54 protein-coding genes and 2 pseudogenes (1 of these 56 only partly in view) are annotated in these 55,848 nt (G+C 61.1%); 26 read left to right on the forward strand and 30 right to left on the reverse strand.

Annotation, left to right across the window (positions count from 1 at the left end; all coding sequences use genetic code 11):
* The first annotated feature begins 64 nt into the window (after positions 1-64).
* Positions 65-217, forward strand: coding sequence for a helix-turn-helix domain-containing protein (locus tag ACGYK2_RS00005; RefSeq protein ID WP_394374173.1), 153 nt, complete (start codon positions 65-67; stop codon positions 215-217).
* A gap of 378 nt (positions 218-595) precedes the next feature.
* Here the strand turns inward: ACGYK2_RS00005 and ACGYK2_RS00010 are convergent, their stop codons facing one another.
* Positions 596-1,876: an MFS transporter gene (locus ACGYK2_RS00010; RefSeq protein WP_276154316.1), complete on the reverse strand. Its 1,281-nt coding sequence runs from the start codon at positions 1,874-1,876 to the stop codon at positions 596-598.
* Between the two features lie 61 nt (positions 1,877-1,937).
* Between ACGYK2_RS00010 and soxR the strand changes: the two genes are divergently transcribed.
* Both soxR and ACGYK2_RS00020 read left to right on the forward strand, forming a co-directional pair.
* Positions 1,938-2,399 (forward strand): redox-sensitive transcriptional activator SoxR, encoded by a 462-nt coding sequence (soxR, locus tag ACGYK2_RS00015; RefSeq protein WP_271687514.1) that lies wholly within the window; start codon positions 1,938-1,940, stop codon positions 2,397-2,399.
* Between the two features lie 245 nt (positions 2,400-2,644).
* Positions 2,645-3,886, forward strand: a complete 1,242-nt coding sequence (locus ACGYK2_RS00020) for an MFS transporter (protein WP_394374174.1) — start codon at positions 2,645-2,647, stop codon at positions 3,884-3,886.
* A gap of 84 nt (positions 3,887-3,970) precedes the next feature.
* On the opposite strand, the gene ACGYK2_RS00025 is transcribed toward ACGYK2_RS00020, so the two are convergent.
* Positions 3,971-4,390, reverse strand: a complete 420-nt coding sequence (locus tag ACGYK2_RS00025) for a hypothetical protein (protein ID WP_271687512.1) — start codon at positions 4,388-4,390, stop codon at positions 3,971-3,973.
* 211 nt (positions 4,391-4,601) lie between these two features.
* Here ACGYK2_RS00025 and ACGYK2_RS00030 point away from each other — a divergent pair, with 211 nt between their 5' ends.
* Entirely contained in the window at positions 4,602-5,234 is a 633-nt protein-coding gene (locus tag ACGYK2_RS00030; RefSeq protein ID WP_271687511.1) for a tyrosine-type recombinase/integrase, read from the forward strand.
* Positions 5,235-5,325: 91 nt separating this feature from the next.
* Here ACGYK2_RS00030 and ACGYK2_RS00035 read toward each other — a convergent pair whose 3' ends face one another.
* Both ACGYK2_RS00035 and ACGYK2_RS00040 read right to left on the reverse strand, forming a co-directional pair.
* Positions 5,326-5,679, reverse strand: a complete 354-nt coding sequence (locus tag ACGYK2_RS00035) for a helix-turn-helix domain-containing protein (protein WP_394374207.1) — start codon at positions 5,677-5,679, stop codon at positions 5,326-5,328.
* Positions 5,568-5,951, reverse strand: a pseudogene (locus ACGYK2_RS00040) (AraC family transcriptional regulator N-terminal domain-containing protein); the annotation flags it as partial. The pseudogene ACGYK2_RS00040 and the gene ACGYK2_RS00035, both read right to left, overlap by 112 nt.
* 208 nt (positions 5,952-6,159) lie before the next feature.
* Here ACGYK2_RS00040 and ACGYK2_RS00045 point away from each other — a divergent pair.
* Positions 6,160-6,745, forward strand: a pseudogene (locus ACGYK2_RS00045) (enolase C-terminal domain-like protein).
* Between the two features lie 70 nt (positions 6,746-6,815).
* Here ACGYK2_RS00045 and ACGYK2_RS00050 read toward each other — a convergent pair.
* The 3 genes from ACGYK2_RS00050 to ACGYK2_RS00060 form a co-directional block, all read right to left on the reverse strand.
* A complete protein-coding gene (locus ACGYK2_RS00050; protein WP_366512168.1) occupies positions 6,816-7,259 on the reverse strand; it encodes an AAA family ATPase in 444 nt (147 codons plus the stop codon).
* Between the two features lie 343 nt (positions 7,260-7,602).
* A complete protein-coding gene (locus ACGYK2_RS00055) occupies positions 7,603-8,892 on the reverse strand; it encodes a hypothetical protein (protein ID WP_271687508.1) in 1,290 nt (429 codons plus the stop codon).
* Positions 8,893-9,289: 397 nt separating this feature from the next.
* On the reverse strand, positions 9,290-10,246 hold the full coding sequence (locus ACGYK2_RS00060; RefSeq protein ID WP_276154317.1) for a glycoside hydrolase family 113: 957 nt from the start codon (positions 10,244-10,246) through the stop codon (positions 9,290-9,292).
* 258 nt (positions 10,247-10,504) lie between these two features.
* Between ACGYK2_RS00060 and ACGYK2_RS00065 the strand changes: the two genes are divergently transcribed.
* On the forward strand, positions 10,505-11,050 hold the full coding sequence (locus ACGYK2_RS00065) for a YaeQ family protein (protein WP_271687506.1): 546 nt from the start codon (positions 10,505-10,507) through the stop codon (positions 11,048-11,050).
* A 59-nt stretch (positions 11,051-11,109) separates the two neighbouring features.
* Here the strand turns inward: ACGYK2_RS00065 and ACGYK2_RS00070 are convergent, their stop codons facing one another.
* Positions 11,110-11,676: a carboxymuconolactone decarboxylase family protein gene (locus tag ACGYK2_RS00070; RefSeq protein ID WP_271687505.1), complete on the reverse strand. Its 567-nt coding sequence runs from the start codon at positions 11,674-11,676 to the stop codon at positions 11,110-11,112.
* A gap of 99 nt (positions 11,677-11,775) precedes the next feature.
* Between ACGYK2_RS00070 and ACGYK2_RS00075 the strand changes: the two genes are divergently transcribed.
* Entirely contained in the window at positions 11,776-12,348 is a 573-nt protein-coding gene (locus ACGYK2_RS00075; protein ID WP_271687503.1) for a TetR/AcrR family transcriptional regulator, read from the forward strand.
* Between the two features lie 13 nt (positions 12,349-12,361).
* Here the strand turns inward: ACGYK2_RS00075 and ACGYK2_RS00080 are convergent, their stop codons facing one another.
* Positions 12,362-12,976: a hypothetical protein gene (locus tag ACGYK2_RS00080; protein WP_271687502.1), complete on the reverse strand. Its 615-nt coding sequence runs from the start codon at positions 12,974-12,976 to the stop codon at positions 12,362-12,364.
* Positions 12,977-13,098: 122 nt separating this feature from the next.
* Here ACGYK2_RS00080 and ACGYK2_RS00085 point away from each other — a divergent pair, with 122 nt between their 5' ends.
* The 3 genes from ACGYK2_RS00085 to arsH are packed head-to-tail and all read left to right on the forward strand — an operon-like array spanning position 13,099 to position 15,266.
* Positions 13,099-13,428, forward strand: coding sequence for a helix-turn-helix transcriptional regulator (locus tag ACGYK2_RS00085; RefSeq protein ID WP_271687500.1), 330 nt, complete (start codon positions 13,099-13,101; stop codon positions 13,426-13,428).
* A 29-nt stretch (positions 13,429-13,457) separates the two neighbouring features.
* Positions 13,458-14,516: an ACR3 family arsenite efflux transporter gene (gene arsB, locus ACGYK2_RS00090; protein WP_209218922.1), complete on the forward strand. Its 1,059-nt coding sequence runs from the start codon at positions 13,458-13,460 to the stop codon at positions 14,514-14,516.
* 39 nt (positions 14,517-14,555) lie between these two features.
* Positions 14,556-15,266 (forward strand): arsenical resistance protein ArsH, encoded by a 711-nt coding sequence (arsH, locus tag ACGYK2_RS00095; RefSeq protein WP_271687499.1) that lies wholly within the window; start codon positions 14,556-14,558, stop codon positions 15,264-15,266.
* 64 nt (positions 15,267-15,330) lie between these two features.
* Here arsH and ACGYK2_RS00100 read toward each other — a convergent pair whose 3' ends face one another.
* From ACGYK2_RS00100 to ACGYK2_RS00145, 10 genes are all read right to left on the reverse strand, one after another.
* The gene (locus ACGYK2_RS00100; protein WP_271687498.1) at positions 15,331-16,770 is read right to left on the reverse strand and encodes an aldehyde dehydrogenase family protein; all 1,440 of its coding nucleotides are present in this window, start codon (positions 16,768-16,770) and stop codon (positions 15,331-15,333) included.
* Positions 16,771-16,946: 176 nt separating this feature from the next.
* Positions 16,947-18,083, reverse strand: a complete 1,137-nt coding sequence (locus tag ACGYK2_RS00105; RefSeq protein ID WP_271687496.1) for a sensor histidine kinase — start codon at positions 18,081-18,083, stop codon at positions 16,947-16,949.
* Positions 18,083-19,093 (reverse strand): SpoIIE family protein phosphatase, encoded by a 1,011-nt coding sequence (locus ACGYK2_RS00110; protein WP_271687495.1) that lies wholly within the window; start codon positions 19,091-19,093, stop codon positions 18,083-18,085. Before ACGYK2_RS00110 ends, ACGYK2_RS00105 begins: the two co-directional genes overlap by 1 nt.
* A complete protein-coding gene (locus ACGYK2_RS00115) occupies positions 19,090-19,530 on the reverse strand; it encodes an ATP-binding protein (RefSeq protein WP_271687494.1) in 441 nt (146 codons plus the stop codon). Before ACGYK2_RS00115 ends, ACGYK2_RS00110 begins: the two co-directional genes overlap by 4 nt.
* Positions 19,502-19,855 (reverse strand): STAS domain-containing protein, encoded by a 354-nt coding sequence (locus tag ACGYK2_RS00120; protein ID WP_271687493.1) that lies wholly within the window; start codon positions 19,853-19,855, stop codon positions 19,502-19,504. Before ACGYK2_RS00120 ends, ACGYK2_RS00115 begins: the two co-directional genes overlap by 29 nt.
* 1 nt (position 19,856) lies before the next feature.
* Positions 19,857-20,732 carry an STAS domain-containing protein gene (locus ACGYK2_RS00125; protein ID WP_271687490.1) on the reverse strand — a complete coding sequence of 292 codons (876 nt, stop codon included), beginning with the start codon at positions 20,730-20,732 and terminating at the stop codon, positions 19,857-19,859.
* Positions 20,733-20,981: 249 nt separating this feature from the next.
* The gene (locus ACGYK2_RS00130; protein WP_271687487.1) at positions 20,982-22,025 is read right to left on the reverse strand and encodes a glycine betaine/L-proline ABC transporter ATP-binding protein; all 1,044 of its coding nucleotides are present in this window, start codon (positions 22,023-22,025) and stop codon (positions 20,982-20,984) included.
* Positions 22,026-22,033: 8 nt separating this feature from the next.
* Positions 22,034-23,059 (reverse strand): proline/glycine betaine ABC transporter permease, encoded by a 1,026-nt coding sequence (locus ACGYK2_RS00135; protein ID WP_271687485.1) that lies wholly within the window; start codon positions 23,057-23,059, stop codon positions 22,034-22,036.
* 245 nt (positions 23,060-23,304) lie between these two features.
* The gene (locus tag ACGYK2_RS00140; protein ID WP_067268365.1) at positions 23,305-24,273 is read right to left on the reverse strand and encodes an ABC transporter substrate-binding protein; all 969 of its coding nucleotides are present in this window, start codon (positions 24,271-24,273) and stop codon (positions 23,305-23,307) included.
* Positions 24,274-24,571: 298 nt separating this feature from the next.
* Positions 24,572-24,844, reverse strand: coding sequence for a DUF1127 domain-containing protein (locus ACGYK2_RS00145; protein WP_169306066.1), 273 nt, complete (start codon positions 24,842-24,844; stop codon positions 24,572-24,574).
* A gap of 1,357 nt (positions 24,845-26,201) precedes the next feature.
* Here ACGYK2_RS00145 and ACGYK2_RS00150 point away from each other — a divergent pair.
* Positions 26,202-29,114, forward strand: coding sequence for a Hint domain-containing protein (locus ACGYK2_RS00150; RefSeq protein ID WP_394374175.1), 2,913 nt, complete (start codon positions 26,202-26,204; stop codon positions 29,112-29,114).
* A gap of 70 nt (positions 29,115-29,184) precedes the next feature.
* On the opposite strand, the gene ACGYK2_RS00155 is transcribed toward ACGYK2_RS00150, so the two are convergent.
* Positions 29,185-29,787 carry an NTP transferase domain-containing protein gene (locus ACGYK2_RS00155; protein WP_271687481.1) on the reverse strand — a complete coding sequence of 201 codons (603 nt, stop codon included), beginning with the start codon at positions 29,785-29,787 and terminating at the stop codon, positions 29,185-29,187.
* Positions 29,788-29,904: 117 nt separating this feature from the next.
* Here ACGYK2_RS00155 and ACGYK2_RS00160 point away from each other — a divergent pair, with 117 nt between their 5' ends.
* On the forward strand, positions 29,905-31,215 hold the full coding sequence (locus tag ACGYK2_RS00160) for a DUF2254 domain-containing protein (protein ID WP_271687479.1): 1,311 nt from the start codon (positions 29,905-29,907) through the stop codon (positions 31,213-31,215).
* Positions 31,216-31,221: 6 nt separating this feature from the next.
* Here ACGYK2_RS00160 and ACGYK2_RS00165 read toward each other — a convergent pair whose 3' ends face one another.
* Positions 31,222-32,529 (reverse strand): HlyC/CorC family transporter, encoded by a 1,308-nt coding sequence (locus ACGYK2_RS00165; RefSeq protein ID WP_271687478.1) that lies wholly within the window; start codon positions 32,527-32,529, stop codon positions 31,222-31,224.
* A gap of 88 nt (positions 32,530-32,617) precedes the next feature.
* Between ACGYK2_RS00165 and ACGYK2_RS00170 the strand changes: the two genes are divergently transcribed.
* The gene (locus tag ACGYK2_RS00170) at positions 32,618-33,448 is read left to right on the forward strand and encodes a metallophosphoesterase (protein WP_271687476.1); all 831 of its coding nucleotides are present in this window, start codon (positions 32,618-32,620) and stop codon (positions 33,446-33,448) included.
* On the opposite strand, the gene ACGYK2_RS00175 is transcribed toward ACGYK2_RS00170, so the two are convergent.
* Genes ACGYK2_RS00175 through ACGYK2_RS00185 form a run of 3 tightly spaced genes read right to left on the reverse strand, consistent with a single transcriptional unit; the run spans position 33,385 to position 36,166 of the window.
* On the reverse strand, positions 33,385-34,368 hold the full coding sequence (locus ACGYK2_RS00175; RefSeq protein ID WP_271687475.1) for a site-specific tyrosine recombinase XerD: 984 nt from the start codon (positions 34,366-34,368) through the stop codon (positions 33,385-33,387). The genes ACGYK2_RS00170 and ACGYK2_RS00175 overlap by 64 nt on opposite strands.
* Complete coding sequence (locus ACGYK2_RS00180) at positions 34,365-36,011, reverse strand: hypothetical protein (protein WP_331618938.1); 1,647 nt, start codon at positions 36,009-36,011, stop codon at positions 34,365-34,367. Before ACGYK2_RS00180 ends, ACGYK2_RS00175 begins: the two co-directional genes overlap by 4 nt.
* Positions 36,012-36,016: 5 nt before the next feature.
* Positions 36,017-36,166 carry a hypothetical protein gene (locus tag ACGYK2_RS00185; protein ID WP_007120408.1) on the reverse strand — a complete coding sequence of 50 codons (150 nt, stop codon included), beginning with the start codon at positions 36,164-36,166 and terminating at the stop codon, positions 36,017-36,019.
* An 80-nt stretch (positions 36,167-36,246) separates the two neighbouring features.
* On the opposite strand from ACGYK2_RS00185, the gene ACGYK2_RS00190 reads away from it, so the two are divergent.
* Together ACGYK2_RS00190 and aroB are read left to right on the forward strand one after the other, a co-directional pair.
* A complete protein-coding gene (locus ACGYK2_RS00190) occupies positions 36,247-36,843 on the forward strand; it encodes a shikimate kinase (RefSeq protein WP_271687472.1) in 597 nt (198 codons plus the stop codon).
* Entirely contained in the window at positions 36,836-37,942 is a 1,107-nt protein-coding gene (aroB, locus tag ACGYK2_RS00195) for a 3-dehydroquinate synthase (protein WP_271687471.1), read from the forward strand. Before ACGYK2_RS00190 ends, aroB begins: the two co-directional genes overlap by 8 nt.
* A 250-nt stretch (positions 37,943-38,192) precedes the next feature.
* On the opposite strand, the gene ACGYK2_RS00200 is transcribed toward aroB, so the two are convergent.
* Positions 38,193-38,693, reverse strand: coding sequence for a single-stranded DNA-binding protein (locus ACGYK2_RS00200; protein WP_271687469.1), 501 nt, complete (start codon positions 38,691-38,693; stop codon positions 38,193-38,195).
* Positions 38,694-38,973: 280 nt separating this feature from the next.
* Here ACGYK2_RS00200 and ACGYK2_RS00205 point away from each other — a divergent pair, with 280 nt between their 5' ends.
* Both ACGYK2_RS00205 and ACGYK2_RS00210 read left to right on the forward strand, forming a co-directional pair.
* Positions 38,974-39,519, forward strand: coding sequence for a lytic transglycosylase domain-containing protein (locus ACGYK2_RS00205; protein WP_271689979.1), 546 nt, complete (start codon positions 38,974-38,976; stop codon positions 39,517-39,519).
* Between the two features lie 180 nt (positions 39,520-39,699).
* Positions 39,700-40,227 carry a hypothetical protein gene (locus tag ACGYK2_RS00210; RefSeq protein WP_209218906.1) on the forward strand — a complete coding sequence of 176 codons (528 nt, stop codon included), beginning with the start codon at positions 39,700-39,702 and terminating at the stop codon, positions 40,225-40,227.
* 105 nt (positions 40,228-40,332) lie between these two features.
* Here the strand turns inward: ACGYK2_RS00210 and ACGYK2_RS00215 are convergent, their stop codons facing one another.
* The 5 genes from ACGYK2_RS00215 to miaA all read right to left on the reverse strand — a co-directional run bounded on the left by ACGYK2_RS00215 (position 40,333) and on the right by miaA (position 47,130).
* Positions 40,333-42,423, reverse strand: coding sequence for a dipeptide ABC transporter ATP-binding protein (locus ACGYK2_RS00215; RefSeq protein ID WP_394374176.1), 2,091 nt, complete (start codon positions 42,421-42,423; stop codon positions 40,333-40,335).
* Positions 42,424-42,485: 62 nt separating this feature from the next.
* The gene (locus tag ACGYK2_RS00220; protein WP_271687466.1) at positions 42,486-43,952 is read right to left on the reverse strand and encodes an ABC transporter permease; all 1,467 of its coding nucleotides are present in this window, start codon (positions 43,950-43,952) and stop codon (positions 42,486-42,488) included.
* 12 nt (positions 43,953-43,964) lie between these two features.
* Complete coding sequence (locus ACGYK2_RS00225; protein WP_271687465.1) at positions 43,965-45,053, reverse strand: ABC transporter permease; 1,089 nt, start codon at positions 45,051-45,053, stop codon at positions 43,965-43,967.
* A gap of 309 nt (positions 45,054-45,362) precedes the next feature.
* Positions 45,363-46,133 carry an AraC family transcriptional regulator gene (locus tag ACGYK2_RS00230; RefSeq protein WP_271687464.1) on the reverse strand — a complete coding sequence of 257 codons (771 nt, stop codon included), beginning with the start codon at positions 46,131-46,133 and terminating at the stop codon, positions 45,363-45,365.
* Positions 46,134-46,239: 106 nt separating this feature from the next.
* Complete coding sequence (gene miaA, locus ACGYK2_RS00235; protein WP_271687462.1) at positions 46,240-47,130, reverse strand: tRNA (adenosine(37)-N6)-dimethylallyltransferase MiaA; 891 nt, start codon at positions 47,128-47,130, stop codon at positions 46,240-46,242.
* A 130-nt stretch (positions 47,131-47,260) separates the two neighbouring features.
* Between miaA and pyrH the strand changes: the two genes are divergently transcribed.
* From pyrH to ACGYK2_RS00280, 9 genes are all read left to right on the forward strand, one after another.
* The gene (gene pyrH, locus ACGYK2_RS00240; RefSeq protein ID WP_067261559.1) at positions 47,261-47,986 is read left to right on the forward strand and encodes a UMP kinase; all 726 of its coding nucleotides are present in this window, start codon (positions 47,261-47,263) and stop codon (positions 47,984-47,986) included.
* Positions 47,987-48,159: 173 nt separating this feature from the next.
* Positions 48,160-48,726 carry a ribosome recycling factor gene (gene frr, locus ACGYK2_RS00245; protein WP_067261561.1) on the forward strand — a complete coding sequence of 189 codons (567 nt, stop codon included), beginning with the start codon at positions 48,160-48,162 and terminating at the stop codon, positions 48,724-48,726.
* A gap of 48 nt (positions 48,727-48,774) precedes the next feature.
* Positions 48,775-49,512, forward strand: coding sequence for a polyprenyl diphosphate synthase (gene uppS, locus ACGYK2_RS00250; RefSeq protein ID WP_067261562.1), 738 nt, complete (start codon positions 48,775-48,777; stop codon positions 49,510-49,512).
* An 11-nt stretch (positions 49,513-49,523) separates the two neighbouring features.
* Positions 49,524-50,315 carry a phosphatidate cytidylyltransferase gene (locus ACGYK2_RS00255; RefSeq protein WP_067261564.1) on the forward strand — a complete coding sequence of 264 codons (792 nt, stop codon included), beginning with the start codon at positions 49,524-49,526 and terminating at the stop codon, positions 50,313-50,315.
* A 6-nt stretch (positions 50,316-50,321) separates the two neighbouring features.
* Positions 50,322-51,497, forward strand: coding sequence for a 1-deoxy-D-xylulose-5-phosphate reductoisomerase (gene dxr, locus ACGYK2_RS00260; RefSeq protein WP_271687461.1), 1,176 nt, complete (start codon positions 50,322-50,324; stop codon positions 51,495-51,497).
* Positions 51,498-51,510: 13 nt separating this feature from the next.
* Entirely contained in the window at positions 51,511-52,854 is a 1,344-nt protein-coding gene (gene rseP, locus ACGYK2_RS00265) for an RIP metalloprotease RseP (RefSeq protein ID WP_394374208.1), read from the forward strand.
* Between the two features lie 134 nt (positions 52,855-52,988).
* On the forward strand, positions 52,989-53,114 hold the full coding sequence (locus ACGYK2_RS00270) for a hypothetical protein (RefSeq protein WP_271687458.1): 126 nt from the start codon (positions 52,989-52,991) through the stop codon (positions 53,112-53,114).
* A 194-nt stretch (positions 53,115-53,308) separates the two neighbouring features.
* Positions 53,309-55,642 (forward strand): outer membrane protein assembly factor BamA, encoded by a 2,334-nt coding sequence (gene bamA / locus ACGYK2_RS00275; RefSeq protein WP_271687457.1) that lies wholly within the window; start codon positions 53,309-53,311, stop codon positions 55,640-55,642.
* A 4-nt stretch (positions 55,643-55,646) separates the two neighbouring features.
* Positions 55,647-55,848, forward strand: partial view of an OmpH family outer membrane protein gene (locus tag ACGYK2_RS00280; RefSeq protein ID WP_271687456.1) — the 5' end (the start) only. 383 nt of this gene lie beyond the right edge of the window; 202 of the gene's 585 nt are visible here — the first part of the coding sequence; its start codon is at positions 55,647-55,649; its stop codon lies beyond the right edge, outside the window.

Here is a 55,848-nt window from a genome sequence, read left to right on the forward strand (position 1 = left end):
CATAAACCACGACGCATAACTGAGGGTGGGTCAAATCTCGGTGAAAATACCGGGTCAGTTCTCAGTGACAATCAACAGATTGACGCATACCACGGACAGGATCGCCGAAGTTGCAGCTGACGCAGGGTTTGCAGATTCTGCGCATTTTCACCGTGAGTTTCGCAAGTCCTATGGCACGTCTCCAAGCCTATATCGTCAATCATCGAATACTTTCTAATCGGTGAAGGAACCCAAATATTGTGTCAGCTTTCCCGGGGGTGCGAGTGCTCTTTCATCTTGGTGGTATGAGACCGCCTTAAGAAATTAAAATCTCTCTTCGGTTGCTTGCGATGCACCTTCTGAGTGGCGGTCGACATTTTCACCAATTTATCTGGACGTTTGCGACTGAACGGGCTTCGCAAGGGCTCCCAAAAGCTGACCTTAGCTGCGTACTACATGTATGTCCGGTTTGGGCCGATCTTGCCGGCCCAGCTTATGCCCAACTGCGGAGAACTCTGACACTCACGCGGTCAGTTCGACGGTCTGCTGCGCTGTGCAATAACGTCCGCTTCAGTCGATCATATTCGGTAGGACGTTTAGGAGGAGCGCTGGCTCATCATGGGGATCGCTCGTTGCCAAACCCCTCGATCAGCGCTTTCCAAATCCCCGCCGTAAGGACGGCGGTCAGCAGCCCTGCGAGGGCAAAGGGTGCCAGCAGGGCGAGATCGCGATCGGCGACGATCTCTGCGAGGCGCACGGTCACGCCCGACAGGAGCAGTCCGATCGGCATCATGCCCCATGACAGAAGCCGGTAGATGCCGTTAACCCGGCCGAGGAGCGCATTGGGTATGACGCGTTGACGGTAAGAGATGGAGACAACGTTCCAGAACACGCTTTGGAACTCGAAGAGAACAAGAACAATGGCGAGCGCCCAACCGTTCGGCGCAAGACCGATGGATGCGAAGCAGATGGCGGAGGCTAGAGTGGACCACTGCGCCGCGGTGCCGGCTCCGATCCGAGCAATGGCGCGCTCGGCGACGAAGCCGCCCGCTACACCGCCGACAGCCCCTGCGCCAAGGATCAGGCCGTAAATGGTGGCATCAAGACCAAGGTTCTCTTGGACGTGCAGGATGAGGCCGATCACCACCATCTGATGGCATAGGTTCCATGTCGCGGTGACGACCGCAAGCACTTGGAGGAACGGGGCATCACGCAGGAAAGTCAGTCCTTCGCACAGCTCGGCGCGCCAGTTTCGTCGGGTCCGGACGGGGGGTGCGAAATCCCCGCGCAGGCCCGATAAGACGATGAGCGCAGCGAGGAAGAGCACGGCGTTTGCTCCGAACGGCAACCAGACAAATGCGCCAATTAGTATCGCCCCAAAGGCGGGACCAAGCAGAGCGTTGCCGGTCAACTCTGCGGCGTAGAGCCGCGCGTTGGCGCGTTCCAGCCCTCGGGATGACACCAGGGTGGGCAGGATGGTTTGCGCGGCGGTGTCTCGAAAAACTTCAGCCGTCCCGACTAACAAAGCACAGATGACCAACGTGGTAAAAAGAACAGGCTCGGCCGTCCCCGTTTCAGTGGCGGGCGCAAGCGGCAGAACGAGCCACGTGGATAAGCCGGCACCGGCGAAGGCTGCCATACGCACCATGTCCATCAACCGCATCAAGCGCAGTCGGTCCATGCGATCAGTGACCAACCCGGCGGGGAGCGAAAACAGGAACCACGGCAGTCGGATCGCGACGGGAAGCACCGCCACGAGGACTGGATCCCGAGTGAGTAAGCTTGCCATCCATGCCCAGACGAGCAGCGCGATGCCATCCGCGAGGTTGGTCATGCCCGCAGCAGCAATCAGACGTCGAAGGCCGGTAGAGGCGGTTAGGGAATTAGATGTGGCCATTGGACGTCCATTCGAATCAAGGAATGGACAACTTATAAGACCTCAAGTAATATTGAGATCAATGACTAAGACGTCTACATCCCTTCCTATTGGTGAGATTGCAGCTCGCACGGGCCTCTCGGTCTCAGCTATCCGTTTCTATGAGGACCAGAGGCTCGTCCAGCCGCAGCGCACGGCAGCTGGACATCGTGTCTTCACGCGAGCGGACATCAGGCGCCTTTCCTTTGTGATGGTGGCTCAGCGGCTCGGCTTTTCCATCTCGGATATCCGGGAGGCGCTTTCTTCCCTGCCAGAGGGTCGGACACCGACCAAGGCGGATTGGACACGCCTCGGCCAAAGCTTTCGGGCCGCGCTCGACGAACGCATTGCAGGGCTAACCGACCTTCGCGACAAGCTCGATAGTTGCATCGGCTGCGGCTGCCTGTCTCTTAAGGCATGTATGTTGCACAACACGGAAGATGTGGCCGCCAATCGAGGCACCGGGCCACGTTACCTCCTCGGCGATAGCCCTACTGACATTTAGAGGTCAGCAGCAGATCGCGGAGGAGCGTTTGGCAACATTCGAAACACCGGGAGTTGCCGTTCATGTTCTACGGAGCATCGGTTCGAATGGACTCAAAGCCGTCTGCCATCCGCCATGCCGATGCCGCACTGCAGCTGCACCAGATGGTGGTTTTTGAATGATCTGTATCGACACAGAGAGCGACAGTTACAAACCTTCCTTTCCTCCACTATGGTTTACGAAAAACTGCACGCGGAGCCTCTCTTTTGTCAAAAGCGCTGATCATATCCAACCGCAACTATCGCCTGCTGCTTTCTGCCAGTTCGGTGTCCAATTTGGGCGACGGAATCGCGATGGTTGCACTGCCATGGCTGGCGACAATGTTGACGAGTGATCCGCTTTTCATTGCAGGGGTCGCCACAGCGCAACGGCTGCCGTGGCTTTTGTTCTCGCTGCCTGTCGGGGTCTGGACTGACCGTGCTGACCGACGCTTGTTGATGTTTCGCGCCGATCTGGTGCGTGTTGCCCTAATGGTTTTCACCGTTCTGATGATCGTTTCGCAAACATCCATGCCACCAACGGGGTCGGGATTTGCCGCAATCCTGTCGCTCACGGTTATCGCCTTCCTGTTTGGCTCTGCGGAGGTTGTCCGTGATAATGCCGCGCAGACCGTTCTGCCCTCCATCGTTACTCATGCCGATCTGGAGCGGGCGAATGGTCAGATGTGGAGCGCCGAGCAAGTTTGCGGCCAGTTTATCGGGCCGCCCGTGGCGGGTCTGATGATTGCTTCAGCCGTCGCCTTTCCCTTCGGTGTCAATGCGTCGATCTATGCACTGTCCGCTATTCTAATTTGGCTGATCGCTCTACCTCCAAGAAGCGCTGCTGTCAGTTCCCGTTTCTTGCCTGCCTTGTTGGAAGGGTTTGGATGGATGCGGCGCAACCCTATAATTCTGCGGCTTGCCATCATGCTGGGAGCAATAAATGCAGTCTTCATCGGAGGAATGACGGTTCTCGTGCTTTATGCGCAGGAAGTGCTGCATCTTTCCGCGACGGGATACGGGTTGTTGCTGACAGTCGGTGCTATGGGCGGTGTCGCGGGCGGTTTTCTCGCGCCTGTTCTGGCTGCGCGATTGGGTATGAAGCGCAGCCTCCTTGCAGCGCTTTGCACATTTACTATCATCAACCTCATCCTCGGTTTTTTTGCATCCCCTGCTTTGGCAGGGATCGCGCTATTTCTCGAAGCCGCAGCAGGTATGCTTTGGAATGTGGTCACGGTCAGCTACCGCCAACGTCTGATCCCAGATGAATTGCTGGGCAGGGTTAATTCGGTTTACAGATTTTTCGGATGGGGCGCGATGCCATTCGGTGCCATGGGATCTGGGGCGCTGGTCGCAGCGCTTACGCCTGCAATCGGGCGACTTGAGGCGCTTCACACGCCCTATCTCTTCGCAGCATTCATCTGCGCTCTGCTGGCAGTATTTGCAATTTTTCGGCTCCGCTTCGATTGAACAAAAAGCTGTTCAATAGACCGTTTAATTTGGGGGGGCCGCATATCGTGTTGGTCCGCTAAGCGGACAAAGCTGCCGTCCGGGTCAGCGGTTCTCCTGATGCATGACAGCAATTCGCAGCCAAACGAGTGAGCCTGCGAGCACCGATCCGGCCGCCGCCGCCTTCCCAAAATCCAGCCAGTTCAGAAACCCGAAACCGATTACAAATTTTGCGGCGCAAAGCCCCACGACCGTCGCTGTAAGCAAATTTAGCTTTTGTTCTGAAGAGAGATTTGGCGGCACAATCAAGGCGCAAACGAAGCCGGCGAACAGGACGGTGAAAACAGCCAAATACTCAAATATCCTGAAGACTTTGGCGTGTTCACTATTCCCGAGAGCTATGAAGGCAGCGTCTTTGTCCTGCTCGTTTGAGGACAGCGCTAAGCTCAAAATTTTGTGGGAGATCTGATGGGCCTCTGCTCTGAGAGGGAGGCCGCCATAAAATAAGAGCAATGAAGCCAGCACCGGGATTGCAAAGACAAGAAGTTATCGAGCCACCAGTTTCATTCCAATCCACCACCTACTTGGCTTTGCTCGGTGACAATGCCCTGCCAGCAAACCATCGTCAATTTGGGCTCAAAGCCGACCTCGGATGCGGCGAAGCATCATATGGTATGATGTCTTGTCAACGTCGGGTTGTCGATGTGGGAGGGCGTGGTGGATCGGAGGATCCGTCATGGAAACATCAAACTTACCGGCCATCCGCGCCTTACGCCCAGCCTGGAACAAAGGCCGGATCGTCGGCCAGAAAAGGCCGCTCAAGCCCAAACACGTCTGGGCGATCAGGGGGCGGCTGGAATTGGCCGAGAACCACCGTGATCTGGCCCTCTTCAATCTTGCCATCGACAGCAAGCTGCGCGGCTGCGATCTGGTCAAAATGAAGGTGGTTGATGTTATGGCATCCGGCCAAATCAAGGAACGCGCGTCGGTTCTTCAGAGCAAGACCCAGAAACCTGTGCGCTTCGAAATCTCCGAAGGCACCCGTGCATCGCTGGCAAGATGGATGCGGGAACCGCTGATGGTCGGAGCCGAATACCTATGGCCTGGGCGTTTTCACGAACGGCTTCACATCTCGACCCGCCAGTACGCGCGCATTGTGCGTGACTGGGTGACATCCATTGGTCTGGAGGCAAGCGCCTATGGCACGCACTCGATGCGGCGAACGAAAGTCACGCAGATTTGCAAGAAAACAGGCAACCTGAGGGCGGTCCAACAGCTGTTGGGTCACACCAAGATGGACAGCACTGTCAGGTACCTCGGCGTCGAGCTTGAAGATGCGCTGGTGATCGCCGAAGCTATCGAAATCTAAACCGCTGGGCCGTCGCCACAGACGGCCCAGACCGGCCGTTGGATATTTCTCAACCGAATGGCTGCTCCACGGCATGGCGCTAAACATATGCTTAAATATCGATGGGCATGTAGCCTGCGCTGCGGGCATCTCTTGGGCTTACGCTGAAGTGCTTCTTGAACTCACGGCTGAAATGAGAGGGGTTGTCATAGCCTACACGGCGGGCGGCTTCGTTTGCGGGCAGACCCTCGGCGAGAATGAGACCTTTGGCACGACCTAATCGAGTGGCTTTCAAATATTGGAGCGGGGACGTTCCAGTGATGGCCTTGAATGCGCGGTGAAATACCGGCACGCTCATCCCCGCATTGCGGGCCAAGACCTCGACTCTGAGCGGGTCAGCATAATTCTCGCGGATCGTAACAATACTTTGAGAAACGCGACTATGATGTGTGTCCTCTTGTGCCAGCGCACGAAGGGAGGGCCCATGTGGGCCCTCGATTGCATGAAAAGGATCTCACGCAGGATGCCAGGCCCAAGCGCTTGGCTGGCCGCATCTGAACACAGCGCGCGCATCAAACGATGGACCGCATCGCGCATGTCGCCATGCAGCTCAGCAGGCGCTACGCCCAGCGACGTCGCCCTGCGGGAAACGGGGCCATCCAGCTCCATCAACTTCAAGAACGCAATCAAATCTGCACGCTCGATATCAACAAACAGACCCAACATAGGGTCGTCAGGTGTCGATGCTGTTGATCGGGTACCTGCTTATGCCTCAGGTGGATATTAAATCGATGGGAAAGGCCCGAAAGAACTCGCCGATGAGGTGCGGGGCTATGTCGAGGCGGGCTTCAAGGCTGTGAAAATCAAAGTTGGCAAATATGGAGTTGCCTAAGAGGCAGTCCGTGTGAAAGCAGCGCGAGAAGCAATTGGGGAGCATATCCCGCTGATGTTGGACGCGAACAACGCGTGGTCCGACCTTCGTACGGCTGAGCTGCACTGTAAGGCATATGAATCCTATAATCCTGAATGGATTGAAGAGCCGTTCATCCCTGATGATATCGACAACCATCGCCGTCTTGGCAACCTGACGTCAATCCCGATTGCCACCGGCGAAATCGAGACAGGGCGCTGGCGTTTGAAGGAGCTCATGGATCAAGACAATATCACGGTCTTGCAACATGATGCTTGTGTGTGGCGGAATTACCGAGTGGCGGCGCATGACGGACACGGCCGCGTTATATGGTATGACGGTCAACCCACATTGGTTCCATGACATCCACGTTCACCTCGTTGCCTCAAGCACCTCTGCCAAATATGTGGAGTTCTTCACCGACGAAATGGTGCTGAATTTCCGCGAATTGATCGACACGCAGCTACAGTTTGAAGATGGTGATGTTTTGCTGCCCAAAACGCCGGGCCTTGGGTTCAATTTTGATGAGGACCAAGTCGCAAAATATGCCGCATTTGAGGCTGGCGTGACGGATGTCTGGGACAAGGTCTCGGCCACACCGAGCCATATCGGAGCGCAATAATCTCCAAACTGATGGAAGAATACTAATGAATACTTCAGCATCCCTCATTTCACGCCTTGCCGATCCTAGCCTATTGTCCACCGAGTGCTTTGTGGATGGCGCATGGATCGGGGCCGGCTCGGGCGCATTTGATGTTACTTCGCCGTCTACAGGAGAGGTTATCGCAAGTGTCCCGTCTTTGGGGGGGCTGAAACAACTCAAGCCATTGAGGCGGCATACACCGCTTTCGATAGTTGGAAGACGCGCACCGCAAAAGAGCGCGCGGATATCTTACTGCGAGATCATCGTCGAGAAAAGGTATACCCTTGAGGTCATGGCGGAGAATGCAGGATATTAAGTGCAGGATCGAACTTTTCCCCGAACTGTTGTCGCCTACAAGAAATATTGTTCCGTCTAGGGGAATTTCGACACGCTTGAACCCACGGAAGTTCCATGCGTGAAGGGTGATTTGAGTTTCGGCCGCTACTGGGTCTGATGCAGCTTCTGTTCTTTGACTAGCTGTCTTTTCAGACATGATGAAGCACTTTCCTATTATATCTGCGTGTAGTGCTACGAACTAGGGAAGGCGCCGTCAACCATTACGGGAAAATTCGAGTTGCGATCTATCGCGGTTCTCTAAGCGACATTCTGGCGTGCAAACGCTTTATCGGTGTATTTGTGCTGCTCCTACAGGTTTAAGCTGGCCTAAGAGTGTCTAGCTCACGCACGTTTACCCTTGCCCCCCATTCGCTACTTGTTCTGCTTTTGTGTCGGGGGCTGAAGCTGTATAAGGGTTTGTTAAATAACTTAATCGGGCGAACTCAAAAATCCCCGCTGTGTGGGTTGCCCTATCATCAAAGGATTAGACATGGGTGCCCTTAGTTAGTTGTACGGAATAGGTTTATTACCCTGCCGTAGGCCTTCATCGCCAAGTTGGGTCTCACTTCAGAAGGAAGACCGTGACTAGTCCTATGGTTAGGGTTTTGAGAGATTTGATCTGCGTATTCCTTTAACTTTTGTTTTATCAACGGGCCGTCTGGACGAAGTGTAGCTGCTAGTTGCATCAATGCATATGCCTTGGCAGCATCTTTTGTTTCTTCCCGCAATGCTTGATCACGGACCAAATCAGCTAGAGAAGGTTGAAGGAAAGTCGGAACGCCATAATCTAAGGCATCAAGAAAGCCTGACATGTCTATTTCTAAGTTTATGCCTCGTGACGGGGTCCCGGCAAATACAATGTCGTGCCGTCGAGTTGTTAAATCGACCAGGTAAGGCGGTTCGAATTTTCCCTTCAGGATACCGCGTCCCATTGCAGATTCTAGTTTTATGTCCTCTCCGAGGACGGGCCGAAGTTTGACCGAGCCTTTTGTCGTTGTTTCGATATTTTCGTGAAAATAGTTCGATGGCAAGCTATCTAGGCCAATATTGTCTGCCCCGATAGAAATCCCCTGATTGGCCTCATGGTCTTTGGGAGTGAAGTAGCCTACTCCGTAAAGGCTTTCTTCGGGGTGAAAGGGGAGGTGTAGGTCGCTGGTAAGCGGCAGGTAATCGAATGACATAAGTCGGTTTCGGTGATTTAAGCAAGGTGTGTTGGGGATCAATTCGGAGATGGAATATCGTTTAAATGGGTTTTCGTGAATTGCTCCGCCACTGGGTTTAGGCACGTTCTCCAGCCGAGCAATTTCCCGAGCTAAGATCATTCCCATGAGATAGGATGCGCCGATCGTTAAATGTACCTCATCCCGAAAATGCTGTCTCTTTAAGCCAATTTCGTGCAGATCAACGAAGCTCAGATTGCGATTGCGCATACCCTCTACGGCGACTTCATGGAATCGTAAGTCCATATGCTCTTTGGCTATGAAAGGGAATAAAAGGTTTATAACATGCGTATTCATGCAGCGCAGACAGTCGAAAAGCACATTCAAATCAGAAATATACTGGTCACCGAGGTGGGCTCCGAAGCGGCTCACGTCATTAATATAATGGTCAATTATCAGTAGGTCAGCGGATTCGATCATTTCGTAATGTTCAATAATCCGGTTTAAGTGAAACGCTACACCTACGCGGCCAGTAGATAGGTTGATGACTTCATGTCGTTGCCGAAGCGCTCTAACAAAACCTTTCTGGCCCAAGACTGAATTTGATGTGCCTAAAATAACGATCTTCATAAAAATCCAGTTGATAAATCTAGGTTTGCTGGCAGCAAATGTGATTGCTGTAAGCTGCCACCAGCTCTTCCGCTGTACAAGCTAGTTCTTGGGCGGATCGTTGCATGAAAATCCTCAACATTGTTTCCATTCCTACGCTCATACCCGGCACGGCACAATACGCAGCGAAGCGGAGCTATTGGTCGAAGTTGAGTGCCCCCCAATCCTGTTTCGTTCTTGTTTTGGTAGGGGGGGCAGACTTCGGCTAACCTGCTGTAAGGTATTCAGTTCTACGCAATTCAAAATCCCCCGCCGCGAGGCGTGCCGGTTCGAGTCCGGCCTTGGGTACCACCTTTTCCAGAAGGTTTTCCGCATATTCGTATGAATGATCCCGGTGCTTTGCGCCGCCTAAGCCCGTTCATTTTTCGCGCCAAAACCCTGCGATCACCTCCTGCGCCACCTTATTCTGCACCGTAAAATCAGTGTCTCCCGCGCCGCCGCCGTCGGGGTCGGTGAACCAACGCCAGATCCAGACGTCTTGAATCCCACGGGCCTCAAGGGCCCGCAGCCAGCGTTCCAGCACCTCGGCCTGAAGCGCCATATCGGCGGGGGCGGCGCGTTCTTCGGCGCTTTCCCATGGGCGCGCGGTCGCGCCTTCGGCGGAGCGGAGGCCGATTTCCGCGATCCAGATGGGTTTTGCATATTTTCGCGCCACGGCGGCGACCCGGTCCAATTCTAAGGCGATGGCGCGGTCCCAATCGGCAGGCGCGTCCGGGGCGCCTAGAACGGGGTAGAGGGATACCGCCACGGCATCCAGTTCGGGCCAGAAGGCGATCTTCTCGGCCTCGTCGGCGCCATGGGCGACATAGGTGAGCTTTCCGCTGAAAAGCGCGCGTATCTCGGCGATGGTGTCGCCCCATTGCGCCGCCCCCGATACGCCGCGCAATTCGGTGCCTAGGGCGAGCACGTCGGCGCCGTTGCGCTCTGCCGTGACGGCAATGGCGCGTAGAACCTCTGCATAGGCGGCATGCCATGCGTCTGCGCTGTCCGGCTCGGGGGCTATCGCGCCGGCCCAGCTTTCGGGCACCCAAACATGGGGCTTGACGATGGCGGCGAGCCCCGCGGCGTGCAGCTGCGCGATCCCGGCGGCGATCCTGTCATGGGGCAGTGCATCCCCCATAACGATGGCGCTGGAGCTGGGTGAAGGCTGCCACAGGAAGGGGATCACCGTCGCCGCCGTCGCGCCTGTGTCACGTAGCCGCGTGATGCTTTGGGCGGCGGCGGGGCTGCCGAAGGGGGCGTTCGGCGTCTCGATCAGGTTGAACCCGCGTAGGGCGCCACCCGCCTCTCGCGAAAACGCCGCTGTCGCAGTCAAAGCGGTAGAGCCGAGGGCCCAGAGAAGCGTGCGACGGTCGATCATGCAGGTAGGGTAGGATGACTTCCCCCGCCGCACAACGGCGCGCTGGCGAAGATGCTTGGCCTTTTGGGCGCTGCACCGGGCCAAATAGCGTCAATTTTGCGCAAAATTGGCGGGTTTTTACCCGCCGGACCCGCGCAGAGCCCAGTGAAAATTCCCTTTCCCCGGTCGGCCCAAACGCGTAGGCAGCGCCTACCTTGGAAAACGAGACATATCATGGCGCAGAATGCCACCATCTACAAAGTCGAGCTTTCGGTTTCGGACATGGATCGTCATTATTATGAGACCCATAAGCTGACCATCGCCAAACACCCTTCGGAAACCGATGAGCGCCTGATGGTGCGGCTGGTGGCCTTTGCCCTTAACGCCCATGAGCATCTGGAGATGACCAAGGGCCTCTCTACGGATGATGAGCCGGACATCTGGCAGAAGAGTCTGAGCGGCGAGTTGGACGTTTGGATCACGCTCGGCTTGCCGAGTGAGAAGGTCCTGCGCCAGTCCTGCAACAAGGCGGCGAAGGTCGTGGTCTACCCCTATGGCGGCAAAACGGCGGAGGTCTGGTGGGATAAGGTCAAGAACGGCACCACCCGTTTTGACAATCTGGACGTGGTGAACCTGGCCGAGGGTGACACCAAGGCGCTGGCGGAACTGGCCAGCCGGGCGATGAAGCTTCAGGTGATGATCCAAGACGGCGAGGTGACGGTGAACCTTGATGAGGCGATGGTGACCCTCACGCTCGACCGTTGGAAGACTGCCCGGTAAAGGACGGCGGGCCTAAACGCTGGTGGAAAAAGGCGCGCCTCTATGGGCGCGCCTTTAAATTATACGTCGAGCTTCTTGGCGCCGCGCTTCCATGCCAGCGGCTGGAAAACCTCATCCACCGGGGTTTCGGCAACGTGGTTGACGTAGTTGGAGATGGTTTTCTGCGCCATGCCGAGGATCACGTCCAGCACCGCGCGGTGGCCATAGCCTGCGTCGAAAAACGCCTGCATCTGTGCGTCGGAAACGAAGCCGCGGTTGCGCACCATTTGCACGGTAAAGGTCCGCAGCGCTTCGAGTTTGGGCGTCGGCAGGGCCGTTTCATTACGCAGCGCGTCGCTGATCTCGTCCGAGACCTTCATCATCTTGGCGATGCCGGTGTGGGCGGGCACGCAGTAATGGCACTCGTTCTCGACGTTGATCGACTGCCAAACAACGGTCAGCTCTTCGGCGTCGAACTCGGTCTCGGTGAAGAGCTTGTGCAGCACCTGATAGCCTTCATAGGCCTGCGGGCTTTCGGCCAGCACCTTGTGCAGACCCGGCAGGCGGCCAAAGGCCTTTTGCGATTCTTCCAGCAGCGGCTTGGAGGCTTCGGGCGCGGTGTTTTGGTCGTGGGACGGGAATGTCATGGTTTCTACCTTTGTAAATCGTCGATATCCGTCATTTAGGCTTTCTTGAGCGATCACTCAAGTATATATTTGAGTGACCGTTCAACATATGGTGATCACATGCCTCGCAAACCGAACCACGACCGAGCCGAGTTGATCGACCGCGCCCGCGATCTGTTCTGGCGTCAGGGCTGGGCGGGCACGTCGCTGAAAGACCTCGAAGCGGTGCTGAAGATGAAGCCCGGCAGTTTCTACGCGGCCTTCGGATCGAAAGAGGCGCTGTTTGAAATCGCTTTGGACAAATATGCCGAAGATGGGGCCGGGCGTCTGGCCGAATTGGTCGCAGCGCACGGTCCGATGGCGGCGCTGAAACGCTATCCCGAACTGGCGATCTGTCGGGAGGAGGCTCCGGCGAAAGCCTGCATGCTGTCCAAAACGCTGCTGGAGCTTCAGGCCCATGGCCACCCGTTGGCGAAACGGGCCAGCGCGCATCTTATGGGGATGGAAGAGCAATTCGCGGCGCTTTTCGCGCAGATGCAGCGAGACGGGGAGATCGGCGCGGCGCATGATCCAAAGGCGCTGGCCCGGCGCTATCAGAGCGATCTTTTGGGCCTGCGCGTCTCGGCCGAGCGGGAGGGGATCGACGCTCATGCCATTGCCCGCGAAATCGCCGAAGGGCTGGAGCGGCTGTAGCCCCCACGAGGCGCTATTCGATCTGCTCTTCCAGCATCGTGGTGATCTTGCGCCGTTGAAAGACATTGCGGATCTGACGCGCCATGATCCGCTCCGGCACGAAATAGGGTTTGCCGTCTTTCCATTCCGCCCGGAACTCATGCCGCGCGGCGATCAGCCTTGTGGTATGCCCATCCGCGGCAGCGACCGTGAGGTCCATCTGCCGGACCTTGTCAAAAAGCCCCTCGGTCCCGATGCGCGTCTCGGCGCGACGCAATAGGTCCAGAAAGCTGCCGATGTCGATGAAATCACCGCTTTTGATCGGCCCCTGATTGGTGCGGGTCAGGGGGTTCTCCACATCGTTCAGTGCCACCTCTTCGCGTTCGGTGACCTTGACGTGATAGGTTTTCTCCTCCGTCACGACCCGCGCCATGACCTCCAGCAGGTAAATCGGCTCGGCCCCCATATTCGTCACGAAACAATGGGCATTCTCATCCCGCGCGATAGAGCGGTTGATCAGGATCACCGGCTGCCGCTGCCGCCGGAAGTTGAGCCATAGGATATGCAGATAGGCGAGCCAGACCACTGCCGTAAAAAGGCTCACTGCCACTTGCAACGTGCCGGAATTCTCTGCAATCCAATCAAGCATCCTATCTCTTCCCTATCAAGCCTGCGGGGGGCGCGAGATTAACGCACGGGGCGGCGCTTCGTTGCACAAAGATTGGCGGGGCGGGGTTGACCGTGCGATATTATATCAATAATTCATGATATATGGATAATGAGAACGCCCTTCAAGCCTTCGCCGCCTTAGGTCAACAGACCCGACTGGACGTCTTTCGCCTGCTGATCAAAGCGGGCGGCAAAGGCATGTCCGCAGGCGAGATCGGCGTCGTGCTCGACGTGCGGCAGAATACGATGTCGGCCAACCTCTCGGTGCTGGCCCGCGCGGGGCTGATCCGCAGCAAGCGCGAAGGGCGCAGCATTCGATATTTCGCCGATATGAACGGGCTGCGCGCGCTGCTGGGCTTTCTCTTGGAAGACTGCTGCGGCGGCCAGCCTGAACTGTGCCAACCGCTGCTGGATGAGTTGACCTGCTGCTAACCCCCGAACCCCCAACACGAAAGACCGCCATGACCGATACCGCTGATCCCGCAACCGCTGGCCTTGGGGCCTTTGAACGCTGGCTTTCGCTCTGGGTGGCGCTGGCCATCGGGGCGGGGCTTTTGCTGGGCAATCTCTTTCCCGGCATCTTTGGCGCGCTGGCGGCGCTCGAAGTCGCTTCGGTCAACCTGCCGGTGGCGGTGCTGATCTGGGCCATGGTCTTTCCGATGATGGTCGGCGTCGATTTCGGCGCACTGCGGCAGGTGGGGGACAAGCCCAAAGGGCTGGTGGTGACGCTGGTGGTCAACTGGCTGATCAAACCCTTCACCATGGCTGCGCTTGGGGTGCTGTTCTTCAATCATGTCTTTGCCGGGCTGATCCCGCCCGATGACGCGCAGGCCTATCTGGCGGGGGTGATCCTCTTGGGGGCCGCGCCCTGTACCGCCATGGTCTTTGTCTGGTCCAACCTCACCCGCGGCGACGCGACCTATACGCTGGTGCAGGTCAGCGTGAACGATGTGATCATGGTCTTCGCCTTCGCGCCGATCGTGGCTTTCCTCTTGGGCGTGACCGACATCACCGTGCCTTGGGACACGCTGCTGATCTCGGTCGGCCTTTACGTCATGCTGCCGCTGCTGGCCGGCTACCTTACCCGCGGGCGGTTGGTAGCTAAGGGCGGTGAGGCGGCGGTCGACGCTTTCAAGGCTCGGGTGCAGCCCTTTGCCATTATGGGGCTTCTGCTGACGGTCGTGTTGCTCTTTGGCTTTCAGGGCGAGGTGATCCTCGACCGCCCGCTTGTGATCGCGCTGATTGCCGTACCGCTGTTGCTGCAATCCTACGGCATCTTCTTCATCGCCTATGGCGCCGCGCGGGCTTGGGGCATTCCCTTCAACGTGGCCGCCCCCTGCGCCTTGATCGGCACGTCGAACTTCTTTGAACTGGCCGTCGCCGTGGCGATCAGCCTCTTTGGGCTGGGGTCGGGCGCGGCTTTGGCCACCGTCGTGGGCGTCCTGGTCGAAGTGCCGGTCATGCTCTCCCTCGTAGGCTTTGCCAACCGCACACAGCATTGGTTCCCCGCCGCCAAATGAACCACGCCCGATAACCCTCTGCCGCCTAAGGAAATTCCCGTGACCGATACGCCAAATATCGAAGAAGACCACTTCAACCCCATCGACGACACACGCCTCCTGTCGCCCGAGCGCGCCACCCACGGCCCGCGCATTCTGCTGCTCTACGGCTCGCTCCGCCCGCGGTCCTTCAGCCGCCTGATGACCGAAGAGGCCGCCCGCATCCTCACCCGTCTCGGGGCCGAGACGCGCACCTTCAACCCCACGGGCCTGCCGCTGCCCGACGATGCCGCGCCTCAGCATCCCAAGGTGCAGGAACTGCGCGATCTGGTGTCATGGTCCGAAGGCATGGTCTGGTGTTCGCCCGAACGCCACGGCGCGATGACGGGGATCATGAAAACCCAGATCGACTGGATCCCCCTGTCGCTCGGCGGGGTGCGCCCGACCCAAGGCAAGACTTTGGCGGTGATGCAGGTCAGCGGCGGCTCGCAAAGTTTCAACGCGGTGAACCAGTTGCGCATTTTGGGCCGCTGGATGCGGCTGCTGACCATTCCCAACCAATCCTCGACCCCCAAAGCTTTCTTGGAGTTTGACGAGGATGACCGTATGAAACCCTCACCCTTCTATGACCGCGTGGTCGATGTGATGGAGGAGTTGGTGAAATTCACCCTGCTGACCCGCGACAATAAGGATTATCTGCTCGACCGTTATAGCGAGCGTAAGGAAAGCGCCGAGGAGCTTTCCAAACGGGTAAACCAAAAGGCGATCTGACCGCCAAATGCAAACGGCAGGGCCAATCTTGGCCCTGCCGCAACATACTCACGCTAAAAAGCGATCAGTCGTTGGACCAGCCGGAAACCGCTTTGATTTCGCAGAAGTCCTCGATCCCCCAAACGCCGCCTTCGCGCCCGTTGCCCGAACGTTTCATGCCGCCGAAGGGCGCACCTGCGCCACGGCTCTCGCCGTTCATCTCAACCATGCCCGAACGCAGCTTGGTCGCCAGACGGTTCCGGCGGGTGCCATCGCTGGATTGAACATAGTTGGTCAGGCCATAGACCGTGTCATTGGCCATCTCAACGGCTTGATCTTCGCTCTCGAACTTCATGATCGAAAGCACGGGGCCAAAGATCTCTTCGCGGGCGATGGTCATATCGGGCGTCACATCGGCGAAGACCGTGGGTTTGACATAGAAACCACGGTTCAGATGTTCGGGCCGACCGGTGCCACCGGCGACCAGACGCGCGCCTTCGTCGATGCCCTTCTGGATCAGGTCTTGAATTTTGCCCCATTGCGCTTCGTTCACGACGGGACCGATGTGGCGGCCCTCTTCGCTGGCGGGGCCGACTTCGACCTTATTGGCCACTTCGGCTGCCGTCTCGACCGCTTGGTCATAGACGCTGGCCTCGACCATCATCCGGCTGGGGGCATTACAGCTTTGGCCGGTGTTGTTCATCATATGCAGCACGCCGCGTTTGACGGCCTTGTCATCGGCATCGGCGAAGACAAGGTTCGCGCCTTTGCCGCCAAGCTCCAGATGGACCTTCTTCAGCGTATCCGCCGCGTTCTTGGAAATCGCGATGCCGGCGCGGGTGGAGCCGGTGAAGCTCACCATATCCACATCCTCATGGCCGGTCAGGGCGGTGCCCACGGTCGCGCCGTCGCCGTTCACAAGGTTGAAGACACCGGCGGGGAAGCCTGCCTCATCCATCATCTCGGCAAAGATCACCGCGCTCAGCGGGCTTTCCTCAGACGGTTTCAGCACCATGGTGCAGCCCGCGGCAACAGCGGCGCCGACTTTCAGCATCACTTGGTTCATCGGCCAGTTCCACGGCGTGATCATCGCCACGACGCCAACCGCTTCGTGAATGATCCGGTCGTTCGGCGCGTGATCACCCAATGGCTTTACGAATTTGAAATCTTTCGCCGCTTTGATGAAGTTCTTCAGGTGGGTGTAACCCGCCCCCCATTGGGAACTGCGCGCCATCTCGATGGGTGCGCCCATCTCGGTGCTGATCGCTTGGGCCATATCCTCGGTCCGGGATTTATAGACCTCGGCCAGTTTCTCCATCAGCGCGACGCGCTCTTCGGGGGCGGTGGCCATCCACGCGGGCAGGGCGGCCTTGGCCGCGGCCACGGCAGCGTCCACGTCCTTTGGCCCGCCGAGCGAGATCACGGTGCAGGGTTCTTCGGTCGAGGGGTTGATGACCTTATGTTCACTGCCCTCAAGCGGGGCGACCCATTTGCCGTCGATATAGAAATCACGTTTTTCGATCATGCTCTGTCTCCGTTATTGGCCAGGCGCGCGTCTTTCTTGCCGCCTAGAAGTGTCCGGGAATCGCCGGCTCCCGATATGCCTAGGACAATTTTACGGGGCGGAAAAGTTCAGAGGTGATTTTTGATCAAAAAGACGGGCGCGGCGGCCCGAAACCGGTGGGCGGGCAGGGTGTGTGCTCAGCCCTGCGCCGGGAAGCTGATTTCGACGCAAAGCCCGTCTTGGCCTTCGACCTTCAGCGTCGCTTCGTGCTGGAAGGTCAGCGTGCGGATCATGCGCCAGCCCAGCGAATCCGACCTCTCGGGCCGTTTGGCGTCATCGGGCAGGCCGACGCCATCGTCATAGACCTTGAGCGTCAGACCTTCGTCATCCTCTTGCGTGACTTCGATGGTGATCACCCCTTTGTCGCGCCCCTTGAAGGCGTGTTTATAGGCGTTGGTGATCAACTCCCCCACGATCAGCCCGATGTCGACGGCCAATTTGTTGTCCATCTTGAGGCTGGGGCAAATTAGCTTGATCGCGATGCTCTGACGATCTCCGGTAAAGGCGCGTTCGGCGTTTTTCGCGACTTCATCCAGCATATCCGCCAGATCAAGGTCGGTGCTGTCGGTTGAGCGTTGCATCAGCTCATGCGCCTTGGAGAGCGAGCCGACGCGGGTCTCCAACTCGCGCAACACTTGGCGGGTCTCATCCTCTTTGGCTTGGGTCTTGCTCATCCGGATCAGCGCCACGATCAGGGCAAGGTTGTTGCCCGTGCGGTGATGAAGCTCCTGCATCAAGAGGTCGCGGTCGGCGATGCCCTCGCTAAGTTCGCGGTTCTGTTCGGTCAATGCCGCGGTCGGGTCTTTGGCGTTATAGGCCTCCAAAGCCGCCATGGCATCGGCCTTGATCTGTTCGACGGCGGATTGCGGTTCGGGCAACAGGAATTCCGCATGAATCCGCGTGCCTTCTTGCCCGGTGTCCACATCAAAACGCGCCGCGATCCGCTGCACGCCCCGCAGGCCCAGCCCCATGCCCGTCTCCGACACGATGGCGCGGTTGGGGTCGAGCTTGTCCTCTTCGATCCCACGGCCCTGATCGATCACCGTCAGGCCAAGGGCGGGCTTGCCGTTGATATCCGTCAGCGAAAAGCGCGCGCGGCCTTTCTGGCCGTGCTCTATCGCATTGCGGCCCAGTTCCACGGCGGCGGTCACGGTGCGCGTCCGCTCGAATGAGGTAAAGCGCATGGCTTCGGTCAGGGTCAGGGCGATCTGGCGCAGGGCTGCGATATCGCCGCCCTTTTCAAGGTTCACCGAGGTGAGATTGGTTGCTTTCATCAGTCCGCGTCCCGTGCAATGCGTATGACCACGATGGAGGCGTCGTCACGCCCGCGAAATGCCCGGTCGAGCAGGTAGCCAGCGATCAAAAGCGGAGATTTCCACAATAGACCCTGTGGAAGATAGCTGTCGCGCAGGGTTTTCAAGCCGTCGCTGTGCAGGATCATCAGATCCCCCGGCTGAAGGTCAAAGCTTTCTTCATAGCCCCGCGTGGCGCGGGCGCCGATCCGCCCGTCGCGCACCGGCACGCGTTTGACCTCACCGTCGCGGACCCGCAGCGTGGCGATATTGCCCAAAGCGGCATAGCGCAGCACCATCTGCGGCTGCGCGATATGCACAAGCGCTGCCACCGCCCCGCGTTTGCCGATCAGTTGCTCGGTCACCTCATGCATCACCGCGCCCGGCTCGCTGTTGAAACTGCGGGTGGCTTTGACGGCGTCAGTCACCTCCAGCGTTGCGGCTGCGGCCTCGGGGCCATGGCCCAAACCGTCGCACAGCAGGATATCAGTGGCTTTGGGCGTCTTGCGCAGCAGGTAATCGTCGCCACATTCCGTTTCGTTCGGGTGACAGACCCGCAGGCCCACGGCCTCGACCCCATGGGTCGGGCAGGGGGTGCTGTTTTTGACAAAAGTGCAAACGATGGTGGTGCCCACCTCGGGCCCGCTAAAAATATCGAAATCATTCGACAGACGGCGGATCGCCCCGAGGCCCAGCCCAGCGGAGCCACCGCTGCTCATGCCGTCCTGAAACATGTGATCCATATCGCTGATGCCGGGGCCGCGGTCGGTGAAGATCATCACGATCCTGTCGCCCTTGCCCTCCGGCGGGGCGGTGATCAGGGCGCGGCCTTTTTCGGCGTAGCGCAGGATGTTGGTGGTGGCTTCGGTGGCGACAATGGCCAATTCATCGGTCCGGTGTTTGGGCCAGCCGTGTTCCGCCGCCAGACGGCGCGCGGCGCGGCGCACCACGGCGATGGCGCTTTGGTCCTGCACTTCGACCCATTGTATCATAGGTTCACACTCATCAACACGCTGGTGCCCCCGCCCACGGCGGTGCGAATTTCAAACTTCTGAGCCAGCCGCTGCGCGCCGCCCAAGCCCCGGCCAAGCCCGCCGCCCGAGGTATAGCCGTCCGTGAGGGCCAGTGCCACGTCCTCGATCCCCGGTCCCTTGTCCCAACAGACCACGCTCAGCCGCTTGGCCCTTGGATCGACATAGATGGAAAATTCGCCGCCGCCAGCGTGAACGATCGCATTGCGCGCGATTTCACTCACGGCGGTGGCGAAGCGTGTGACATTCAGCGCCGAGGCGCCGTGTTCTTTCATATAGCGCGCCACGGCTTGGCGCACTGTAACCGCGTCGCCGCTGGTCTTTAGTTTGAACTGAGAGAGAAGAACCTGCGCCCCAAGGTCCTTTTCGTCAAACGCGTCGTAGCTGGGTGAGGGCATGGGTCAGGCTCAAGGCGGTGCGGATTTCTGGCAAGTACATGCCAAGCTCAACCAGCGTGACCGCCACCGTGGGGCGCATGCCGACCACATAGGTATCCGCCGCCAGCAGGCGAGAGATCCCCGCCAACTGCGCAATCACCCGCCCAACGAAAGTGTCCACAATCTCAAGCGCCGAGATATCGAGGATCACCCCATCGATGCGATTCTGGGATATCTTGTTCGACAGCCGATCCTGAAGCTCCAAAATCTCCGTGTCCGTGATGTCATCCTGTATCGAAACGAGGAGCGCATGTTCGACCAGATTAATCGACGTGACACCGGCCACCTTATTGGCCCTCGGTCTTCTTGATCACATAGCCGACGGTCATCAGCGCATCCGACAGGGCGGTACGGATGCTCGACCGGGTCGAGACGGTGCCCACGTCGATGCCAAGCTGCACCATGGTCTGGGCGATCATCGGGCTGATGCCGCTGATGATACATTCCGCCCCCATCAGACGCACGGCGGCGGCGGCGCGCAGCAGGTGTTGCGCCACTTGCGTGTCGACGGTGCCGACGCCGGTGATGTCCATGATGACCACTTCGGCCTGCCGCTCCAGAATGGTTTGCAGCAGGTTCTCCATCACCTCTTGGGCGCGGGCGGAATCCAGCGTGCCGATCAGTGGCAGGGTCAAAACGCGGTCCCAAAGTTCGACGACCGGCGTTGAAAGCTCCAACATCTCTTGGCGCTGGCGGTCTATGATCTGTTCGCGCTCGAGAATGAATATCTCATTCGTGTAGATGGCAAAGGCATCGACCAAACGGGTGACCAGCATCACGTCGCGGATCAGCATCGCATGGTCGCTGTCCAGCATCGTCTCAAGCCGTTTGAACAGCGGCGTTTTCAACGCTAGCACAAAGGTCGCCATCTCGGTCGGGGTCACGCCCCGGTTGACCCGCTCGCGGCTGACATCGGTCAGAACGGCGCGCAGATCGTCCCATTGGGTATCGTCAAAGTCGAAATCCTCGCCGGTGACCCCATCGCGCACACCTTTGGAGAAGGCTTTGAGCAATTCGCGGTTCTGGTTACGGCTCTCCGCATCGGAGAACAGGTCAGAACGCTTTACGCCTTCTTTGACCTGCGTTCCCAGCCACTCCTCGATGATACCTTTGAAATCGGTGTCGAGAACAGTCAGAATATTGGCCGTAGCAGATTGCGGCATCTTGAACCCCAGTATTTATTTCACCCCCCATAGGCCAATCGTGGGGGTGAGTGTCAATAGGACGCAGGGAGTTTGATCGGCGGTAAAGCGCCGTTTTACAGAATGAAATGGCGCGTAAGTAGCTGTTTTTAAGCAGGCTCTCGCGACGAAACGTAAGGGTCGCCTGCAAAAAGGGCAGCAACGGCGCTTTGGCCGGGTGCTGCCCCTTTCTTGGTCTTGTCTTGCGGCTGTCAGGTTGCCGCGAGGTTATTACGCCGCCTCGCCGGGGTGACGCGGCACCAGCGCGCGCACCAGATCGCGCATATGCAGCACGCCAACCTGTTTGCCTTCGCGCATGACGCGGTAGTTGTTGGTGGTATCCCCGCCGGAAACGGCAATGATGCTTTCCAGCGTGTCGTCGAAATCAACCTCACCAGCGACCTCCGTGGGCGGTACATCGGTCTTTTCCATGACAGAGCGGACGCGCAGCACCCTCGCGCGGTTGATGTCGCTGACAAAGGCTTCGATATAGGGATCGTTGGGGTTCAGCAGGATATGCTGCGGCTCGCCCTGTTGGACGATGAAGCCGTCCTTGAGGATCACCAGATGGTCCGCCAGTTTCAGCGCCTCATCCAGATCGTGGGTGATGAAGATCACGGTCTTATGCAGTTCTTCCTGCAATTCGATCAGCAGATCCTGCATGTCGGTGCGGATCAGCGGGTCGAGTGCCGAGAAAGCCTCGTCCATCAACATCACGTCTGAGTTTGAGGTGAGCGCGCGGGCGATGCCCACACGTTGCTGCATCCCGCCCGAAAGCTGCGCTGGATATTGCTCTCCCTGACCCTCCAGCCCGACGCGGTTGAGCCATTTGGTGGCTTCAGCCGCGTATTTGCTGCGGTTCTTGCCTTCGATCTCCCAGCTCAGCCCGGTGTTTTCCAGCACCGTGCGGTGCGGCAGCAGGGCGAACTTTTGGAACACCATCGACATGTCGTGCTTGCGCAACTGGCGCAGGCGACGCTCGTTATAGTCAAGGATGTTCTCGCCGTTCACGATGACCTCGCCCGCCGTGGGGTCGATCAGCCGGTTGAGGTGTCGGATCAGCGTTGATTTGCCCGAGCCCGAGAGCCCCATGATCACCGTCGTCTTGCCCGCAGGCATGTCCACGTTGATGTCATTGAGGCCCAACACATGGCCGGTTTCGGCCTGAAGTTCGGCCTTGGACATGCCGCCGCGGACTTTCTCCAGCGCCATTTTGGGGTCGTCGCCGAAGATCTTATAGAGGTTGCGGACGGAAATCTTGATGTCGTCTGTCATGTCTGGCCTCACTTCTGCGCCGCGTTGATCCGCGCAAGCGCGGCTTTGGTGACCCGGTCGAGGATGATCGCAAGAAGCACGATGCCGAGACCCGACAGGAGGCCCACGCCCAATTCAAGGCTGCGAATGCCGCGCAGCACCAGCACGCCGAGACCCGGGGCAGAGACCAGCGAGGCGATCACGACCATGGCAAGGCTCATCATGATGGTCTGGTTCACACCAGCCATGATGTTGGGCAGCGCCAGCGGGATCTGCACCTTGAAGAGCTTCTGGCGGTTGGTCATGCCGAAGGCGTCGGCGGCCTCGATCACGTCTTTGTCGACCAGACGGATCCCGAGGTCCGTCAGGCGCACCACCGGCACGATGGCATAAAGGATGATGGCGATACCGTAGAGCTTGGGCTCGGTCACCGAGAACAGGAAAATGAGCGGGATGAGATAGACGAAGGGCGGCAGGGTCTGGAGCATGTCCAGCACCGGGATCATCGAGCGTTGCACCCTGTCGCTGCGCGACATGGCGATGCCGATGGGGACACCCAGAAGCACGCAGATGAAGGCGCAGACAAAGATGATCGCCAGCGTCTGCATGGTGTGGTCGTAGAAGTCGATGAAGGCGAGGAAACCGAAGACCAGCGCCACCAGCCCCACCAGCTTCAGCGAGCGGCCCACGGCATAGGTGATCGCCATCAGAAGCGGGATCATCACGAACCACGGCACCGACTGCATGAGCCAAAGCGCGTTCTCCAGCGCCCAGCTCAAGGGTTGGGTGAGCGGGTCGACCACCACCTTCAGACTGTCCTTGATCGACAGGAACCCCTGTTCGAGGCCTTGGGTCAGGTCGCGCGATTGCGGGATCGCCTCGCAGCTGTCGTGCAGCGCGTCGAGCGAGGGGAAGGGCGTGTCCCAGAGCGTCGTGTCGGCGTCGCCGCCGGCCTGTCCCATGAGGTCGGCCATGGAGCTGAGCCCGCCGCCCTGATCATCGCCGCACCAGTCGCGCAGGCCGAGGCTGTCAAATAGGTTATCGTAAGTTGCCATCTGTCGCTTTCCCGGCCGTCAAAGGCCGTCTTGTCTCTCGGGAGGGGGCCGGTGGAACGCGCCGCTTGCGTGTCGTCGGCTGCCCGATGCAGGGGGCGGCAGGGTGAACCCATGTCCTTGCAAAGGAACTGCGCGGGGCCGGGGCCATGGCGCAGTCGGTGTGAAAAGACGCAGGTTCCGCCGCCGGAAACAGCAGGGCGGGAAACCCTGATGAGTTCCCCGCCCGTCGTTTCGGTCAGTCTGTCTTACTGCTCAAGCAGCTTGGACAGGTTGCCACGGGCGTCATCGCTCAGCCATTCGGCCCAGACGTCCTTGTTGTTTTGCAGGAAATACACCGCCGCTTCCTCGTTGGAGGCGTTGTTTTCACCCTGCCAAGCCAGCAGCTTGCTCATCTCGTCGGTCTTGAAGGTCACATTGCCGATGAACTCCGCGATCTCGGGGTTCTCGTCGTGGAAATCCTTGGTCATGACGGTCAGCACCGGCGCGGTCGGGAAGGCCGAAGGTTTGGGGTCCGGCGTGTCGGCGTTCTGGTTGGCGTTATGCGCGGCTTCGTCATATTCGCCCAGATCGACGCTGGTCATGTCGTATTTGCCAAGCGGGGTGGTGGGCGCCCAATAGTAGCCGAACCAAGGCTCTTGGCTCTCATAAGCCGACGCCATCGAGGTCACCATCGTCTCACCCGAGCCGTGGTTAAAGACTTCGATGCCGTTGCCTTCGAGGTCATAGGCCCGCGCGAGGTTGTCGCTCACCACGCGGCAGCCCCAGCCATCGGGGCAGTTGTTGAACATACCGCCGACCAGTTCGGGGTTTTCCAAGATGCCTTCGATGGTCTTCAGCTCGGGGTGCTCTTCGGCCAGATAGGTGGGGATCCACCAGCCTTCGACGCCACCGGGATCGAGCACGGAGGTGAGTTCAACAATCTTGCCGTCCGCTTTCAGCTTTTTGTAAGCGTCACCGGCGGAGTTCGGCCAAAGTTCGGGCACGATGTCCGGCTCGTTGTTCTCGGACAGGGAGGTCACGGCGGGAGTGGTGTCCGAAGGCACCACGGTGACGTCGCAGGAATAGCCCTGTGTCAGCAGGAATTCGGTGACGGCGGTGACGATCTGCGCCGAAGCCCAGTTCATTTCCGCGATCGAGACTTCGCCACAGTCCTGTGCGGCGGCGGCCATCGGGGTTGCAACGGCAAAGGCCGTGCCAAGCAAATAGCGTTTCATAGTGATATCTCCTCTATTGTATCCGCAGTGTCGCGCAGCCGCGCACCGCTGATCTTTGCCCCTTTCCATCAAGAAGGAGCCGGTCGCGCGATAGGCGCGGCAGCTTTCGATGGGCGGGTTTGCTGGAGATATGAAAACAAATCATGCGCCCCTGTGCAACACGATTGCCGGGCGCAAGACGCAAGAACGGGCACCGCGCCGGGCCTGACGCGATGCCGCTATATGCGGCGTTCCCATGCAGAACGCCATATTTTTAAGGGTCGGCACGGCCCCTCACGCGGGGCACGGGCCAGAGCATTCAGCGGCGGGAAAAACTTTCCATGTCGCGGATGTGCTGGGGGATGTCTTTGCGGTTCAGCCCGATATCCTGAAGCAGACGGTCGTCCATCGCGTTCAAGGTCGACAGCGTGCGGTTACGCTCCCAGCGACGTGCGGTGTCGCGCAGCGCACGGCGCAGCATGGCGACAAGGGCCAGCCCTTCGGCATTGGCGACTTGACCGATGCTGCCGTTAAAGGCGGTTCCGGGCATCCCGGCGATCTGGTTGGTGTTTTTCAGCAGGCGGAAATGCATGGCATGCTCCATATCAAAAAGGTCGAAGTGGGAAGGATCCGCAAGAGACGACGGTCAGTGCCAGAAGGCCGGGCCGGGTCGGTTGTGTGGGTTTCATCCCGAGTGTGATCCGGAAAGTCAGTTGGAACCCCGATGGTCTAAACAGGCGGATCGGCCTGTTCGACCGGGGTTACCGGCGGTTCAGCAGCGTGCCCGGTTTGCGCGGGCGCCTCTTATGAACAGCATACATCAACATGCCGCGCATTTGGTCCACCCGAGCGGGCTTTGCAATAGGGTGAAATAGGGGTGCGACACCCTGCCGCATGTGCAGGGCGCAGAGCCTACTATGGCTGAGGTTTCCGCCCGCCCGGCGCGGTGTCGTTTGCAGCATCTGAAATGTCGTTTTGAGGGTCGGATTTGGCGCATTTTGGCGCGGCGGATCGAACAGAATGGGGCGGTTGTTTGGGTGGCCTTCGCGGGTGGCAATTGCATTTTCTCCGCGGTCAATCTTGGCGCGAGGTGAGGGGCGGAGCGCTCACCATGACTCGCCCGTAACGCGCGCGGCTTTCGCCCCGGCGGGCGCTCAATGCCGCGAGGAATCGATTCGGCGGGAATAAGGCGGGTCGCCCGTGGTTTCGTCACCAGTTCCGCAGGTTTGCGGGCGATTGGTTCCAGCCGGTGAACAAGCAATCAAAAAGAATGTCGAAAACAAGGCGGCGCAGATGCGGCTGATTTGCGGCGGCATTGTCGCACAATGCGAAACAGTCTTGACCGAGGGATCGGCGCAGCCGTCCTGCGCAAGCGTTAATTCACCTTAATCCTATGGCGAATCGGGATTCCGGCGCGGGGTGCGCTGGAAACAATCGCGCCCAAAAGTCGCGCTAAACCACCTGAATTGCGGCAAAACTTCATTTGGTTCCGGCAATTTTCAAACATTTTTTGCTTTGTCCATTCGTATAGGAGGGCTATTCCTATAGGTGCCCAACTGGGGGGCATAGAAGTCTGTAGGTCACGGGGGCGGCCGCATTAAGCGCATCAGGGATGCGGGAAATGTGGGTACGCCGCAAGTTTGCGACCGTAAACACAACATACCGAAGCGCACCGCGCCTCGGCTGTGGGCCATGTTCCGGCTCTTCCCCTTCGTTGCGCAGGATGCGTGCCGCTCGATCTGGATTTCTGCCAGCGGGGCGCGTGTGAACGGAGGGAGAGACGAGATGATACACAAGCGACAGGCCCTGCCACTGGCCTTCTGCGGGGCAAGAAATGCCCGGTTCGACCGCTCTGCCGTTCGGCGCTCCATTCCTCAAATTGAAAAAGCATCCACTTCCAAGACGGCCGCGTTGCGCGCCGCGTGCAACACCGCTCAGGAGATTTCACAATGATTAGAACACTTGATTTCAATGCGTTCAGCGCAGGCACCATCATTGACGACGAATATGCGGACCTGGGCGTTACGGTTTCGGCCAGCGGCGGCTCCGGCGATGCGATGATCTTTGACAGCAGCAACCCCACGGGCGGCGATAGCGATCTGGCCTCCGACACGCTTGAGGGGCTGTTGATCGTCTCCGAAGACGGCGACCAGAGCGACCCGGACGACAACGCCGGCGGCGGCAGCCTGTTTTTTGACTTCGATGACATGGTGCGCATGAAGGGCGTGACCTTCAAAGACATCGAAGAGACCGGCGGGGAAGGCACCCGTGTCATCTTTTACGATGACAATGGCGATGTGATCCAAAACCATTATGTGCAGCCCACCGGCGATGGCGGTGAGCGTTTCGTTCAGTTCAACATCGATGGCGTGTCGCGTTTCGAAGTGCGTTTCGAAGGCTCGGGCGCGATCGACAATCTGGTTTTCGACGATGGCCAGCCCCAAGGCGGCAGCAATGACGCGTCCGTGGCCGAAGACGATGTGCTTGAGATCGACGAAGACACCTCTGGCACCGTCGACGTGCTGGGCAATGACAGCGACAGCGATGGCGACACGCTGACCGTCACCATGGCAACCTGCCCGGCGGGCCCGGTCGTCATCAATGACGATGGCACGTTGACCTTCACGCCGGACCCGGATTTCAACGGCGAGACCACGATCACCTATACCGTGGATGACGGCAATGGCGGCACCGACACCGGCACCGTGAATGTCACCGTGAACCCGGTGAACGACGCCCCCGTCGCCAATGACGATACCGCCGACACCACCGGCACCGATCCGGTCGTGATCCCGGTTCTGGACAATGACACCGATGTCGACGGCGACACCCTGAGCGTGACAGATGCGTCGAGTGATGATGGCACCGTGACCATCAATGACGATGGCACCATCACCTTTGTCGCCAATGACGATTTCACCGGTGACGCGACGATCACCTATACCGTGGCAGACCCCGACGGCCTGACCGACGAAGGCTCGGTGACCGTGACGGTGGGCGACGGCGGTTCGACCCGTGACGGCTATGTCGACGGCACAGCGGGCGCAGACTTGATCGACACCGCCTATACCGGCGACCCCGATGGCGACATGATCGACAATGACGACGCGATCCTGCCCGATGCCGAAGGCGACGACGACTATGTTCGCGCGGGTGACGGCGACGACACAATTCTGGCGGGCGACGGCGATGATATCGTCGAGGCGGGCGCAGGCTCTGACGTGGTCGAGGGCGGTGAGGGTGATGACATGATCACCACCGGCAGCGATGACCTCGCCCCCGATCTGGGCTACCCGGAAAGCGACAGCGACGATCTGGGCTTTGACCCCGACGCCGACCCAGAGAATGACCGCGACTCTGTCGATGGCGGGGCGGGCAATGACACGATCAGCACCGGCGATGACCGCGACACCATCACCGGCGGCACCGGCGATGACGTGATCAACGCTGGCATCGACGACGATATCGTCGACGGCGGTGACGGCGACGACCGGATCGTCGGCGGCGAGGGCAACGACAGCCTGCTCGGCGGCGCTGGCAACGATACGATCTATGCGGGCAACGACCCCGATCTGGGTCTCGACGTGCTCGACATCCCCGACGAAGAGGACGCGTCCAACCCCTTCACCCCCGACCGCAACCCGAACAACGGGATGGACACGGTCGACGGTGGCGCGGGCAATGACGTGATCTATGGCGCCGACGATGCGGATATGCTGCGCGGCGGCTCGGGCGATGACTATATCGACGGCCAGATCGACGATGACGTCATCTCGGGCAACACCGGCGACGACACGCTGCTGGGCGGTCAGGGCGATGACAGCCTCTCGGGCGGTCAGGGCAATGACGAGCTTGACGGCGGCACCGGCGACGACACCCTGCGCGGCAACCGGGACGACGACCTGCTGGTCGGCGGCGAAGGCGATGACCTGCTCGACGGTGGCGGTGAGAATGACACGCTGATGGGCGGCGAAGGCGACGACGAACTGCAAGGCGGTCGGGGTGACGATCTGCTCGACGGTGGCGCAGGCGTCGACGTGATGACCGGCGGTGCCGATCAAGACAGCTTCGTCAACGTCAACGCGGGCGATGACGTCGACGGTGGCAGCGCGGGCGTGGATTACGACACGCTCGACCTGCGCGGCTCTGCCCCCGAAGGTGGCCGTCTGGAGATTACCTATACCTCCGACGATCGCGAAGACGGTTTCGTTGACTACTTCAACCAAGATGGCAGCGATGCCGGGCGTTTGAACTTCGTCGAGATCGAGAATGTGATCCCCTGTTTCACACCGGGGACCAAGATCGCCACACCGCGCGGTGAGGTGCCGGTCGAGGCGCTTCAGGTCGGTGACCGGGTCATCACCCGCGACAATGGCATCCAGACGATCCGCTGGGTCGGCGCGCGTGAGATGACCGGGGCCGAGTTCGAAATGGCCGCGCATCTCAAGCCGGTGCTGATCCGCAAGGGAGCGCTTGGCAATGATCTGCCCGAGCGTGACATGATGGTCAGCCCCAACCACCGCGTCTTGGTCGCCAACGAGAAGACCGCGCTCTACTTCGAAGAGCGTGAGGTGCTCGTCGCGGCGAAACATCTGACCGGGATGGAAGGCATCGATGTGGTCGAGGTTTCGGGCACCAGCTACATCCATGTGATGTTCGACCGTCACGAGGTGATCCTCTCCGACGGGACATGGACCGAGAGCTTCCAGCCCGGTGACATGTCGCTGGCCGGTATCGGTGAAGAGCAGCGTCAGGAAATCTTTGAACTGTTCCCCGAACTGGCGACAAAGGACGGGATCGAAGGCTACACCGCCGCGCGTCGTTCGCTGAAAAAGCACGAGGCCAGCCTGCTGGTGAAGTAATCCGGCAAGAGCCGAGCGTGACACAGTTTGAAAACGGGGCGGGCGACCGCCCCTTTTTTTCATCTGCGGGTCATTCCTGCTCTGCGCGCCACGCTGCCCAGTCCTCGGGCGTGTCGAGGTCGCGCCGTGCGCGCTGGTCGGGCAGGGGCACAAGCTGCATCCGGTCTGCGGCAGCGCGCACAACCGCGCGGCCCCCGTCATCGCCGCGCAGCTGTTTCAACTGATCGAAAAGCGCGGCGGCAAAGATGATGGGGTGCCCGGGCTTGCCGTCCGCCGTGCTCGCGCGCCAGATCAGAGTCTCGCCCGTCAGGTTCACCGCAGCCGCGAGGCGGGCAAGATCGCGGGCCTCAAGCGCGGGCATGTCCGCCAGCAGCACCATGGCGGCGGGCGTGTCCAACGGCAGGGCGGCAAAGGCGCGGCGCAGGCTGGCGGCCATGCCCTCTGCGGCCTCGGGAACGGGCAGCGGCGTGATGTCCAACCCGCTGAGCGCTGTGTAGCGCGGGTGCGGCGGGGGCGGCAGGGCGACGGTGACCGGGCCAATGCCCCGCGCCAGTCGTGCCTGACGGCGCAGCAAGGGCTCACCGCCGATGTCTTCCATCAATTTGTCACGCCCCCGCATCCGAGTGGAAGCACCGGCGGCGAGGAGGATCACGGGCAGAGAGGCTATCGTCATGCCGCCCAACCTACCGGGCACGGGGGGCGAGGATAAGAGCTTTTTTACACCGCGCCGGACTGCAAATTCCCGCTAAGCCGCCGTTGGCAGGGCGCTTTTTCGTGCTACCCTTGGCCCATGAACATCAAAGACCTGATCCCGCATACGCTGTTTCGCAAAGCCCGCGAATATTCACGCAAACTTTGGGTGCGGGTGGTCTTTATGGGGCTGCTGGCCTTTGTCGCTCTCGGGCTGACTCAGCTTTTTGAGCCCTTGGTGCCCAAGGAAGTCGCCACGAGGTTGACCGGCGAAGCGGCGGATCGTCTGTTGCAGATCATCGCCGATGCGATGCTGGCGGTCACCATTTTTTCGATCACGATCATGGTGACGGTCTACCGGGCCTCCTCGGCGCAATTCACGCCACGGGCGCATCGTCTGATCATTCAGGACCGCACCACGCAGAACACGCTGGCGGTCTTTATCGGCGCCTATGTCTATGCGCTGGTGGCGATCATCATGCGCGAGTTGGGCATCTATGTCGATGAACGCTCTTTCGTGCTGTTCCTGACCACGGTACTGGTGCTGGCGATCATCGTGATCTTCCTGATCCGCTGGGTGCTGCATCTGCAAAGCTTCGGCAGCCTGATCGACACCACCCGCCAGATCGAGGCGGTGACCACTTCATTGTTCAAGGAGCGTCTAAAGACGCCCTGCATGGGCGGCCATCCCCTGACCGGTCCGGTGCCCGATGAGGCCCGCCCGATCTTTGCCCCTGAGAGCGGCTATATCCAACATATCTACCCCGAGGCGCTGGACCAGCAGGCGCGCGACCATGGGGTCGCGATCTATATGCCCCGGCGGATCGGTGATTTCGTCTTTGTCGGTGAGCCTCTGGTCATGGTCACCCGGCGGGGCAGCCCGCAGGACGCGGAACATGATTGGGACAGTCTAGAGCAAAAGGTTTTGGAGACCGTGCAACTGGGCGATCTGCGCACCTTCGACCAAGACCCGCGTTTCGGCCTGCGGGTGCTGGGCGAGGTTGCCTCCAAGGCGCTGTCGCCGGGGATCAACGATGGCGGCACGGCGATTGACGTGATCACCCGCATCGGGCGCGTGCTGTCCTATTACTCGGATGAGGCCAAACCGGGCGGCAAGGTCGCACTGCCAAACCTGCATATCCCGCCGATCCCAGCGGACGCGCTGATCGAAGACGGGTTTGGTGCGCTGGCGCGCGATGGCGCCTCGGTCGTCGATGTGCAGATGGTCTTGCAAGAGGTGCTGACAGGGCTGATGCAGCACCCCGATCTCGGCCTGTCTGCCGCCGCCCGTGACGCGGCAGAGGATCACCTGCGCCGGGCATTTGAAGAGGTGCCTTTCGGCCCCGACCGGGCGCGCATCTGGTCCGCCGCCTGCAAGGACGTGCAGGCAGCGGTGGAAACCCCGGCCTGAGCCGGATCAGAGGGGGCGGATCTTGAGCTGGGTGATCCGGTTGCCGTCCCGTTCGATCACCTCAAAGCGGAAGTTGTGGAAGGAGAAGACCTGCCCCACGGTGGGGATCATCTGCGCCTCATGGATCACCAGCCCGGCCACGGTATTGGCCTCGTCATCGGGCAGGGACCAATCGGTGGCGCGGTTGAGGTCGCGGATCGTCATCGCGCCTTCGACCATCAGATGCCCGTCGTCTGATTGCTTGAGCGGGTGATCCGCATCGGGGTCAAACTCATCCGTGATCTCGCCCACAATTTCTTCGAGAATGTCTTCGAGCGTGATCAGCCCTTGGAGCGAGCCATATTCATCTACCACCAGCGCAAAATGCGTGCGACGGCGCAGGAACTGGCGCATCTGTTCGTCCAGGGTCGAGGTTTCGGGCACAAAATAGGGTTTCATCACCACATCGGCCACGTTGAACCCGTTGAGCGCTGCGGCATCGCCGTTGGGCCCGCCGATCAGCTTGTACATGGCGCGCAACAGGTCCTTGGCATGGATCACGCCGATGATGTTTTCAGGGTCATCGCGAAAGACCGGCAGGCGGGTGTGGTTCGATTGCAGGCATTTCTCCATGATGTCGGTCGGGTCTGAATCCGCGTCGATCATCTCGATCCCCGAACGGTGCAGCATGACCTCTTCGACCGCGCGTTCGCGCAGGTCGAGCGCGCCCAGAATACGGTCGCGGTCTTCCTTTTCGACGACGCCTTCGGAATGGCCCAGTTGCAGCGCCCCGGCGATTTCCTCGCGCACCGCCAGAATGTTGCTGTCGGGGTCGATCTGCACGCCGAAAAGCCGCAGCACGCCGCGCACGAAATAGCGCACCGCCGTCACCACCGGCGAGAAGATAAGCACCACGATGCTAATCGGGCGCGAGACCAGCGCCGCCGCCGTTTCGGCATTGGTGATGGCATAGGTCTTGGGCAGCACCTCGGCAAAGACGAGCACCAGAAGCGTCATCACCAGCGTCGCCAGCGCCACGCCGCTTTCACCGAAGAGCCGGGTGAAGAGCGCTGTCGCCATGGAGGCGGCAAGGATGTTGACCAAGTTATTGCCCAAAAGGACCGAGCCGATCAGCCGCTCATTATCCTCGGTGATCTTGAGCGCGCGGATCGCGCCGCTTGCGCCCTTGTCGGCCTGCGCGCGCAGCTTGCCGCGCGAGGCGGCGGTCAGGGCGGTTTCGGAGCCTGAGAAGAAGCCCGACAGGACAAGGAGAAACAGGATAATTCCGGTGCTGATCCAGAAAGCGGTGTCAAAAAGGGCGGGGCCCGTTTCCATGAGGTCTAAATCCATCCATTATGTGTTGCGAATGTTATGGGCGCAGGGGCTGCGTCATTCAAGGGTTGCAACGGGGCAGGGTGGTGCGATGCAGGCGAAAATCAACTGCGCGGAGCTTGGGGTTTTGGACGGGCCGTTGCTGCTTTTTGGCGGGCCCTATTCCAACCTTCAGGCGGTCGAGGCGCTGGCGGCTTTCGCCGCGGCGCGGGGCATCGACGGGGGGCAGATGATCTGCACCGGCGACATTGTTGCCTATTGCGGCGCGCCGCGCGAATGCGTGGCGGCAATCCGGGCGCTTGGCTGCGCGGTGGTGGCAGGCAATTGCGAAGTGCAACTGGCCAGCGGGGCCGAGGATTGCGGCTGCGGCTTCGCGCCGGGCAGCAGTTGCGACATGCTTTCGGGCGCGTGGTATGCCCACGCGGCAGGCCAGTTGGACGCGGGCGCGAAAGACTGGATGGGTCGGCTGCCGGATGTGGCGGTGTTCCGCCATCAGGGCCAGCGCTATGGCGTGATCCACGGCGGGGTGCGCGATGTGGCGCGGTTCATCTGGTCTGAGAGTGCGGCGGCGGTGTTTGACGAAGAATGGCAGGCGCTGGAAGACATCGCAGGCCCCGTCGATCACATCATCGCGGGCCACTCCGGTCTGCCCTTCATCCGCGAGACAGCGCGCGGGCGTTGGATCAACGCAGGCGTGATCGGCATGCCGCCCCATGACGGCGGCCAGCAGACTCGGGTGGCGCTGCTCGACGGGGGCGAGGTGGGCTTTCACCGGCTGAGCTACGATGTGGCCGGGGCCGTGGCCGATATGGCCAAGGCAGGCTTGCCGCGCGCCTATGCAGACGCGCTACAAAGCGGTTACTGGCCTTCGGAAGACGTGTTGCCGCCGGAATTGCGGGTGCCGTCCTTGGCGAGGGGGTGACGCTCCAGCACGAGGTCCGAGAGGCGCTCTTCCAAGACATGTGTATAGATCTCGGTCGTGGCGACATCGGCGTGGCCCAGCATGGTCTGGATCGCCCGTAGGTCCGCGCCATTGGCCAGCAGATGCGTGGCAAAGGCATGGCGCAGGGTGTGGGGCGTGACTTTCTCGGGCGGCACGCCGCCGGTCACGGCGAATTCCTTGATCAGCAGATAGAACCTATGCCGCGTCAAATGCCCCGTCGCCCCGCGGGACGGGAAGAGGTGCAGCGCGGGCGGTTTGCCCTTGGCTTGGGCCGCCTCATCCGCCTTGTCGCGCACCACGAGCCATGCCGCCAGCGCGTCGCGCGCGGGCTCTGACAGGGGGACCAGCCGCTCGCGCCCACCCTTGCCTGCGATCAGCAGCAGGCGCGGATCGCCCCGCGCGGCGCTGACCGGCAGGCTGACCAATTCACTGACCCGCATGCCGGTGGCATAAAGCAACTCCATCAGGCAGGTGTTGCGCAGTTGATCGGCCAGCGACCGGCCAGAGTTGCGCGCGGCATCAAGCAGCCGGTCGACCTCTTCCTCGGACAGGATCTTGGGCAGGCGTTTGTCCTGCCCCGGCCCGGCGATTTGCACCGCTGGGTTGTCTTCGCGCAGGCCTTCCTCAAAGGCGAAACGGTAAAGCTGTTTGATCGCCGACAAACGCCGCGCACGGGTGGATTTGGCCAGCCCCTGCGCGTCGCAATAGACAAGGTAATCTTCGACCTCGCCGCGGCTGGCGGTCAGGAAGTCATGGTTGCGCTGCGCGAGAAAGGAATCGAAATCCTTCAGGTCGCGGCCATAGGCCAGCTGCGTGTTGGTGGCGGCACCCTGTTCGGCGGCGGCGGCCTCCAGAAAGCTGGAGATCCAATGGAAGGTCGGGGTCTGGGACATCATCATTGCTGGAGCAATACAATCTGCAAGGCGGCACGTCGGGCGGTGTCTTCCAATCCGAGGGCGCGTAGGGTGGCTAGGGCGTCGCGGAGCGCCGATGTGTCACCACTCGCCCCGTCATGCAAGAGCGACAGTAGGCGCAAAATTGCCATGCCCAGCTCCTTGGCCCGCGCCAGCGCCATTAGGTCGGTGCGGGGGGTGGGATCGGCGAAAGCATCGTGAACCGCAGCGGCCAAAGGCGCATCCGGAGCGGGGCCTTTGGGCGCATCGCCAACGGCGACGGCGCGCAGCAATTCGTCCTCGGGGGACTTGCCGATCACCCGCGCCGCAGCGGCCTCGTAATTGGGCGACAGCAGCGCCACATCCCGCGCCAGACGCGCGGGACGGCCCGCCAGCGGGATGGTCGAGAGCGGTTCGGCAAAGAGTGTGGCAAAGGCCACTTCGAGAGAGGCTTCGCGCATCGCCTCCCAAGCGGGCGGCAGGGTCTTGGCCACCGCCTCGGCGCTGCCGGTGCGCAGAGCCGTTTCAAACCGTTGCAGCGCCGCAACCCGGTCCCAGACCCCGCCAGAGGCGGCGGGCTGACGGTCGGTATAAAGCCCCAGCAGCAGGTTGTCGGGCAGGGCGCCCGCGCGGGTCAGCCGCTCGGCGGCCTCAAGCTGGGCCTTCCATCCGGCGATGTCGCGCAGATCGGCCACCGCATAAGCACGCGGCAAGATGTTAGAGGGCAAGGGCTCGCCAATGGTTTCAAACAGGCGGAAGGTCATCGGGTCCATCTGGCGCGGGACGCGCAGCGGTTCGGCCCCTTCGTAGAAATCCGGGTTCAGGAAACGGTCAAAGAGTTCGAGCTGCGCCTCGGGCAGCAGCCCAAGCGCTTGGGCCGAGCCAAAGGTCAGGGCCGCGTTCTCCCAATTGCCGGCGCGGGCGTTGCAGAAAATCCGGGTGCCATAGTCGCGGGTCAGATGCGGCGATTTCACCAACCGCTCGCAGACGCGATGTTCGGTCCCGGTGAGCAGGGAAAGCTGCATCCACAGGTCGAAATGCGCGGTCGAGGTGGTTACCCCAGCCTGTTCGATCAGCGACAGCGCCGGGTCGAGGGCGCCAAGCTCCATCAGCTTTTCGCCCCGCGCCAGCGCCAAAAGATCGCCGTTGCGCGCCTCGCCCTGCGGGGCCTGCGCCTCGGCCAGAAGCACGGTGTAGAGCAGCGCCTGCGCGGCGGGCAGATGCAGGTCGGGCAGGTCGCGGATACGGTCGATCAGCGCGCTGGCGTCGCTGCCCAGCCAGATGTCTCCGCGCAGTCCGGTGACCGAGCCGGGCACCAGCCCGATGCGGCGCGGCGCGCCATCGCCCAAGGGCGTGACCTGCACGGGCGGCGGCAGGGCGCTGTCGGCCACGGGCGGTTCCGGCACCCGGCCCGGGTTGGGCGGGCGTTTTGGCCGGTTTTCGGGCGGCGATTGCGCGCCCAGCCAGTCGATCACCGAAAGCGGCTGATCATTGGCCGCGGGGGGCTGTTCTTGCTGCTGAGCCGCCTGTCGCGATTCGCGGCCCAGATTGCGGTCTTCTTCGGATTCGGCCAGCAGGGCCGTGGCGCTGACCGAGCAAATCAACGCAGCACAAAGGGCCCGTTTGCCTTTGGACAGGGCGTTTGCCACGCCGCTCAATCCGCTGTCAGCGTGACAGGCTGGCGCGTCTCAATCTGTTCGGGCGAAAAATCCACGCCAAAGAAAGGCCCGACATAGGCATAGCCTACGAGACCGATGAAGCCGACAATCAATAGAAATATCAAAAGCTTAAAAAGTTTACCCATGATTTATGCCTGCCCGGAATTCTGCTATTTTGCCAAACTATATATGGCCTTTTCGGCAAGATCACGTCATTCAGAGAAAAATGAGCGGAATTAAGCACAGCATGACCAATGGCGAAGAAACGCCGCCCCGCTACCGTCTGAACAAGACGGTGGCGCTGGTTGGCATGATGGGCGCGGGCAAGACGGCGGTGGGACGTGCGGTCTCGGCCAAACTGGGCGCGCCTTTTCTGGACAGCGATGCGGAGATCGAAGCAGCGGCCAATCTCAGCGTGCCCGAGATTTTTACCCGCGACGGCGAGCCGTTCTTTCGCAAACGCGAGACCGAGGTGATCGCGCGGCTTTTGGCCGAGGAACGCTGCATCCTGTCGACCGGCGGTGGCGCCTTTCTGGCCGAGGTGAACCGCGACAATATCGCAGCTTACGGTGTGGCGCTTTGGCTCGATGCGGATTTGGACCTGCTGTGGAACCGGGTGCGCTACAAAGACAGCCGTCCGCTGCTCCGCACGGCTGATCCCAAGGCCACGCTGGCCGCGCTTTATCGCGACCGGGTGCCGCTTTACCGGTTGGCGGATCTTTCGGTGCGCTGCGACCCGCGCCTGTCGATTGACGCCATGGCCAACCGGGTGATCGACAAGCTGCTGACAAGGCCCGATGTTTTGGAGAGATTGGATGCGTGAGACAGTTTCCGTCGCCCTGCCGGGGCGGGAGTATGACGTGGTTATCGGGGCGGGCTTGCTGGGGGATGCCGGCGCGCTGATCGCGCCGCTGCTGCGCCGCAAGCGGGTGGCCGTCATCACCGAAAGCCGCGTCGCCGCACTGCATCTGCAATCTCTGCGGGAGGGATTGGCCGCCGAGGGCATCGCGATGTCTGCGCTGGAACTCGCCCCCGGAGAGGGGACCAAGGATTGGGCCAATCTTCAACGCTGCGTGGACTGGCTGCTTGATGAGCAGGTGGAGCGCGGCGATATCGTTGTGGCCTTTGGTGGCGGGGTGATCGGTGATCTGGTGGGTTTCGCCGCCGCCGTGCTGCGGCGCGGGGTGCGTTTCGTGCAGATCCCCACCTCTCTTTTGGCGCAGGTCGACAGTTCGGTGGGCGGCAAGACCGGGATCAACGCGCGCCAAGGCAAGAACCTGATCGGGGCCTTCCACCAGCCCAGCCTCGTGTTGGCGGATACCGAGGTGTTGGGCACCATGCCCAAGCGGGATTTCCTTGCCGGTTATGGCGAGGTGGTGAAATACGGGCTGCTCGGCGATGCGGCGTTCTTTGATTGGCTGGAGGCGAAGGGCCCGGCCCTTGCGGCGGGCGATATGGCCGCCCGGATCGAAGCGGTGCGCCGGTCGGTTCAGATGAAAGCCGATATTGTGGAGCGCGACGAGACAGAGCAGGGCGACCGTGCGCTTTTGAACCTTGGCCATACATTCGGCCATGCGCTTGAGGCCGCGACGGGCTATTCCGACCGGCTGCTGCATGGCGAAGGGGTGGCGATTGGCTGTGCGCTGGCCTTTGAGCTTTCCGCGCGGCTGGGGCTTTGCCCGCAGGAAGACCCGAGCCGTCTGCGCGCCCATTTGGTGCAGATGGGCATGAAGACCGACCTGCGCGACATTCCCGGCGATCTGCCCGAGGCCGAGGAACTGCTGCGGCTGATGGGGCAAGACAAGAAGGTGGTCGATGGCCGTTTGCGCTTTGTTCTGGCACGCGGCATCGGGCAGGCCTTTGCGGGGGCCGAGGTGGAGAACGCCGAGGTGCTTGGGCTGCTGCGGGATGCGCTCGGCTGAAGCCCCAAGGCTACGGCTTCGCGTAAAGGGCCATCGCCTGCAGTTAAAATTCGGGCTAGGTAATTTTCGGATCAGTTGGCCTGAGAGGTGTCTCTGCGCGAGGCTGCTGTCTAGCCGAGGGCCATCGCCTACCCGGTGGGGCGGGCAGGCGATGGCCCGGCGCCTTCGGCTTGATTCCGGGCTGGGTGGTAATCTTGAGCCGTCGCTCAAGGCGGGCAGGGCGCTCCAGCGCCCCACCCAATAGTCTAAATCAGAACGGGATCTCATCATCGAGGTCACGGCTACCGCCGCCGCCACCGCCGCCCGAAGAGGACGGGCCGCTGTCATAGCCGTAGTCGTTGCCGCCACCGCCGCCACCACCGTAGCCGCCGCCACCACCGCCGCCGCCGGAGCCGCCGCCGGGACCGTCGAGCATGGTCAGCGTGCCGCCGAAGCCTTGCAGCACGACTTCGGTGCTATAGCGGTCTGCGCCCGATTGGTCCTGCCATTTGCGGGTCTGCAACTGGCCCTCGATATACACTTTGGAGCCCTTCTTGAGGTATTGCTCGGCCACGCGGACGAGCCCTTCTTGAAAGATCGCCACCGAATGCCATTCGGTCTTCTCGCGGCGCTCACCGGTGTTGCGGTCTTTCCATGTCTCCGAGGTGGCGATGCGCAGGTTGCACACTTTGCCGCCGTTCTGGAACGACCGCACCTCGGGGTCGCGCCCGAGGTTGCCGATAAGGATCACTTTGTTCACTGAGCCGGCCATCTTGCCCCCTCGTTTGTCATTGCTGTGTCATTGCGTCGGGCGCGAATCCGAGCGCGCCCAATTCGGCTGTTTATATCGTGCTTGTTCGCCGGATGACACCGGCTTTCCATCCCGCCGCCCATCGCCACGGCCCGCGAAATGGCCGGGATTTCGGGGGCTGGTAGAAGGGGCGTATTTAAGTATACTGCGCGCAATGCAACGGTAGGGGGCAGATATGCGAAAGACGGGACTTTTGGCCGGTCTGGCCGCGGTGGGTTTGACGGCAGCCGGGATGATCGCGATGGGGGCAGCGCCAGCGGCTGCCGATATGTTCGCCAGCAAGAACCGTGCGGGGCTGTTCGCTTCGCAGAAAAGCATCCTCGATAATCGGGCATCCAAACAATATTCCGCCTCCGTGCGGCTGCAACCGCCCAAGGTTGTCACCCCGACGAAATGGGACGTGCCGAAATACAACGGGTCTTACAAAGGGGCCTTTCTAACCCATGCCCGCGCCGCGGCCACGCGCCACGGCATCCCGGTCGATCTGTTTTTGCGGCTGGTGCAGCAGGAAAGCGGGTGGAACCCTAAGGCGCTGTCGCACAAGGGGGCGATGGGGCTGGCGCAGTTGATGCCGCAGACCGCGCGGGCGCTGCGTGTCGATCCCGCCGATCCGGTGCAAAACCTCGAAGGCGGGGCGCGTTACCTCAAGATGCAGTACCGCGCTTTCGGCAGTTGGGAGCTGGCGCTGGCCGCCTATAACGCGGGGCCGGGGGCGGTGAAGAAATACGGGGGCATCCCGCCCTACAAGGAAACCCGCAATTACGTTAAAGTGATCACGGGCAGTTAAGTCATTGATATTTATGGGGTGAGCGCTGCGCTTGGGCGTTTGTCCGCCTATTTGCACCCCCGTAAGCCCCTCTGGCATCGGCCCTCTTGGGAACCGCCGGGGCAATCGTGGTGTTCTCTGATCAGAAACTTTGCAGCGGGGCATTCTCGCCGCAGAGAGGAAAGATCAAAGGAGAACGACATGCTGACGAATATGAAAAACATCGCCCTTGCCGCTGGTGTAAGCGTTATCGCGCTGAGCGGCTCTGCCTTCGCCGATGACAAGATCATGGTCTCGAAAATCGACGTCGAATCCTCTGTCGCCGCCGCGGCTGACAGCAATGCCATGGATTTCTATCCTGATCTGGAAGAAGACCTGCGCGCCGAAGTGGCAGAGCGCGTGCCGATGAGCAGCGATGGCTCCGATCCGCAGATCAAGATCGACATCCGCAAAATCTCTCTGAACGGCGCGACCATGCTGCCCGACAGCAAGGAATTCAACGAGTTGGAAGGCGTTGTTGATATTACAAGCCCCACCGGCGACAACGCTGGCCTGAGCTTCCCGGTCATGATTTCGGCCTATAGCGGCGATGAGATCGCGCCCGAAGGCTATGTCAACGTGCAGCCGTCCGAAACTGAATTCTACGTGGCGCTCGTCTCGACCTTCGCGGATGTCGTGGCCGAAGGTTTGGCCAATGTGAACACTGCCGGTTCGCCCGTTGATCCCTAAATCCGGGTTTGATTTGGCCATGCTGGCCGGATCGTCATAACCTCAGGCCGTTCCCCCTTAGATAGCCTGAGGCATGAGGCGTGGTTCTTCGGAACCGCGCCTTTTTCATTCCGCCGCCGTGCCTGTCTCAATCACCGGCTCCATCTCGGCGAATTGCTGGGCCGAGAGGTGGCATTTGATCTGATGCCCTTCGGCCATGGTCACCATCGGCGGCACCTCGCGTTCGCACAGATCGCCGGGCACCTGCGACTTCCACCGGCAGCGCGTCTGGAAGGGGCAGCCCGGGGGCGGGTTCATCGCCGACGGCACGTCGCCTTCCAGCACGATGTGTTTCTTTTTCACCTTGGTATCGGCAATCGGCACCGCGCTCAGCAGCGCTTCGGTATAGGGGTGATAGGGCGGGGCGAAAACCTGATCGGTGTCGCCCAGTTCGACCACATGGCCCAGATACATCACCATCACCCGGTCCGAGAGATAGCGCACGATAGAAAGATCGTGGGAGATGAGCAAAAGCGTCGTCTTCTGCTCGCGCTGGATTTCCATCAGCAGGTCGGTGACGGCGGCCTGCACGCTCACATCAAGGGCCGAGACCGGCTCATCCGCCACCACGATCCGCGCATCCCCGGCAAAGGCGCGGGCGATGCCGACGCGTTGCTTTTGCCCGCCCGACAGTTGGCGCGGCATCCGGCCTGCGAATTCGCGCGGCAGTTTCACCAGGTCGAGCAGTTCCAGCATGCGCTGGCGGCGCTCTTTCTCATTCTTGCCGATGCGAAAAATCTCCAAGGCGCGGATGATCTGCCGCCCCACGGTCATTGAGGGGTTGAGCGTGTCGAAGGGGTTTTGAAACACCATCTGCACATCGGCGACATTCTTGGTCGTGCGGTCATCAATCGGCACGCCGCCGATGTCCTGCCCGTCGAGGTAGATATGCCCCTCGGTCGCCGTCTCTAGCCCCATCAGCACCTTGGCGAATGTGGACTTGCCACAGCCCGACTCGCCCACGATGGCGAGGGTTTCACTTTCATGGGCCTCGAAGCTGAGGGTTTCATTGGCTTTGACTACTTTGGTATTGCCGCCGCCGAACATGGCATTGGCCGCGACTTGGTAGTATTTCTTGAGCTTGTCCATTTTGAGGACGACCTCACCGACATCGCTCTTTTCCTTGACCTCGGCCAGCTCCAAGGGCGCTTGCCAGTCGATCTCTTGAAACCGAATGCAGCGGGTCTCATGCCGGTCGTTGCCGGGCACGCTCTCCATCGGGATCGGCGCGGCGTCGCAGCGGCCGGGGACGAAATAGTCGCAGCGCGGGCCGAAGTTACAGCCCGGCGGGCGTTCATGGGGCAGGGGGAAATTGCCCGGGATGGCCTTCAGGGGCCGCGCGTTTTTATCCGCCCCCGGCAGCGGGATCGAACGGAACAGCGCCTGCGTATAGGGATGCTGCATCTCGTCAAAGACATCCTCGATCGAGCCTTTCTCGACCGCTTCGCCCGAGTACATCACGCAGATCCGGTCGCAGGTTTCCAGCACCAGTCCGAGGTTGTGCGAGATGAAGAGCATCGAGGTGCCGTATTTCTTGCCCAGATCCTTCACCAGTTCCACCACCGCCGCCTCGACGGTCACGTCGAGCGCGGTGGTCGGCTCATCGAGGATCAAGAGCGAGGGTTCGGACATCAGCGCCATGGCGATGACGATACGTTGCTGCTGGCCGCCCGAAAGCTGGTGCGGATAGGCCTTCAGGATGCGCTCGGGGTCCGGCAGCTTTACGTCCGTGACCACTTGCAAGGCGCGCGCGTAGGCTTCCTTTTCGGACATGCCGGCATGGATCATCGGCACTTCCATCAATTGTTTGCCGATCCGCATGGCGGGATTGAGGCTCGCCATCGGTTCTTGGTAGATCATCGCGATCTCGCTGCCGCGTATGTCGCGTAGCTCTTCTGTGCTCATCTCGCTCAGGTCGCGGCCTTTGAATTTGATGGAGCCGCCGACGATCCGGCCATTGCGACCCAGATCCTGCATCACGCCCAACGCCACGGTGGATTTGCCGCAGCCGCTTTCGCCCACCAGCCCCACGGCCTCTCCGGGTTGGACGTTGACCGAGAAATCCATCACGGCGGGAATCTCCCGCAGGCGGGTGAAGAAGGAGATCGACAGGTTGTTGATCTCAAGAATGGGACCGTCGTAATCAGTCTTTGGCATTTGGCTCTCCCGGTCGGGCGATCAAAAGGGGCCGGGAGGGCTGGCCCCCCGGAGGATGTTTCTTAGTCGCGCAGGGATTCTTCGCGCAGGCCATCGGCCAAGAGGTTCAGACCCAGCACGAGGCTCAGCAGCGCCAGCGCAGGCGCAATAGCAGCATGCGGGTAGAGCGACAGCAGGCGGCGGCCCGCGTTGATCGTGCTGCCCCAATCGGGGCTCTCGCTCTCCAGCCCGAGGCCGAAGAAGCCCAGCGTGCCCAGAAGGATCGTAGTATAACCGATGCGCAAGCAGAAATCGACGATCAGCGGCCCGCGCGCATTGGGCAGGATTTCCCACAGCATGATATACCACGGGCCTTCGCCACGGGTCTGGGCGGCGGCGACGTAGTCGCGGGTTTTGATGTCGAGTGCCAAGCCGCGCACGATGCGGAACACCGTGGGCGAGTTCACGAAGACCACCGAGACGAAGACCACCAGCACGCCGGGGTCGATGTCGAAGAGGTCGATCATGCTCGGCAGGCCCGGAATGCGGTAGCTGTCCGTCGCCACGATCGCCCCGTCGGTGGAGACCAGCGACAGGTAGAGCCAGCCGACCACCCCAAGCACCACGATCAGAAGCGGCGTGCGGAACGAAGGTTGCGTGTAGTAGCGCGCGTTCAACAGCACGGCGAGGAAGATCAGCGGGAAGATGAATAGGAACACCGCCATGTAGTTCGGGATGCCGGTCAGCACGATCTCGGGCGTGACCAGCAGGTAGAACAGCAGGATCACCGGGAAGGCGAGGATCAGGTTCGCCAGAAAGCTCAGCACCGTATCCAACCGCCCGCCATAGTATCCCGCAGGCAGGCCCAGCGTGATCCCCACCATAAAGGCAAAGAGCGTCGCCATCGGCGCGATCTGCACCACGACCCAAGACCCTTTGATCAGCCGAGAGAAGACATCGCGGGCAAGGTTGTCACCGCCCAAAAGGAACCAAGGGTATTCGCCTTCATCCGGGCTGCGCAGGGGCGTGCCGGGCAGTTTGTTTTTCATCCCCGAGGTCTGGCTGAGGCTGTCATGCGTCACCAACAGATCGAACAGCCCGCCGAAGATACCGGTGTAGACCCAGAACATGACGATGGCGAAACCGATCATGCCGACGGTGCTGTCAAACAGCTTGCCGTAAAGGCCGAGCCGCCGCTTGAAGTGGATGGAGAGCGCGAAGGTCAGGATCAGCGCGATCCACACGGGCAGCATCTGCTGCGACATGCCGCCGATGATGCCCGCCTGTGGCCCCATGAAGGCGCCTGCGATGATATAGATCAGCAGGACGAGGATCAGCAGCGCAAAGAGCAGGATCACCGCCCGGTTCACCCCGCCCGCCAGCCCGCCTTGCCGGGCGACGGTGCCGTCCGGGTTGATCTGACGTGCCTCACTGGCGGGAAAGAAGGAAACGACGATCTGCACCGCCACGGCCAAGGCCAGAAGCACCGCGAGACCGAGGAAGATGATATTGAGCCCCGCAAGCGACCCGGTCCATGTCAAAGGTTCCATGTCCAAGCTCCGTTAAGAAATGCGAATGCGCGGGTTGAGGAAAACATAGCCGATGTCCGAGATCAGCTGCGTCACGAGGACGACGATCACCGACACGACCGAGACCGCGAGCAGCAGTTCGATGTCGTTATTGGCCGCCGCCTGCACCAGCAGCCAGCCGAAGCCCTTGTAGTTAAACAGGGTCTCGACGATCACCACGCCGTTCAAGAGCCACGGGATTTGCAGCATGATGACGGTGAAGGGCGCAATGAGCGCGTTGCGCAGCGCGTGTTTCAGCACGATCTCTGAGAATTTCACGCCCTTAAGCCGCGCGGTGCGGATATATTGCGCGGTCATCACCTCGGTCATCGAGGCCCGCGTCATCCGCGCGATATAGCCCATGCCGTAGAGCGAGATGGTCAGCACCGGCAGGAAGAAGTTCCAGAAGTTCGCGTCTTTCATGGCGGAAGTGGCCGAGCCCAGAAACAGTGTCTTGCTGTCGATCCAGCCCCAGTCGGCCAACAGCGGCGACAGGCCAAAGCGCGAGGAGGCCAGCACCGCGATGAAGATCACGCCCGAGACATATTCAGGCGTTGCCGTGGTGGCGATGGAGAAGGTGGAGAGCGAGCGGTCGAGCTTGGAGCCTTCGCGCATCCCCGCCAGCACGCCGACGATCAGCGCCGAGGGGACCATCAGCACCAGCACCCAGAACATCAGCTTGGCGGTGAGTGCCAGACGGGTGAGCACCGTCTCGCCCACGGGTTCTTTGAAGACGGTCGAGAAACCCCAATCGCCTTGCAGGATGCCGCAGCGGGTGGGGCGCTCTTCCACCGGGGTGCCGGGGGCGAAACAGCGGCCAAAGGTTTCCTCGGGCGTGTCGCCTTCGGTGACCCAGCCGGGTAGCACGCCCAGCCATTCGCCGAACTTGTCGACCGTGGGCTGCAAATAGCCGCGGTCTTCGAGGTAGCTGGCCACGGCCTCGTCCGACATGCGGAAGTTGCCTTGTGTCTTGGCGAGTTTTTCGAGGTTCGGATAGAGATTGGTCAGCCAGAAAACGATGAACGTCAGGCAGAGCGCCGTCAGCAACATCACACCCAGCCGGCGCAAAATGAATAGTCCCATGTGGTCCCCTGTAGCAGGGTCGGGCGGTGACTTGGCCCGACGATGCGGCCTTTTGGCCTTTTTAATTCGTGCGGCGCCTTGGGGGCGCCGGTTCTGTGCGTGGCAGGTTTTTCTGCCTTGTGGCGCTGGGGTGCCGAAGACCTTTTGGCGGTCTTTCTGGCGGCCTGCGCTTGTTCATTGCCCCGCCCCTGTGCGGAGCGGTTCAGCCATGAGGCACGGAAATCACCCGCGCGTCAACATTCGGCTGAGGAGTTTGGATGAGTTTTTGCGACATCCTGAGGGTCTGAAAACGACATTTCGGCCCGGCTCTCAGCGCAGTTTGCTGGGGGGCAGGCCGCTGTGCTGTTGCATGAAACGGGTGAAATAGGCGGCAGAGCCGAAGCCCAAAGTGGCGGCGATCTCGGCAGCTGTGTGATTGGTCTCGGCCAACAGGCGACGGGCGGCATGGCAACTGCGCTCGGTCAGAAGGTCAGCGGCGGATTTGCCGGTAGCTGCCTTCACGGCGCGGGTCAGATGGGTTGGGGTCACGCCAAGAGCTGCGGCGTGTTCGGCCATGCTGGTGCCCTTGGGGGCGCCTTGCGTGACCAAGGCGCAGAAGCGCGCGCTGAGCCTGTCGCCTGCCTTGGGCCGGGGGGCGGTATGCGCCTCTGCCATGATCTGGCGGCGCAGCCAGACCGACATCAGCGCCACCTGCGCTTTGAGCGCATCTTGGTGCAGGGGGCGGGCCTGTTGGACCTCCCGTTGGATCTGTTCGATGAGGGTTGCGATCTCCGATTGCGCGGCCCCGTCGCGGATCCGCAATTGGCGCGGGGTCTCGGGCAGGCTTTCGTCACTGTCTTTGGGGATCAGCACCGCATGGCCCAGACATTGATAGCCCAGCTCCAGCGCGAAGAGCGACCGCGCCGGTATCCAAAGCGCGTTATGCGGGCTGATGCCGCGGCGTTGGCCATCGAGCAGCAGCCGCCCTTGGCCCCGGGTGATCCAGATCAAAAGATGGTGGTCGCAGTCGTGCGCGAGGGTCAGCCGCCAGTCTTGCCCCGCCGAAAGCTGGGCCAAGGTCTGGGTCTGAATCTCTGTCACGGGCACGGGGCGCTTTCGTTGAGAAATGGAAACCTTACAAGGGTAATCTTCAACGTCAGGCTAGCGGAGGGTTGGGATAACGCAAGAAATTCCGCCCGCTCGGCGGCTATTCCGGCGTCACCCGCTGCCAATCTGCCATCTTACTGCGCATCCAAGTGCGCTGCCGCTTGGCGAAACGTCGGGTGGCGACGACGGCGGCCTCGCGGGCGCGGTGCAGCGGCCAGTCGCCGTCGAGGTGGCGGATCAGTTCCGGCACGCCGATGGCGCGATGGGCGGGCAGGGATGGGTCATAGCGCGGGCGAAGGGCGGCGACCTCTTCCAAGGCGCCTTGCTCGAGCATCAGGTCAAAGCGCTGCGCGATGCGGGCGTTCAGCCAATCCCGCTCGACATCGAAGACGATCGGCAGACAATCCGCCAGCGGCAAAAGCGGTGCGCCGGTGTCGCGCTGCCAGTCCGACAGGCCGCGCCCAGTGGCCTGCCACACTTCCCAAGCGCGCTGCACCCGCGCGCGGTTGCGTTGGTCGATGCCTGCGGCGGTCTCGGCATCCAGCCCGGCCAACAGGTCTTCGAGTGCCATCTCGTCGCCTTGGGCGCGTACCTCTACCGGGGTGGCCGGAATCTCGGCCAGCCCCTGCGTCAGGGCAGAGAAGTAGAGCCCGGTGCCCCCGGTGATGATCACCCGCTGGTCGCCGCCCAACAGCGGGGCCACCTCGCGCAGCCAATGGCCGGTGGAATAGGGCGCGTCTTCGGCCAGATGACCATAAAGCAGATGCGGCGCGCGGGCCTCTTCCTCGGGCGAGGGGCGGGCGCTGATGATGCGCAAGGGGGCGTAGACCTGACTGGCATCGGCATTGACGATGACACCGCCCTGCGCCTCGGCAATGGCGAGGGCAAGGGCGGATTTGCCACTGGCGGTCGGCCCGGCGATCAACACCGGCCGTTCGGGCGGCAAACCCTGCAACAGGGCGTCCATCTGGGCCTTGGGAATATCCGGCATTTCTTTGCGTCTTCCTTACGTCCCGCATTGAACCTTGGGCGTATTTGCGACATTTTGGCGCGAAATGAAAACCCTTCACCGCCGCAAGGCTTAAATCTCCCCCGGTTGGTGAAATAGTAAGGTGTGCCCGATGTCCCAAGACACCCCCCAAGTCTCCTTTAACCGCGTGATGCTAAAGATTTCCGGGGAGGCGCTGATGGGTGACCTCGGCTATGGTCTGCATCCGCCAACCGTCGAACGCATCGCCCGTGAGGTGCAATCGGTGCACAGTCTGGGCGTCGAGATCTGCATGGTGATCGGCGGCGGCAACATCTTCCGCGGCCTGCAAGGCTCGGCGCAGGGGATGGAGCGGACCACGGCGGATTACATGGGGATGCTCGCCACCGTGATGAACGCGCTGGCGATGCAATCGGCGCTCGAAGGCTTGGGCATCCACACCCGCGTGATCAGCGCCATCACCATGAACGAAGTGGCCGAGCCCTATATCCGCCGCCGCGCCGTGCGCCACCTTGAGAAGAAGCGGGTCTGCATTTTTGCCGCGGGCACCGGCAACCCCTATTTCACCACCGACACCGCCGCGACCCTGCGCGCCAATGAGATGTCCTGCGAGGCGATCTTCAAGGGCACCAAAGTCGACGGTGTTTATGACAAGGACCCGGCCAAGTTCGACGATGCGAAACGCTATGATCTGGTGAGCTATGACGACGTGCTGCAAAAGCGGCTCGGCGTGATGGACGCCTCTGCCATCGCGCTGGCGCGGGACAACAACCTGCCGATCATCGTCTTCTCGCTGGATGAGCCGGGCGGCTTCCAAGGCATCTTGGCGGGGCAGGGCACCTATACCCGCGTCGGGTAACTCCGCCCGCATTCCAAGGCATCGCCCCACGGCGGGGCGATTGACCTGATGCCGCCCGCGTCTCTCACAACAGGGGCGCGGGGCGCGTATGGTGGCGCAACAATGGGCAGTTGTGAAAGCGCCGCGCCACCGTTAGAAAGCCGTAACGCAAGGAAACAACAAGCAGGCTCGCCATGTCAGACGAATTTATGCTCGATACCGATGATCTTGAACGGCGGATGAACGGCGCGATTGCGTCGCTTCGGACCGAGTTCGCATCGCTGCGCACGGGGCGTGGCTCGGCCTCCATGCTGGAGCCGGTGATGGTCGAGGCTTACGGCCAGATGACCCCGGTGAACCAAGTCGGCACCGTCAACGTGCCAGAGCCGCGCATGGTCACGATCAACGTCTGGGACAAGGGTCTCGTTGGCAAGGTTGAGAAGGCCATCCGCGAAAGCGGACTGGGCATCAACCCGCAGCTGAACGGCACCATCATCATGCTGCCGATCCCCGAGCTGAACGAAGAGCGCCGCACCCAGTTGACCAAGGTCGCGGGCCAATACGCCGAACACGCGCGCGTCTCGATCCGCAACATCCGCCGCGACGGGATGGACCAGATCAAGAAGGCCAAGAACGACGGCGCCATGTCAGAGGACGACCAGAAAATCTGGGAAGGCGAAGTGCAGGATCTGACCAACCGTTTCATTACGCTCATTGATGAACAGCTTGAGACGAAACAGGCCGAAATCATGCAAGTCTGACCCCGCCAAGACGCAGGGAAACAGAACTTGAAAGAAAAAGGTCGAGACATGAGCACCGCCGAAATTCAGCCCCAAACGATACCCGGCGGGCCACGCCATGTGGCGATCATCATGGACGGCAATGGCCGTTGGGCCACCCAACGCGGGCGGCCCCGGCTTTTTGGGCATCACGCCGGCGCCAAACGCGTGCGCGAGATCGTCGAATGCTGCCCCGATGTGGGGGTGGAGTATCTGACGATCTTTGCCTTCTCGACCGAGAATTGGAAGCGCACGCAGGTCGAAGTGGCGGGGCTTATGTCCCTGTTTCGGCGCTATATTTCCAAGGAAATGCGCAGCCTTAGCGACTATGGCGCGCGGGTGCGGTTCATTGGGGATCGCGACCGGCTGGATGACAAGCTGATCAAACTCATGGGAGAGCTTGAGGCCCATACCGCCCATAACACCCGCATCAATCTAACCATCGCGCTCAATTATGGCGGCCGCGATGAGGTGGCCCGCGCCACGCACCGCTTGGCCCAAGATGTCGCCAGCGGCAAACTTGACCCCGATAGCGTGGACGAAGAGACCCTGCCGCGCTACCTCGATACCCATGTGCTGCCCGACCCCGATCTGGTGATCCGCACCAGCGGCGAGGCGCGGATTTCGAACTTTCTGCTGTGGCAGTCGGCCTATGCGGAATATGAGTTCATCGACACGCTGTGGCCGGATTTCACCCGCGAGGAATTCGCCCGGCTCTGCGCCGCCTATGGCGGGCGTGACAGGCGGTTCGGTGCGGTCAAGACCTGAGGAGAGCTGCGATGAAATCACCTGAACAATGGTCCGACCTACGCGCCCGTATGCTATCGGCCAGCGCGATGATCCTGATCGGTCTTTTGGGCATCTGGTTGGGCGGCACCGTCTTTCATCTGCTGGTGGCGCTGATCTGCGGCATGATGGTCTGGGAATTGGTCGGCATGCTGCGCGGGCAGGGGCAGGCGGCGGCTTGGCAATTGGGGCTGGTGACCGCGGCGGCGGTGCTGGCCTCGGTCTATCTGCCGGTGGGCTTTGGCCTGCCGCTTTTGCTGGCCCCGGCGCTGGCGGGCTTTGCACTATTGAGCGCCAATCGCACGCTTTACATGAGTTTTACCGCGCTAATCCTGCTGGCGGGCTTTGGTCTGATCCAGCTGCGCGATGACATGGGTTTTGGCTGGTTGATGTGGCTGGTGCTGGTGGTCGTGGTGACCGATGTGGTGGGCTATTTCGCAGGCCGCGCCATCGGAGGGCCCAAATTCTGGCCCAAGGTCAGCCCCAAAAAAACATGGTCCGGCACCGCCTCGGGCTGGGTTGGGGCGGCTGTTGTCGGGCTGATTTTCTCGTTCAACACCGGCTTTGGCCTGCAACTTGTCGGCATCTCGGTGGCCCTGTCGATGGCCTCTCAGATGGGCGATATGGCGGAGTCGGGCATGAAGCGAAAGATGGGGGTCAAAGACAGCTCCGCGCTGATCCCCGGCCATGGCGGTCTGTTGGACCGTTTTGACGGGATGCTGGGCGCTGCCGTCTTCTTGCTGATCGTCGGGCCGCTGATCGGTTTCCCGCCGGGTGTGAACTGACCCGCTATGCCGCGCAAGATTTCGATACTGGGGGCGACCGGCTCTATAGGTCAGAACACGATTGACCTGATCCGCCGCGCGCCCGACGCCTATGAGGTCGTGGCCCTTACCGGCGCGGGCAATATCGCGCAATTGGCCAAGGATGCCATTGCGCTGAAGGCCGATGTGGCCGTCACCGCCCGCGAAGACCTGCTGGACGATCTGCGCGACGCGCTCAGTGGCAGCGGTGTCGAAGCCGCAGCGGGGGCCGAGGCGATCACCGAGGCCGCATCGCGCCCGGCGGATTGGACCATGTCGGCGATCATCGGGGCGGCGGGGCTGGCACCGGGGCTGGCGGCGCTGCGCCAAGGTGGCACGCTGGCACTGGCCAACAAGGAATCGTTGGTCTGCGCCGGGGCGCTGATCATGGGAGAGGCCGCGCGCCACGGCGCGACGATCCTGCCCGTCGACAGTGAACATTCCGCCGTATTTCAGGCGCTGGTCGGCGAAGACATGGCCGCCGTTGAGCGTGTCATCATCACCGCCAGCGGCGGCGCGTTTCGCGATTGGCCGCTCGAAGACCTTGCCCATGCGACGCTCGACCAAGCCTCAAGCCATCCCAATTGGGACATGGGGCAGCGCATCACCATCGACTCGGCGTCGATGTTTAACAAGGCGATGGAAGTCATTGAGACGCGTGAGTTTTTCGGCGTCTCCCCCGAGGCGATTGAGGTGCTGGTGCATCCGCAGTCGATGATCCATGCGCTGGTGGGCTTTTGCGACGGGGGGCTGATGGCCCATGTCGGCCCCGCGGATATGCGCCATGCCATCGGCTACGCGCTGCACCACCCCGCGCGCGGGCATCTCCCGGTCGAGCGGTTGGACCTGACCAAGATTGGACGTTTCGATTTCACCGCCCCCGATGACGCCCGCTGGCCCGCGCTGCGGCTGGCGCGGGACGTCATGGCAGCGGGCGGTCTGATGGGCGCGGTCTTTAACGCGGCCAAGGAAGTGGCGCTTGACGGTTTCATCGACGGACGGCTGCGCTTCACGCAGATGGCCGAGATCGTCGAAGAGGTGCTGGAGCGCCGCGCCGAAGAGGCCGCGCAGGGCCGCGACGACATGACACTTGAACTGGTGGCGCAGGCGGACCAACTCGCACGCAAGGCGGCAGAGGCCGCAATTCAGAAAAGGGCAGGGTAGTACGTTGGACATCATGGGGTTTTTGCCGGAGTTCGGCGGGCTGATCTGGACGATACTGGCCTTTGTCGTGGCGCTGTCGGTGATCGTGGCGATCCACGAATACGGGCACTACATCGTGGGCCGTTGGACCGGGATCAAGGCGGATGTCTTCAGCCTCGGTTTCGGCCCGGTGCTGTTCTCGCGCGTCGACAAACGCGGCACGCGGTGGCAGTTCGCGCTGCTGCCCTTTGGCGGCTATGTGAAATTCGCAGGCGACTCCAACGCGGCCTCCGGCAAGGATGAGACCGCGATGGAAGCGCTTGCCGACGACCCCGAGGCGCTGCGCCACACGATGCACGGCGCGCCGCTCTATGCCCGCGCGTTGACCGTGGCGGCGGGGCCGGTGTTCAACTTTGCCCTGTCGATCCTCATCTTCTTTGCCGTTGCGATGACCGCCGGAACCGCTCGTGATCCGCTCACCGTCGGGGAATTGCGGGCGTTGCCCAATGACGCCTATGAGTTGGCTCCGGGCGATATTCTGCGCGCGGTCGAAGGCACCCCGGTGCCCTCGCTCTCTGCCGGGGAACGCTATGGCGATTTCCTGACCAATCTGCCGCAGGAAGCGGTGCTGAGCTATGACGTCACCCGCGATGGCGAAGAGCTAACCGTGCCTGGCCCCTATCTTATGCCGCCGCTGGTCAGCAACGTCGCCCCGCAATCGGCGGCGCAAGAAGCCGGTCTGCGCAGCGGCGATGTGATCACCGCGGTGAATGGGCAAGAGATCGTGGCCTTTGGGGAATTGAAAGAGGTGGTCGAAGCCTCCGAAGGGGCACCGCAGGAGTTGACCGTCTGGCGCGATGGCGAGAGCTTGCCTTTCACTCTTGTCCCCAAAGCCACGGATGAGCCGCAGCCCGATGGCAGTTTCAAACAAAACCTGCGCATCGGCATCGTCGGCGGCATGGCCTTCGTGCCTGCGACCGACACCCCCGGCGTGGGTGAGGCGCTCGGCACCGGTTTGGACAACACTTGGCGCATCATCACCGGGTCGATCTCGGGCCTGCGTGAGATGATCGTCGGCAATATCAGCACCTGCAACCTCAGCGGCCCGGTGGGCATCGCCCAGACCTCGGGCGCGATGGCGAGCCAAGGGGCGCAGTCCTTCATCTATTTCATCGCGGTGCTGAGCACGGCGGTCGGTCTGCTGAACCTCTTCCCGATCCCGGCTTTGGACGGCGGGCATCTGGTGTTCTACGCCTATGAGGCGGTGACCGGCAAACCGCCCAGCGATGGCGCGCTGCGCTTTTTGATGAGCATCGGCATCGTCTTGGTGCTGACCCTGATGCTCTTTGCGCTCGGCAACGATCTGTTCTGCCCGTAAGCGGCGCAACGATAGCGAAAGACAGCCCTGCCTTGCCCTTCGGGCAGGGCGCAATGCCTTCAAATGGCCACAATTGAACAAAATCGTGCCGCAATCTCTGGCTATGGTTCCCCTTCATCGAGAAGGAACCGAAAATGCACGTCTTGCAAGGAACATACCGCGGCCTGAGCCTGCTTTTGGACCTGAACTGGGACCGTGCGTTCTTTGGCGCGGCCATCGCGGCGGCGCTCTTCGCAGGGGCCTTTGTCGCCTCTCTCTGACCGCTGCGAGCTCCCGGATCGGGCAGTTTCACACGATCTTGTCCCATCATGTCATTCCGGCCCAACTTGCCGCATGATATGGTATATTTTTCCCGCCGTTGCTTTTGACAAACCCCGTTAACCTGCGTAGTCAGGTTGACAACAATGTCGTAAAAAAACGGGTCGGTGTAATGGGACTGAGGAACGAGGGCAGAATGCCCGTCGAATGGGCGCAGCGCAGCAATGTCGGCAAGACCCTTCGGGGGGCATCGCTTTGTGTCATGTTGTCCGTCGCGTGGCTCGTGCCCGGCAGCCAAGCGCAGGCGCAGCAATATCAGTTCAACACGGTCGTCATCGACGGCAATGAGCGGATTGGCGATAGCGCCATCCTGCGCCGCGCGGGCATCGGGCGCGGGCAGGCGGTGACGGGCGGTCAGTTGAACGACGCCTACCAGAACCTGCAAAACTCGGGTCTGTTCGAATCCGTCTCGCTTGAGCCGCAGGGCGGCACGCTGGTGATCACGGTGGTCGAACTGCCGACGCTGAACCGCGTCAGCTTTGAGGGCAACCGCCGCATCAAGGATGAGATGCTGGCCGAACTCATCGGCTCGACCGAGCGGCGGGTGTTCAACCCCAGCCAAGCCGAGCAAGACGCCGCCGCCATTGCGGAGGCTTATAGCAACGAGGGGCGCCTGTCGGCCCGCGTGCAGCCGCGCATCATCCGCCGCGACCAGAACCGCGTCGATCTGGTGTTCGAGATTTTCGAAGGCGACAATGTCGAGATCGAGCGTCTGAGCTTTGTCGGCAACCGCGTCTATTCCGACCGTCGCCTGCGCCGCGTTCTGGGCACCAAACAGGCCGGTCTGTTCCGCCGTTTGGTCAAGCGCGACACCTATGTCGAAGGCCGCGTCGAGGCCGACAAACAGTTGCTGCGGGATTTCTACCTGTCGCGCGGCTATGTCGACATGCGCACCGAGGCGGTGAATGCCGAGTTGACCGAAGAGCGTGATGGCGTCTTTGTGGCCTATAACATCACCGAGGGGCAGCAGTTCCGTTTCGGCGAGGTGAAGCTGGAATCCGAAGTGCCCGGCCTGAATGCGGCGGCCTATCGCGACCTGCTCAAGATCCGCCCCGGCGTGATCTATTCCCCGACCCTGATCGAGAATGACATCGCCCGGATCGAGCGCCAAGCGATCCGTGATGGTGTCGATTTCCTGCGCGTCGAGCCGGTGATCGACCGCAACGACCGCGATCTGTCGCTTAACGTGACCTACAAACTCTCCCGTGGGGAGCGTATCTTTGTTGAGCGGATCGACATCGAAGGCAACACCACCACGCTCGACCGTGTGATCCGGCGCGAGTTCGACAGCGTGGAGGGTGACCCCTTCAACCCACGCGAAATCCGCCAAGCGGCGGAACGCATCCGCGCGTTGCAGTATTTCGAGACGGCAGAGGTCAACGCCCGCCAAGGCTCCAGCCCAGAGCAGGTCGTGATCGACGTGGATGTGGAGGAACAACCCACAGGCTCGCTGAACTTCGGCGGCTCCTTCTCTAACAATGACGGTTTCGGTGTGGCGGTCAGCTTCCAAGAGGAAAACTTCCTCGGGCGTGGTCAGCGGTTGAACCTGTCGATCTCCACTGCCGAGGATGCGACGCGCTATGGCGTGACCTTCGTCGAGCCGCGCTTCCTTGGGCGTGACGTGGCGCTTGGTCTCAAGCTGGATTACGCGGAGACCAATTCCTCCTACACCAGTTATGACACCGAACGGCTGGTCTTCCAGCCCAGTCTGACCTTCCCTGTCAGCGAGAATGGCCGTCTGTCGACGCGCTATACCCTTGAAGGGATCGAGATGCTGGAGCGGGACGACGAGGACAACAGCGCCACCATTGCGAATGAAATCGCCGAAGGCGCGCTCTTCTCCTCCTCCGTTGGCTATACCTATACCTACGACACCCGCCGCAGCGGGCTGGATCCGACACAGGGCGTTCTGTTCGAGTTCGGACAGGACTTTGCCGGGCTGGGCGGGGACAACGAATATATCAAGACCACGGCCAAAATCGCGGGCGAAAAGCGCATCTTTAACGAGGAAGTCACCCTGCGTGCCACGCTCGAAGGCGGTGCGCTGTCTTGGAACAGCGGCACCAACCGCGCGGTGGACCGCTTCATCCTTGGCCCATCCATCATGCGCGGCTTTGAGCCGGGCGGCATCGGGCCGCGCGACCAGAGCAACGGGGTAGACGACGCGCTTGGCGGTAACCTTTTTGCCGTGGCCCGTTTCGAGGCGGAGTTCCCGCTGGGTCTGCCTGAGGAATATGGCATCACCGGCGGCGTCTTCTATGACGTGGGCAATCTGTGGGACCTGAGCGATGTGGACACCTCCGGTGGCACCATCGTCGGCGAGAGCGGTTCGTTCCGTCATGTGATCGGCTTCTCGGTCTTCTGGGACACGCCGCTTGGCCCGCTTCAGTTCAACGTCTCCGACGCGCTGAAGAAAGAGAGCTTTGACAAAGAGCAAAGCTTTGAGGTCACCCTGCGGACCACGTTCTAAGCCCATGCGCCGCGCCATCATCCCCTTGGTGATGATGCTGGCCGGGGCCGCCCCCGGCCTTGCGCAGCAGGGGCCCTTGGCAGAGCCTCAGACAAACACGCCCGCCCCGGCGCGGGGCGGCGTGATCAGCCCGGTGCTGACCATCGATTCCGAACGCCTGTTCCGCGACAGTGCCTTTGGCCAGCGCGTCAGCCGCGAGATCGAAG

The organism is Sulfitobacter sp. 1A10359 (assembly GCF_043558145.1).
In the GTDB taxonomy this organism is placed as follows: domain Bacteria; phylum Pseudomonadota; class Alphaproteobacteria; order Rhodobacterales; family Rhodobacteraceae; genus Sulfitobacter; species Sulfitobacter faviae.

Coding starts and splice junctions, on each gene's coding strand:
- ACGYK2_RS00010 (WP_276154316.1), bottom strand. CDS start 1,876: ATGGCCACATCTAATTCCCTAACCGCCTCTACCGGCCTTCGACGTCTG.
- soxR (WP_271687514.1), top strand. CDS start 1,938: ATGACTAAGACGTCTACATCCCTTCCTATTGGTGAGATTGCAGCTCGC.
- ACGYK2_RS00030 (WP_271687511.1), top strand. CDS start 4,602: ATGGAAACATCAAACTTACCGGCCATCCGCGCCTTACGCCCAGCCTGG.
- ACGYK2_RS00050 (WP_366512168.1), bottom strand. CDS start 7,259: ATGTCTGAAAAGACAGCTAGTCAAAGAACAGAAGCTGCATCAGACCCA.
- ACGYK2_RS00055 (WP_271687508.1), bottom strand. CDS start 8,892: ATGAAGATCGTTATTTTAGGCACATCAAATTCAGTCTTGGGCCAGAAA.
- ACGYK2_RS00065 (WP_271687506.1), top strand. CDS start 10,505: ATGGCGCAGAATGCCACCATCTACAAAGTCGAGCTTTCGGTTTCGGAC.
- ACGYK2_RS00070 (WP_271687505.1), bottom strand. CDS start 11,676: ATGACATTCCCGTCCCACGACCAAAACACCGCGCCCGAAGCCTCCAAG.
- ACGYK2_RS00075 (WP_271687503.1), top strand. CDS start 11,776: ATGCCTCGCAAACCGAACCACGACCGAGCCGAGTTGATCGACCGCGCC.
- ACGYK2_RS00080 (WP_271687502.1), bottom strand. CDS start 12,976: ATGCTTGATTGGATTGCAGAGAATTCCGGCACGTTGCAAGTGGCAGTG.
- ACGYK2_RS00085 (WP_271687500.1), top strand. CDS start 13,099: ATGGATAATGAGAACGCCCTTCAAGCCTTCGCCGCCTTAGGTCAACAG.
- arsB (WP_209218922.1), top strand. CDS start 13,458: ATGACCGATACCGCTGATCCCGCAACCGCTGGCCTTGGGGCCTTTGAA.
- ACGYK2_RS00100 (WP_271687498.1), bottom strand. CDS start 16,770: ATGATCGAAAAACGTGATTTCTATATCGACGGCAAATGGGTCGCCCCG.
- ACGYK2_RS00105 (WP_271687496.1), bottom strand. CDS start 18,083: ATGAAAGCAACCAATCTCACCTCGGTGAACCTTGAAAAGGGCGGCGAT.
- ACGYK2_RS00110 (WP_271687495.1), bottom strand. CDS start 19,093: ATGATACAATGGGTCGAAGTGCAGGACCAAAGCGCCATCGCCGTGGTG.
- ACGYK2_RS00115 (WP_271687494.1), bottom strand. CDS start 19,530: ATGCCCTCACCCAGCTACGACGCGTTTGACGAAAAGGACCTTGGGGCG.
- ACGYK2_RS00125 (WP_271687490.1), bottom strand. CDS start 20,732: ATGCCGCAATCTGCTACGGCCAATATTCTGACTGTTCTCGACACCGAT.
- ACGYK2_RS00130 (WP_271687487.1), bottom strand. CDS start 22,025: ATGACAGACGACATCAAGATTTCCGTCCGCAACCTCTATAAGATCTTC.
- ACGYK2_RS00135 (WP_271687485.1), bottom strand. CDS start 23,059: ATGGCAACTTACGATAACCTATTTGACAGCCTCGGCCTGCGCGACTGG.
- ACGYK2_RS00140 (WP_067268365.1), bottom strand. CDS start 24,273: ATGAAACGCTATTTGCTTGGCACGGCCTTTGCCGTTGCAACCCCGATG.
- ACGYK2_RS00145 (WP_169306066.1), bottom strand. CDS start 24,844: ATGCATTTCCGCCTGCTGAAAAACACCAACCAGATCGCCGGGATGCCC.
- ACGYK2_RS00150 (WP_394374175.1), top strand. CDS start 26,202: ATGATTAGAACACTTGATTTCAATGCGTTCAGCGCAGGCACCATCATT.
- ACGYK2_RS00155 (WP_271687481.1), bottom strand. CDS start 29,787: ATGACGATAGCCTCTCTGCCCGTGATCCTCCTCGCCGCCGGTGCTTCC.
- ACGYK2_RS00160 (WP_271687479.1), top strand. CDS start 29,905: ATGAACATCAAAGACCTGATCCCGCATACGCTGTTTCGCAAAGCCCGC.
- ACGYK2_RS00165 (WP_271687478.1), bottom strand. CDS start 32,529: ATGGAAACGGGCCCCGCCCTTTTTGACACCGCTTTCTGGATCAGCACC.
- ACGYK2_RS00170 (WP_271687476.1), top strand. CDS start 32,618: ATGCAGGCGAAAATCAACTGCGCGGAGCTTGGGGTTTTGGACGGGCCG.
- ACGYK2_RS00175 (WP_271687475.1), bottom strand. CDS start 34,368: ATGATGATGTCCCAGACCCCGACCTTCCATTGGATCTCCAGCTTTCTG.
- ACGYK2_RS00185 (WP_007120408.1), bottom strand. CDS start 36,166: ATGGGTAAACTTTTTAAGCTTTTGATATTTCTATTGATTGTCGGCTTC.
- ACGYK2_RS00190 (WP_271687472.1), top strand. CDS start 36,247: ATGAGCGGAATTAAGCACAGCATGACCAATGGCGAAGAAACGCCGCCC.
- aroB (WP_271687471.1), top strand. CDS start 36,836: ATGCGTGAGACAGTTTCCGTCGCCCTGCCGGGGCGGGAGTATGACGTG.
- ACGYK2_RS00200 (WP_271687469.1), bottom strand. CDS start 38,693: ATGGCCGGCTCAGTGAACAAAGTGATCCTTATCGGCAACCTCGGGCGC.
- ACGYK2_RS00205 (WP_271689979.1), top strand. CDS start 38,974: ATGGGGGCAGCGCCAGCGGCTGCCGATATGTTCGCCAGCAAGAACCGT.
- ACGYK2_RS00210 (WP_209218906.1), top strand. CDS start 39,700: ATGCTGACGAATATGAAAAACATCGCCCTTGCCGCTGGTGTAAGCGTT.
- ACGYK2_RS00215 (WP_394374176.1), bottom strand. CDS start 42,423: ATGCCAAAGACTGATTACGACGGTCCCATTCTTGAGATCAACAACCTG.
- ACGYK2_RS00220 (WP_271687466.1), bottom strand. CDS start 43,952: ATGGAACCTTTGACATGGACCGGGTCGCTTGCGGGGCTCAATATCATC.
- ACGYK2_RS00225 (WP_271687465.1), bottom strand. CDS start 45,053: ATGGGACTATTCATTTTGCGCCGGCTGGGTGTGATGTTGCTGACGGCG.
- miaA (WP_271687462.1), bottom strand. CDS start 47,130: ATGCCGGATATTCCCAAGGCCCAGATGGACGCCCTGTTGCAGGGTTTG.
- pyrH (WP_067261559.1), top strand. CDS start 47,261: ATGTCCCAAGACACCCCCCAAGTCTCCTTTAACCGCGTGATGCTAAAG.
- frr (WP_067261561.1), top strand. CDS start 48,160: ATGTCAGACGAATTTATGCTCGATACCGATGATCTTGAACGGCGGATG.
- uppS (WP_067261562.1), top strand. CDS start 48,775: ATGAGCACCGCCGAAATTCAGCCCCAAACGATACCCGGCGGGCCACGC.
- ACGYK2_RS00255 (WP_067261564.1), top strand. CDS start 49,524: ATGAAATCACCTGAACAATGGTCCGACCTACGCGCCCGTATGCTATCG.
- dxr (WP_271687461.1), top strand. CDS start 50,322: ATGCCGCGCAAGATTTCGATACTGGGGGCGACCGGCTCTATAGGTCAG.
- rseP (WP_394374208.1), top strand. CDS start 51,511: ATGGGGTTTTTGCCGGAGTTCGGCGGGCTGATCTGGACGATACTGGCC.
- ACGYK2_RS00270 (WP_271687458.1), top strand. CDS start 52,989: ATGCACGTCTTGCAAGGAACATACCGCGGCCTGAGCCTGCTTTTGGAC.
- bamA (WP_271687457.1), top strand. CDS start 53,309: ATGCCCGTCGAATGGGCGCAGCGCAGCAATGTCGGCAAGACCCTTCGG.